The sequence below is a fragment of the uncultured Bacteroides sp. genome, from assembly GCF_910586915.1.
Lineage (GTDB): Bacteria > Bacteroidota > Bacteroidia > Bacteroidales > Bacteroidaceae > Bacteroides.
Genome location: NZ_CAJULN010000008.1, coordinates 1 through 57,671, shown reverse-complemented (window position 1 = coordinate 57,671; position 57,671 = coordinate 1). Strand labels below are relative to the sequence as shown.

The window sequence follows — 57,671 nt, the reverse complement described above, 5'->3', positions numbered from 1 at the left end:
CTTTTGTTTCATCGCCTCCACCTTTCTGCAACCAATATTCACGTCTGTCTTCCACTCCCTCAGGCGTAATACCCACACCCAAATTATCTATAATCCAGCACAATAAGGCCTTTCCGCCCTTCACTTCCTGGAAGAACTTCAAATCGGCTTTCTGTTCGTCCGACAAGTTTCCACGGGTACCCCATAAAGAAACAAAATCGACACTGTCGGGCAACATTTTCAAATAATTCTGCGCGTTGGTTCCCTTTCCGGTCCAGTTACCGAACCATCCGAACCCTTTCACATGAGGAGTCTTGCGGTATTCGCGCAGTTTTGCATAATATTCGCGCTGGGTCGGAGTCAAGTCTTCTTCTCCTTGCGCTTCAATCAGAGGAATCAGACGTTCCAACCCCTCCTGATTCTCATAAGTTACTCTTTCTTCTTCTGTCCAGTCCGAGCAGGCTACCAATGAAAGCGATGCGGCAAGACATATGTATAAAATGTTTTTTAATTTCATATGTATATTTTTTTAATTCAACAATCAATTAGCCGGTTGTTTCGGACGATTGTCCCGTACCCACCACAAGGTAGTCGCTCCCTGATCGGGACCACCCAATAAGGCAGGTATCTCTGCCATATTCGGATTGGTCTGATACTCTGACGGAGCAAACCGGAAACGTTCCGGAACTCTTGCATCCTCCGCAGCACCAATGCGGCTATAAGCTTGAGTGTCGGCAGGTTTTGCTACGTAAGGATAACCTGTTCGGCGATACTCTGTCCAGGCTTCTACCGCATTCGGATAAAGAGCGAGATATTTTTGCGTCATGATTTTCTGCAACTGTTCTTCTTGCCGATTAGATGTCTTGTAATCATCCCATTTAGGAGAGGTATTACCCGGTTGCATTGCACTGGCGTAATCTTCATTAAATAGACAATCTTCCATATTGATATCCAACGGCAATGTTGTCTTTGCCAAATAAGAGTCAACACCTGTAACACCATGCTCCTCAAAAGAAGTCCTTACTCCAGTCTCATATAAACTCTGCACATCTCCCGAAGCCAATCCATAAAGTACAGCTTCCGCACGCAGGAAATAGACTTCTGAAGCACGCATCCAATATAAAGGAGTTGCATCGGTTACAATAGGCTTAGACATATCATCTGCAAAAGAGGCATCTTTAGGCTGGTTGTTTGTAGGCGGTAAGAACCTATATTCCTTCGGGTCATACCAAGTTCCACTTCCTACTTCAGTAAACATTTTGGAAATACGTCCATCGCCATATCCTTTCAGATAAGCCCAGATTGTAGCCCCCATACGAGTTTCTCCATATTCCTCCACAGAGGCCATCATGGAGTTCTTCAACGGCATCAGAGGGCCGTCCGCTATTTTAGCTGCGTCCGATACTGCTTCCATCACACCGCCATTGTCAGGATTGAGCGCTTTCTCGATATATTCTCTCGCCAATGCTTCATTTTTGAAGTGTGTTCGCACAGCCAGACGGAGCATGACGGAATTTGCCAACTTAATCCATTGTGCAGTATTTCCTCCGTATATCAAATCGTATGAAGGAAGAATCTGAGCAGGAGCACGGTTCAACACCTCTACCGCAGCAGCCAAATCAGCCAACATCGCTTTATATACATCTTCCTGAGCATCGAACTTGGGAGAGATTTCACCCTGTCCCGCTCTGGTGTAAGCTATCGGACCGAAAACATCGGTCGCACGGCTCCATGCTATCACTTTCACAATATCAGAAAGAGCACCAATTGCCTGGTCGGAAGGTAGATCCGAATCTTTCACCAGATTATGGATGTCAATCCACGACTGGAAGAAAGTAGAATAGAAATTCTTATAAGCATAGACCATCCTGTTTTCAGTGAAATACCAGGTAGCTTCCAAAGGATTGTTTGCCCAGTTGTTGTTGTTTCCAAAATAGCCGATATAACTTCCTGACGAAATCAAATCCGTATTCTGCAAATCATTACCAGGACCAGTGGTCAAACTGGGCGAACCGATAGGAATCACCCTTTGCTGCATCGCCATAAACGGTGCACCGTATATCAGTCCCTTCTGCTTCAATTCATCGTCAGACACACCGGTAGTAGATGTATTGACATCGTCGTAGTCACAAGCCGACACAGCAAGAAGGGATGCAATTATAAGTATGCAATTTTTTATTTTCATAACATCTAAAATTCTTTTTAATTACTCATTGATTAAAATCCAAACTTCAGGCTAACTCCGAAAGTGCGCTGACTTGGAAGCATAAAATAGTCGTATCCTTGTCCGAATGTACCTGTAGAAGCAGTCAGTTCAGGGTCGAAAGGCGCTTTGTTGTAAATCATCCACAAATTGGTTCCATAGACAGATACATTCAAGCCCTTCAAGACGCTCTTAAACCATTTGTCGGGAAAAGTATATCCCAAACGAGCTTCCTGCAAACGAACGTTTGTGGCGGAATAAACGTAATAAGCATCCAAATTAGAAACAGTTTCATAATATGCTTTCGGATCGATTGTCACATTACCAAGTTTCACCCCACCCGCTTCACGGGCCAAAGCAGACGCCTTTGATACACCCGAACGATCGAGAACCGCCTGAGTCTTGGAAATGACATTACCACCTATACGGGCATTGAACAAGAAATTGAGGTTGAATCCTTTATAAGAGAAACCATTGTTCCAGCCCAAATTCCATTTCGGATTGACCGAACCTAATTTATAAGGAGTAGTCACCTCAGTAAGCAAAGGCTGTCCCGGCGTGTAGTTGATATAACCGTCGGCATCGCGGGCAATCCACTCGTCGGCATAGATATCACCAATCTCACCGCCTTCACGCAAACGGAAGCGTCCAACCTTGATATCGCTCAAATCATGTATGTTGCCCATAGGGTCTTTTACGCTGGAAGGCAGCTCTTTAATCTTGTTTTTGTTAGTAGTAGCCGTGAAAGTAGTGTTGTAGTTGAACTTACCGAAAGTCTGGTCATAGCCCAAAGTGATTTCAACACCTCTGTTCTGTACATTACCTGCCTGCACAAACATATAGTTATAACCGGAACCCTTCGGCATATCAGCCTTCAACAACTGATTGTAAGTATTTGAATGATAGAATGTCACTCCCAACGTGATGGTATTGTTCAACCATCTAGAGTCGATACCCAATTCGTAAGAACGAGTTCTTTCGGCCTTGAAGTCCGGCAACGGATAATATTCATACGGCTTGTAAGTACCACCTGCCATTTCGTGTGTAATAGTACCCGGAGTCAATCCCGTAAATGAAATAGGCGAACCGACTTCCGTAAAAGAGGCACGTACCTTCAAATATCCCAATACAGGCTGTATGCTGTTACGCAGATTTTCGTCCAACATCTCTGTGATAAGAGCAGATACACCCACTGAAGGATAAGCAACCCACTCTCTCTTCGTGTTGACCAACTGCGAAGGCTTGTCCATACGTCCAGTCAAAGTGAGATACAACATTGATTTCCAAGCGAACTCAGCCGATGCAAAGGCTGCAAAGTTTCTTGTACGGCTGTCACCTCCCGTCTGGCTCGGAGAAGCCTTTCCCGGGTCTACATTGGCATACGTAAATTTGTTGGGAACCAGCAGCAAGTCGCCACCATATCCATGCCCTTTCGTATCGTATTCCTCAAACGACACACCGGCATTGACTGTAGCACGATAATGAGTCGCAAACGCTTTATCGAAGTTGACCATAACATCCGCATACTTCTGCTTGTAGCTTTCGTTGAAATAGTTATAGCGTCCGTTCGGGCCTGCAAACGTACTGCTGGTAGAAGCATAACGCTTGTCTTCCTTTTCTGTGTAAGTATTATCAATACGTACACGACCGCTCACATTCAAGAAATCGCAAATATCATATTTCAGACTACCGAACAACATATAACGGTCTTTAGTCTCAGGACGGATATTACGATAAGCTATCCAGTAAGGATTCTGAATATCCATACCCAAGTCACCGCAAGCCCAATGCTGCTTGCTGTAACCATCCGTTTCATCGAAACGTTCAAAATATTTTTCCTGTGCAAAGTTCATTCCACGCGGATAGAGATAAGCACCTACAATCGGATTGAAATAGGTACCATAAGCTACCATATTGTTATAAAATTCGCGGACATAATTGGCCGATACATCCAAAGTCAACTTGTCGTTCAGGAATTTGGATGTATTTCTCAATGTCACATTGTAACGATGGTATTTGTTGTTCACCACCATACCATCCGAATTGACAGCCGAACCGGACAGGTAAGTCTGGGTCTTATCATTTCCCACAGACAGATTGAAAGAGTTGTTGTAAGTAGCACCGGTCTGGAAGAAATCGATCGGATTGTATCCTGAAGGTTGTTCCAGTCTGTCGCCCCAGGAAGTCGATGCTCCATCTACACTTCCGTAAATGTCTTGGAACGCAGGAGTAACAAAAGGATTGGAAAACTCCACAGAGGAAGAAACATTCACTCTTAAAGCACCTGCCGCACCTTTTTTAGTATTAATCAAAATCACACCATTAGCAGCACTCGCACCATACAAAGCAGCAGCCGACGGTCCTGTCAGCACAGACAGGCTCTCAATATCGTCCGGATTGAAATTGGCAATACCTTCGCCCGATGTTTTACCGCCGAAACCGGTTCCGTCGCCGGCACGGTCGGCCTGGTTACCGATAGGCACACCGTCAATCACATACAATACGTTATTATCGCCTGCAATCGATTTGTTACCACGCATAACTACACGTGTTCCTCCACCTACTCCCGAAGAACTGCGTTGTATGTTCACACCTGCCACCTTACCATTCAGACCGTTCATAAAGTTGGCATCTTTCACGGCAGTCAGCGATTCACCACCAACTTTCTGCACATTGTAACTCAACGCCTTTTCCGAACGTTTGATACCCAAAGCAGTTACAACTACTTCTTCCAATACTTCTGTATCTTCACCAAGCACAACGTTCAAGGGAGCAGCATTTGCTACGGTTACTGACTGGTTAGAATAACCGATATAAGAAAACTCAAGAACATCACCGACAGAAACTTTCAATGTAAATTTTCCGTCCAGGTCAGTTACAGTACCATTAGTAGTACCCTTCGCCAAAACACTTACACCAATCAGCGGTTCTCCTTTGGTATCTTTCACTGTACCGGAAACACTGATTACATTGTCTTGCACCTGACTGACGAAATGAGAGTCAGACGCATACAAGCTGCCTCCACCTGCTAATAGCAACAAGCTAAAAAGCAAACAGAAACCTTTGCGATTCAGATTTGTTTTCATTCAATAATAAATTAAATTTAAAATAGTTTTAATAAATAACGGGAGTTATATCTACAGACGTTATTTCAAAAAGATGCAAACAGATTTTTCGAAGGTATTCAACACATTAACAAACGATATACTAAATACTTTTTTTTCATCTGTATTATTTTTTTAGGTTTTACGCTACAAATATAGTTATTATACATTAACAAGCAATAACATAGGGGCTATTTTTTAGATTTTACCGGTTCCACAGATGAAATAGAGTAAAAGCAGAGATATAGCTACGTATACTTTATTAAGTATTTTATAAATACTTAATAAATAACAGTCTTAAATTGAAAAGTTTGTAGCAAGAACATTTAGAAATTCACTCCTCCCGCCCGAACGAACGATATTCTAAAGGAGTAAATCCTGTACGCTTTTTAAAGAAAGAGAAGAAATATTCAGTAGACTGAAAACCAAGAAAGAAATCTCCTTGACCGATTGAGAAGTACCAACCAGCATTTGCTTGGCCTTACGAAGTTTCAATTCCTGGAAATATTTGCCGGGAGCATAACCTGTATACTCTTTAAAGACACGACGAAACCATGAGTAGCTGATATTGAGACGCATTGCCAGTTCTTCCGGGTCTATATTGTCGGAAACATTCTCGTTCATTATAATCTTTGCCTGCTCTATCTTCTGGTCTACATCGCTCATCTCAAAAATCTTGTTTTTAGAGACAGAAAGAATCAGGCCAATCATGTGGAGCACCAGGCCGGAGAGATATTGCTGTGCCGAAATCTTGTCTGCTTCAGCTACAGCAAGAGCACGGGAGAATAATGAAACCAGTTCTTCGTTGATACCGACCTCCAATATCTGTTGCTCAGGAGATAAAAAAGAGTTGTTCACGATTGCGTCTATTGCCGGGCCTTCAAATCCAATATAATATTCCGTCCATCCTGTCTGACGCAACGGATGGTATGTATGCCACTGACCGGGAAACAACACCATGAGCCTGCCTTTACATACTTATTTTTCGGAAGTCGATTCGGATGAGAATAAGCCGCGTCCCTTCGTAATATAAACTAATTGGTATTCGCGAAGTACCCGCCCCTTTTCCGCATTAAAGAAGTAACCGGAAGGATGCTCTTTCAATGGATAAGGAGAATCGGGCAGAATAGACTGATAACCGACTGTATTAACCCACAAACCGAACTTACAGTCCATGTCGTTTACAATCAGATATTTAAATTCAACTTCTAAGCGATTATCCTCAGTCATATCAATGTGTTTTCATGCAATTGGGATGGATAAAAGTAGGAATTATTTATAAAAAACGACACAGATTACACCGATTTTAGATTTAAATATTGAATCTAAAATCGGTGCAATCTGTGGTGAAAATTTATCATGCGATTTACGACGGCGATTATTTAGGAAGATTGAAAGCAACTGTCATTTCTTTCATCTGTTCCCGGCTCATGCCATCGGGTTCAAAGCCCATATTCTTGGCTGCGATATAGATTAAAGCGGATTTGTTCAGCACATCAATCTGGTCGAAGGCCTGCATGGCGTCACAGTCTACTGCGAACACACCGTGCTTCTCCCACATCACCACGTCATAGTCCTGCAATTCTCTGATGGTAGCTTCCGCCAGTTCCACCGAGCTGGGCAACTTATAAGGAATGATGCCCAAGCCACGCGGGCAAAACGCTTTTGTTTCGGGAATCATGCTCCACAGAAGATTGGTAGCTACGTCTTTTTCCAAGAATTTCGGGCAATGCGTCATGGCAACCAACTCTATCGGATGAGTATGTACAGATGCTTTATAGGGAGAGTTCTTACGCAACAAGTCATTGTGTACGCTCAAGTGAGAAGGCAATTCCGATGTCGGCGCCACTGCTTCGTCGGCAATAATGACGTAGCTGGCACAATCGTCCAGAATACGGATTACCGAACCGTTCTCCATCGGCCAACGGGCTAAATCACGCATACGTTTGTTGGTTCCTTTGCAGTAGAAGTAACAACCTTTCAGATAAGGCAATGTGAGGCCGATAGGCTTTACTTCGCTAATCGGCGGCATCCGACGGATTTCATCGTCGACAAATTCCGTGATATTGACGGTGATATTGCCACCGTTACGTTCAGCCCAACCTTTCTGCCACAAATATCCAGCAACTTCCGCTACCTTGTTCACTTCTTTGGCAAGTGCCGGACGGTTTTCTAAAATTGATTTCATTTCGTTATGTCTTTTGGTGGAATATTAAAATAAATTCGGGAATATCAGTGAGAATATCAGTACTACCAATCCGCAAATCAACACGGTGATTGTTTTAGGGGATACTCCTTTCCATTCTTTGAGAAGAATTCCCCAAACGTTGCTGAAGGTTACATTCAGTGCCATCAGTATACACCAGGAGAAGGCCAGCAATACGGGGCTTCCCGTAAGGAAACTCTTGCCCATTTCCAGCCCGAAGAACTGCATATACCAAAGCACGCCGGCCAAAGCGCAGAACAGCAGGTTGTTGCCCCATACTTTTCCTTTGGCATAGTCGCCCATCGACTTATTCACTACATTCTGTTGCAGACAATACACTGCATTCGTGAAAAATCCGCCAAGCGTAACCAAAAAGATGACAGGAAGGCCTGCGTAAAGCCCTTCAACGTCACCTGCCAAAGCAGCTTCTTTGATGGGTGTCCCTGCATCCAGCCCCAAAGCGAAGCAAGCGCTCATCACACCTGCCAACAATGCTACCAACAGTCCTTTTGTCAGAGCAAAATCTTTCACAGCAGCACATTTCTCCTCTTCGCTCATATTTTGTGCACGCAAGCTACCGGCGTAGCCGATGATGGCAATACCCGCCAAAGTGATACAAACGCCGAGCAGAAGAACCAGTCCGTTACCTTCAAACAGGTTTGTTCCGGCAAAAAGAGCCGGAAGCAGTGTTCCGAAACCGGCACAAGTACCCAATGAGATACTCTGCCCCAACGCTACACCCAAATAACGCATGGAAAGCCCGAACGTCAGTCCGCCCACTCCCCACAATATACCATAAAAGATACTCATTGCGGCACCTCCCGCTCCCCACAAGCCGAGCAAACTGCCTCCTTGAGGAACACCCAGCAATGCACCCAATAGCGGGAATACCAACCAGGCGAACACACCTTGCACCAACCAGAAGCTTTCCCAGCTCCATTCCTTTACCTTATTAATAGGTACATAGGAACTGGACTGGCAAAAGCTACCGATGGCTATAATCAACAAGCCGATTAAAATATCCATAAACACTTATCGTTTAGAAGTTACTTCGGCTTCGTACTTTTCGATTTCCGCAATGAAATCTTCGCCTACCGGAACATTGTTCCGCAAACAGAACATATCCCACACAGCATTCCACGGAAGTGCTTTTTCTTCTTCGAGCAGAGCCAGGCGTTGGAATCCCTGTCCGTTGGCTTCGTACTCACGCAGTCTGGCAATCGGTTCGAGGAGGGCACGGGTCATGCACTTCTGTGCGGCACGGCTACCGATTACATACGCACCGATACGGTTGATAGAAGCATCGAAATAGTCAAGACCGTAATGCACGCGGTCTAATGCGCCGCAACGTACAATTTCGCTGAACAGTTCCATCGTCGGGTCGTCCATGATGGTAACGTGGTCGGAGTCCCAACGAACCGGACGGCTTACGTGCAACATCAGTTCGGGAACATAAAGTAACAAGGAGGATACTTTGTCGGCCACGCTTTCCGTCGGGTGGAAGTGACCGGTGTCCAACGTAATCATCTTGTTGTGCGAAGCGCCATAACCGATGTAGAAGTCATTGGAACCTACCGTATAACTTTCGAGACCGATACCGAATACTTTGGATTCGATGCAGTCTTTCATATTCTTATATTCGGTGGCGAAGATCTGGTCCAGAGAATCTTTCAGCAATGCACGATATTTCATGCGGTTTACCGTAATATCCTTGCTTCCGTCATGTACCCAAAGATTCATGATACACGGGTCTCCCTGTGCCTCGCCCATCGCTTCTGCAACGGCACGGCAACGTTTGGTATGTTCAATCCAGAATTGGCGGATGCCCTCGTCCGGATTGGAAAGTGACAAGTCGCCCGATTTCGGATGTGAGAAAGAGGTGGAATTGAAGTCAAGTTTCATGTTATGCTCCTTACCCCATTCCATCCAGCTTTTGAAATGTCCGGGCTCTACCTGGTCGCGGTCTACCACCTTGCCCTGGAAATCTCCGTAAATCTCATGCAGATTCAGGCGGTGAGTACCGGGGATATAAGAAGCGGCTTTCAAGATGTCGGCGCGCAGTTCGTCAATGTTTCGGGCTTTGCCGGGATAGTTGCCGGTAGCCTGGATACCACCTGTGAGCGAGCCTGCCTGCACTTCGAATCCTGCCACGTCGTCAGCCTGCCAGCAGTGGAGCGACAGGTGAAAATCCTGCATGGTTTTCAATACTTGCTCGGTGTCTACACCTACTGCTGCATAACGTTCCACAGCAATCTCATACGCTTTCTGAATCAGTTCTTCTTTCTTCATGATATTCTATTGTTTAAAAATGATTATTTTGCCGATGATGTACCGGTCGGCTACCGGATACAGTTTTTAAAATGGATATACGCCGCCTCCCACGCTTCCGCATCCTGGGGATGATAGGTTTTCAACGGGATGGAACGGTTTATCAACCGACGCATACCTGCCACGTCGGTCGCCTCTCCCGCCGCCATTGCCTGAATCATCACATTGCCGATAGCCGTAGCTTCGGACGGCCCCGCAACTACCGGAATACCAATGGCATTGGCGGTAAACTGGTTCAGCAGGTCGTTGCGGCTGCCGCCGCCAATCACGTGCAATGTCTCGACCGGGCGGGGAGAAAGCGAACGCAAGTTCTCCAATACCTGACGATAACGCAAAGCCAAGCTCTCAAAGATGCAACGTACCACTTGTCCACGCTGTTCGGGCACAGGCTGCTCGGTAGCATGGCAATATGCTGCGATGGCTTTTTCCATATCCGCAGGATTCGCAAAACAGTCGTCATCGGGATTAATCAGGCTGCGGAACGGTTCGCACGCCTCCGCTTCGCTGATAAGTTCGGGATAACTTGTATCTCCCCAGTTCAAACGACAGCGTTCCAGCAGCCACATTCCGCAGATGTTCTTCAGCAGGCGGATGGTTCCTTCCACACCGCCTTCGTTGGTAAAGTTCAGCGCTTCCGTCTCCGCATTGATTACCGGAGCATCCGCCTCAACACCCATCAGCGACCATGTTCCGCTACTCAGATAAGCAAAGTTGCGGTCCAGCGCCGGAACGGCAGCTACGGCAGAGCCCGTATCGTGTCCGGCTATGGCAATCACGGGGATGGCTCCCAGTCCGGTTATCTTCTGCACCTCTTCGGTCAATACCCCCACCTTTTCGCCGGGAAAGACAAAACGGCCGAAGTTCTTCTCGCTCAAGCCGACTGCCTGCAACAGCTCCGGTTCGAGACGGCGGGTTTGGGCGTTCACTAACTGGGCCGTCGAAGCAATCGTATATTCCGTCACCATTTCGCCGGTGAGCATATAGCTCAATGTATCCGGCATAAACAGAATCTTGTCTGCCGCAGCCAGCGCACTGTCATGATTGCGGCGTAAGGTGTCCAACTGGAAAAGTGAATTGAAATTCATGACCTGAATACCCGTCTTACCATAGACTTCGCTACGCGAGATGCGGGAGAAAAAGGCTTCCGGCGCTCCCGCCGTATGCGGGTCGCGGTACGCATAAGGCTGACGAAGCAGGTTGCCGTCTTTTCCGATACAAACAAAATCCACTCCCCATGTGTCGATACCGATAGAGGTGATGGATTCGCCGCGCCGGGCCACCAGTTTCAGCCCGTCAATGATATGACGATACAAAGCATAAATATCCCAATAGAAATGTCCACCGACTTCAATCAGGTGGTTAGGAAAACGGTTGATTTCTTCCAGCTTCAATCCGCCTTCAATGAACGTTCCCAAGATTGTACGGCCGCTCGTTGCGCCCAGGTCGACTGCAAAAAAGTTCTGTTTCATGGCATTCTGTCTATATGTATTCATTTTGATTGAAAGCCTATACATTTTGACCTAAAATTCGACCAAGATACGGAATACTTTTCCCGGATTGGCCGCCCATTCCTGCATGGCTTCCAAAGCACCTTCCGGTTTGACAACCTTTGAAATCAGCTCTTCCACCGGGCAGTTTCCTTCCTTCATATAATTGATGACGGCACGGAAGTCGGCAGGCAATGCATTTCTCGAGCCACGGATATCCAACTCTTTCTGAACGAAAAGTTTTGTTTGGAAAGCCACTTCGCTCTTGGCATAGCCGATGCAAACCACACGGCCTGTAAATCCCACTTCGTCTACAGCCATTACATAAGTAACCGGGCTGCCGACAGCTTCAATCACCACATCCGCGCCCAGTCCTTCCGTTATTTCCTGTATCCGCTCGTGCACATTCTCCGTTTTAGAGTTAACCGCATAAGAAGCACCGACCTTTTTCGCCAATTCCAGTTTCTCGTCGTCCAAGTCGACCGCAATCACCGTCGCCCCTCTCAAGGCAGCACGTACGATGGCGCCTATCCCAATCATACCGCAGCCAATGACCATCACGCACTCGTTATCCGTCACTTGCGCACGCGATACGGCATGAAAGCCGACACTCATCGGTTCAATCAGCGCACAGTCGCGCGACGAGATATTGCCTGCCGGAATAATTTTCGTCCAGGGCAATGCGGCATATTCACACATCACTCCGTTGCGTTGCACGCCCAACGTTTCGTTATGCTCGCAGGCGTTGACCCGCCCATTCCGGCAGGAAGCACATTTGCCGCAATTGGTGTAGGGATTCAATGTCACACTCATCCCCTTTACGAAACCTGCCGGAACCTCCGGACCGACCTCTTCAATGACCGCTCCCACTTCGTGTCCCGGCACTACCGGCAGCTTCACCATCGGGTTCTTGCCCAAAAACGTGTTTAAGTCCGAACCGCAAAAACCTACATAGCTGATTCTTACCAATACTTCACCGACGCCGACAGCCGGTTTTTCCACTTCAACCACCTTCATTTCAAAGGGATTGACTATTTGAACTGCTTTCATTCTGATATGTTTTGATTCTAATTTTAAATTCTTATTCTGACATATTCCGTATGTAGGGAAGCACGGGAAGGTCGGCAAATCCGTAGAAATTGCGGGCATTCTCTCCCAAAAAGAGTGCTTTTTCCCGCTCCGAAAGTTCCGGTGATTTCACCACAAAGTCATACGACATTTTATAGGTAATGGCGGTAATGGTACGCGGATAATCCGAGCCCCACATCAGTTTCTCTATCCCCACCAATTCCGCCGCTTCACGAATGGCTCTGACTGCTCCCTTGAACGGATAGAATTCGTCATTGAAAAGCCATGTGATTCCTCCGGATTCAATCATGACATTGGGGTGGCGTGCCAGCTTTATCTGTTCAAGCCACCCGGGCAAGCTAACCATCCCGAAATGTCCGACAGCTATCTTCAGGCGGGGACACTCCCGAATGATTTCTTCCATTTCAGCAACCTGTGTCTCCCCTTCCGCCAAATCGACGGAGAGCATCACCTCCCGCTCTTCCATATAGTGAAACATCCGCATCATCTCCTCACTGTTCAGCATCACTCTGCCTTCTTTCAGCAGCAGCCGGTGTGCGGGAATCTTGATTGCCTTAAAACCTTTGGCTATAAGTTCCTTTGCCTGTCCGGCGAATCCCGGCTGGCGGAATTCACACATTCCGCATACAAAGAAACGGTTGGGATAACGTGCCGCGACCTCGGCCAGATAGTCGTTCTGCAAGCCATCAATGAATTCCTGCGTAATGACGGCGGCCGACACTTGCGCATAGTCCATATTCGAAAGGAAGACTTCCGCGCTATTCACCCCGTCTATCATAAAAGGCGGAACCATCTGCCGAACTTCCCCCATGAACAGCGAACGTCCGTTTTCGAGCGTCCGTATCGGGAATCCGTCTACGACCGTATCCTGCCGCAGCCACAAATGGGCGTGTGCATCAATAATTGTATAATCCATACGAGCGGTTCCGTTTTTTATGAGTTTGCCCAACTTACGCATTTCTGTTCGCCGATGATATCCTGCACTTCACGGACAAGTTCCCAGTCAATCGGTTCTTCGATGAAAGCGATGTTCTTTTTCACATTCTCCGGATGGGTCGTACTGAACAGCGTAGTCGCAATGCGGGGGTTGCTGACAGCGAACTGCATGGCAAGTTTCTCAATCGGATAATTCTTCGCCTTGCAATGCAGCATTGCTTTGCGGCACGCTTCCACCAATGTGTCGGGCGCCGGATGCCAGGCGGGAACACCCCGTTCGCTCAGCAATCCCATTGAGAGCGGAGAGGCGTTGATGACACCGATTTCTTTCGACTCAAAATAATCCAGGAAGTCGGTCAGTTTATCGTCGCACAGACAATGGTGGCAAAAGTTAAGCACCGATTCCACCGTACCGTTTGGAGAGTGGTTGATGACCCATTTCAAGTTCTCCAACTGCAAATCAGTGATTCCGACATGGCCTACCACTCCTTTCTCACGCAATTCCACCAAAGCAGGAAGTGTCTCATTTACTACTTGGTTTAAATCGGCAAACTCAACATCGTGCACGTTTATCAGGTCGATGAAGTCTATGTTCAGGCGCTCCATACTCTCGTACACGCTTTCGACGGCACGCCGGGCAGAATAATCCCACAAGTTCACACCGTCTTTGCCGTAACGTCCTACTTTCGTAGACAGATAATAGCAATCGCGGGGAAGTTCTTTCAATGCTTTCCCCAACACGGTTTCTGCCTTATAGTGTCCGTAATAAGGGGAGACGTCAATGAAGTTCATACCCGATTCAATAGCGGCAAACACTGCCTGTACACCCTCTTTTTCTTTCAAATCATGGAAAACCCCTCCTAAAGAAGATGCCCCGAAACTAAGCGAGGAGACTTTCATTCCCGTCTTTCCGATTTCATGGTATTGCATATACATAGGTTTTAAATAGTTTTGTATGCGGCAAAAGTAGAGCAGGAATGAGTGCGGCCGGTCGGCGGCAGGCAGAAAAAGCGACGTAACGGTTTACGTAAAAAATATTGCCTGGTATGTTTTTTATTTATTCGGGAATGTGCTTTCTTTGTGGAAAGATTCAAAGTTGGAGGCCTTTATTAATGGAATACCGAAAACATACTTCGCTCAAAGATATTGCCCAGGCCTTAGGGGTGTCGGTTCCTACCGTGTCCAGGGCGCTGAAAGACAGTCCCGAAATCAGTCGCGAGCTTTGTGCCAAAGCCAAGGCGCTTGCCGAAGAGATGAATTATCGTCCCAACCCTTTCGCCATGAGCTTACGGAAAAATGCGCCGCGCATTATCGGCGTGGTGGTTCCGGATATCGTCACTCATTTCTTTGCTTCCATCCTCAACGGAATCGAGCATATGGCGGTCGACAACGGATATTTTGTGATTATCACCACATCGCACGAATCGTACGAACACGAGAAACGGAACATCGAGCATTTAGTCAATATGCGCGTGGAAGGTATCATCGCCTGCCTGTCGCAAGAGACTACGGATTACGCTCATCTCGCTGCCTTGAAAGAGATTAATATGCCGCTTATCTTGTTCGACCGTGTTTGCCTGACCGACCGGTTCTCTTCGGTCGTTGCAGACGGGGCGCAATCTGCACAAATAGCAACCCAGCATTTGTTGGACAACGGAAGCAAACGGGTGGCCTTTATCGGCGGAGCCAATCACCTTGATATTGTGAAAAGCAGGAAGCACGGTTATCTGGAAGCCTTGCGCGACAACCGGATTCCTATCGAAAAGGAGTTGGTGGTTTGTCGGAAGATTGACTACGAGGAGGGAAAGATTGCAACGGAAACGTTGTTAGCTCTCCCCCAGCCCCCCGACGCCATTCTTGCCATGAACGATACGCTGGCCTTTGCCGCGATGGAAGTCGTCAAAAGCCGGGGGCTCCGCATTCCGGACGATGTAGCAATCATCGGCTATACCGACGAGCAACACGCCAATTATGTAGAACCTAAGCTATCTGCCGTGTCTCATCAGACCTACCGGATGGGGGAAACTGCCTGCCGGTTGCTGATTGAACAGATTAAGGGAGACAGGAGCGTGAGGCAGGTGGTGATTCCGACGCATTTGCAGATTAGGGAGAGCAGTGTAAAGCCACTGCCTTAATGAATGACTTCTGAAAGGAGTATTTTTGCGATGGCACTTGTTGAAAACGATTCGCTAATTTTGCGAATTATATAATTTATAACTATCTTTGTACTATCAAAGAACAGGCAATATGAATGTAGAATTTGAGAAAAAGTATTTGGCGGAACTTTATGAAAAAGGAAAGACCGATGATAAGAAGCATCGGTTCCAGCCTCAAATAGTCAATGGTTATTTAAAGTGCGTCAAAGCCCTGTTGAATGCTTCTCGAATGGAAGAATTATATCAGTACAGGTCTTTAAATTATGAGAAGCTGAAAGGTGATAAGAAAGGAATTTCCTCTTTGCGTATCAATGATCAATACAGATTGGAATTTAGGGAAATTACCAATGCGGGCAATCAAACTATCGTAGAAATATGTTCTTTGACAGATATTACAAATCATTATAAATAGGAGGTACTATGGGTATATCAGCAAATAATTTACAGTCATTCCGCCCCTATCATCCAGGTGAATTAGTAAAGGAAGAACTGGAATATAGAGGGATAAAACAAAAGGACTTTGCAAAAAAATTCGGCTTGTCGTATTCTGCCCTGAATGAAACGTTAAATACAAAACGTCCGATAACTACCGAGTTTGCCTTATTCTTAGAAGCAGCTTTAGGTATCAATGCCGATTTGCTTGTAAGAATGCAAACAGATTATAACATACAGATGGCACGGAAGAATAACTCTCTACGTGAAAAGCTAAACAATATAAAGAAAATAGCTGCTGTATTTTAAAAACAGGCGGTTACGCTCTTCCGTCGATTTTATTAACAAATTGCCGAATTAAAGTAGCACTTTTCACTAAAAACGCTACTTTAATTCGGCAATTTCTATAAGATTACTGTTTTACAATCTTCTCCAACTTTACATTGTACACCAGTGCAGAATAAGCCTGTAAAGATCCATCGCTACCCGTACCGGAGCCATAGCCGCTTTGATAAGGAATATACAACGTCCAGTAATCGCCTTCTTTCATATGAGTCAATGCATAAGACCAGCCGGAAATCACTCCATCCAAAGAGAACTCCGCAGGAGCGTCAAACTCCGTCGGCTCTGCCTCGGTGAAAGTCTGCTGAACTACATCTCCATTCAAATAAGACATCCGATAATGCGCACTGATAGTAGAAGTATATACGGGAGTCACTGTTCCATCTCCCGCTTTTATCTTCTTGACGTATATCCACTGCCCCGTCACTTCATCTTCGTAAGCATGAAGTTTCTTCGGGTCGTTATCCGGTAAGTTCCTGTTCTCGGCACTGTTACATACATTTGCAATAGAATCGATAAAAGCCTCGTTACGCGCGCGCCAATTATCATAACGGTCTACCTCTTCCGTCTCACTACAGGCAGTGAACGCAAGTGCCAACCATACTAAGGAGAGAAAATAGATCTTTTTGCTCATTCGTCAAAGGTTTATTGTAAAGTTTTCAACAGAGAAGTGATACTCACTCTGTCGGCAATGATATTGTTCAGTTCGGAGATAGCCACACGCTCCTGCTGCATCGTATCGCGGTTGCGCAAGGTCACACAGTTGTCTTCCAACGTCTGGTGGTCGACCGTCACGCAATACGGAGTACCGATGGCATCCTGGCGGCGGTAACGCTTGCCGATGCTGTCTTTTTCGTCGTATTGGCAATGGAAGTGGAACTTGAGGCTGTCGATGATTTCGCGTGCCTTTTCGGGCAGGCCGTCTTTCTTCACCAACGGCATTACCGCCAGCTTCACCGGAGCCAGGGCAGCAGGCAATTTCAGCACGACGCGGCTCTCGCCACTCTCCAACTGCTCTTCGCAGTAAGCGGCGCTCATGATGCTGAGGAACATACGGTCTACACCGATGGAAGTCTCGATGACATACGGCGTGTAGGACTCATTCAGTTCGGGGTCGAAATACTTAATGCTCTTTCCGCAGTACTTCTCGTGTTGCGAGAGGTCGAAGTTGGTACGCGAGTGGATACCTTCGACTTCCTTGAATCCGAACGGCATCAAGAATTCGATGTCGGTAGCGGCATTGGCGTAATGCGCCAGCTTGTCGTGGTCGTGATAGCGGTAGCTTGCATCGCCAAAGCCCAGTGCCTTGTGCCATTTCAGGCGGATTTCCTTCCATTTCTTGAACCAGTCGAGTTCGGTGCCCGGTTTTACGAAGAACTGCATCTCCATCTGCTCAAACTCACGCATACGGAAGATGAACTGACGGGCAACAATCTCGTTGCGGAACGCCTTACCAATCTGCGCAATACCGAAAGGAACCTTCATGCGGCCCGTTTTCTGCACGTTGAGGTAGTTGACGAAAATACCCTGCGCGGTTTCGGGGCGGAGGTAGACTTTCATCGCACCGTCGGCAGTAGAACCCATTTCGGTGGAGAACATGAGATTGAACTGGCGTACTTCCGTCCAGTTCTTGGTTCCGGAGATGGGGCATACGATTTCTTCATCGATGATAATCTGACGCAATTCCTCCAGGTTGCCGTCGTTCAAGGCTTGTGCAAAACGGGTGTGAAGCGCGTCGCGCTTGGCCTGCTGTTCCAACACGCGTGCGTTGGTGGAGCGGAACTGTGCCTCGTCGAAACTTTCGCCGAATCTCTTGGCGGCTTTCGCCACTTCCTTGTTGATTTTATCGTCGTACTTTGCCAACTGGTCTTCGATGAGCACGTCGGCACGGTAACGCTTTTTAGAATCTTTATTGTCAATCAAAGGGTCGTTGAATGCGTCAACGTGTCCGGAAGCCTTCCAGATGGTGGGATGCATAAAGATGGCAGAGTCGATTCCGACAATATTTTCGTGCAACAGCACCATGCTGTCCCACCAGTATTTCTTAATGTTGTTTTTCAGTTCAACGCCCATCTGACCGTAGTCATACACAGCGCCCAGTCCGTCGTAGATATCGCTCGAGGGGAATACGAAACCATACTCCTTACAGTGCGATACAAGTTTCTTAAAAACGTCTTCTTGTGCCATTTTCTTTTTTATATCTATTAATTTGTTTTTCTTTTTTCCGTAAAAAGTGCCACAAAGATAGAGATTTATCTCGTAAGTGGGGACAGGTAGGGTATTAATTTATCTTATTCTCCGTCTTCTTCGTCGGTTTGGGGCGCCATCATGCGGGCATACTCCTGCTGCTCCTGTTTCCGGTCGGCCTCTTTCATTTCCTTCGTCAGTTGACTTTCGGGCATATAGAGGTTGAAGGGGATGCGCGAGCATTTTATCTTCTTCACCCGCCGGCTGAATTCGGGGCAAGCCACAAAATAAACGCGTGATACTGAGACTTTTCCCGGAGTCACCTGCTCGGGGCGTTCGAATCCTTGGCTGGTAAGCGAGGTATGAAATGTGCCCAACCCCTCGATGGTGACCGACTGCCCGATGGAGAGCAGACTGTAAATGGCATCGACCATTTCGGTCAGTATCCCATCTATCTGCCCACGGTGGAAACCGCTCCGTTTTTCGAGATATTCGGCAAACTCTTTATTCTGGATGGTGTCTATCAAACTCTTTGGCACACCATACCACAACTCTCTTCGTTCTCCGGACGTTAAATCCGCTTTTTTCCGCACTACATAGGGGACTGTCATTGTCTGTACTCCTTTCTTTTTTGGTTCGTATTCGCGCTTTGACTGACACCCGGGTGTCAGCGATACCAGGACCCGGGTCTCAGACATACCGACACCCGGATGTCAGCATCACTGAGACCCGGGTGTCAGCAAAGTCTTATTCGCAGCAAAAGTAACTCTTTCCTGCATATAAACAAAAAAATGAATGCATTTAAGAATTCCGGTTCATCCGGCAGGCTTTATCGCCCTATGAAAATCGTCCGGCCTTTTCCTCCCTTCCACCGGCAGGCGGGCGGCACAAGGTTCAGGCCTGTCAACTGCCGTGTGGAAATTATTTTGAATAGAATTTATAAATAATTTGTTCATATTAAGTATTTAGACTGTATATTTTCAAAAACAACAACCGCAATCAAATTATATTAGAGCTATGAGACATAAATTCTTATCGGTATTATTTTTTCTGCTGATAATATCAAGCAAGCTCCTATATAGAAACTATTTCAAACATATCGGATTGTCGGAAGGCCTGACACAACCTTCCGTCTTATCCATTTATCAGGATGAATTGGGAAGAATGTGGTTTGGCACGCGCGAAGGAATCAACCGCTACGAATAACAGACTTTCAGAAACAGAAGTCTCATTCTGGACGGGAATTCACCATAAGAATCCGGTACATTATCCCTCTCAATGAAAACACTACTTGTACACTGATTTAGAATATTCACTTAGCTAAAAAACGTGTTTGCTTTTCGTTCTCATATGAATTTATTTCGTATTTTTGCGTGTATTAAAGCGAAGATTGATTTATGAGTGACGAAATTAACGAGATACCAGAAGAACATTCAGACTACAAACCGGCGGACGCACGGGACGAAAACGTGAAACATCAACTGACAGGTATGTACCAGAACTGGTTTCTGGACTACGCCTCGTATGTGATTCTCGAACGTGCCGTGCCCCACATCAACGATGGTTTAAAGCCCGTTCAGCGACGCATCCTGCATTCGATGAAGCGTCTCGACGACGGACGTTACAACAAAGTTGCCAACATTGTGGGACACACCATGCAGTTTCATCCGCACGGCGACGCTTCCATCGGCGATGCCTTGGTGCAACTCGGACAGAAAGATTTGCTGGTCGACTGCCAGGGAAACTGGGGTAATATTCTCACCGGAGACGGTGCTGCCGCGCCGCGTTACATCGAAGCGCGTCTGTCCAAATTTGCTTTGGATGTCGTGTTCAATCCCAAGACTACCGAGTGGAAACTCTCTTACGACGGACGCAACAAGGAACCGGTCACTCTTCCCGTGAAATTCCCACTATTACTGGCACAGGGAGTAGAAGGTATCGCCGTCGGTCTCTCTTCCAAAATACTGCCGCACAACTTCAACGAGCTTTGCGACGCCGCCATCAGCTATCTCCACGGCGAGGAGTTCCAACTATATCCCGACTTCCAGACGGGTGGTTCCATCGACGTGGCCAAATACAACGACGGCGAACGCGGCGGAGCGGTGAAGGTACGCGCCAAAATCAACAAGCTCGACAACAAGACGCTCGCCATCACGGAGATTCCTTACGGCAAAACCACATCGTCCGTCATCGACTCCATCCTGAAAGCTGTCGACAAAGGAAAAATCAAGATTCGCAAGGTAGACGACAACACGGCTGCCAACGTCGAAATCTTAGTACACCTGGCACCCGGCACGTCGTCGGACAAAACGATTGACGCCCTCTACGCCTTCACCGACTGCGAGGTGAGCATCTCGCCCAACTGCTGTGTCATCGACGACAGCAAGCCTCACTTCCTCACCGTGAGCAAAGTACTGAAAAAATCGGCAGACAACACGCTGAGCCTGCTGAAACAGGAATTGGAAATCAAAAAAGGCGAAATACTGGAGGCACTGCACTTCTCCTCGCTCGAAAAGATATTCATCGAAGAGCGCATCTACAAGGACAGGGAGTTCGAACAGTCCAAGAATATGGACGCCGCCTGCGAACACATCGACGAACGTCTGACGCCGTTCTATCCGCAATTTATCCGTGAGGTGACCAAAGAGGACATCCTCAAGTTGATGGAAATAAAAATGGGACGCATCCTCAAGTTCAACTCGGACAAAGCGGACGAACTCATCGCACGGATGAAAGAAGAGGTTGCCGAAATAGACAATCACCTGGCACACATCACAGACTACACCGTCAACTGGTATCAGATGTTGAAGAACAAATACGGCAAGAACTTCCCGCGCCGTACGGAACTGCGCAACTTCGACACCATCGAAGCCGCCAAAGTAGTGGAGGCAAACGAAAAGCTCTATATCAACCGCGAGGAAGGATTCATCGGGACAGCCTTGAAGAAAGACGAGTTTGTGGCGTGCTGTTCGGACATCGACGATGTCATCATCTTCTTCCGCGACGGCAAGTACCTCGTGACACCCGTTGCCGACAAGAAGTTTGTCGGCAAGAACGTGCTCTACATCAATGTGTTCAAGAAGAACGACAAGCGGACGATTTACAACGTTGCCTACCGCGACGGGAAAGAGGGAACGACCTACATCAAACGTTTTGCCGTGACTTCTGTTGTCCGCGACCGTGAATACGATGTCACACAGGGCACGCCCGATTCCCGCATCACCTATTTCAGCGCCAATCCGAACGGTGAAGCCGAAATCATCAAAGTCACGCTAAAACCCAACCCGCGCGTGCGGCGCATCATCTTCGAGGAAGATTTCAGCGAAGTAGGCATCAAAGGACGCCAGGCACGGGGTGTCATCCTTACCCGCCTGCCGATACACAAAATCACGCTGAAACAAAAAGGCGGCTCTACCCTCGGCGGACGGAAAGTGTGGTTCGACCGCGACATCCTCCGCCTCAACTACGACGGACGCGGTGAGTATTTGGGCGAATTCCAAAGCGAGGACAGCATCCTGGTGATTCTCAACAACGGCGACTTCTACACCAGCAACTTCGACCTGAGCAACCACTACGAGGATAGCGTAAGCATCGTCGAGAAATACGACCCCAACAAAATATGGACTGCCGCGCTCTACGACGCCGAGCAACAGAATTACCCTTACTTGAAACGTTTCTGTTTTGAAGGTTCAGCCCGCAAACAGAATTACCTGGGCGAGAACAAGAACAACCGTCTCATCTTGCTGACCGACGAGTACTATCCGCGCCTGGAGGTCGTATTCGGTGGAAACGACAGTTTCCGCGAACCGTTGGAAGTGGATGCGGAGGAGTTCATCGCTGTCAAAGGCTTCAAGGCGAAAGGCAAACGCATCACCACTTATACGGTCGAGACCATCAACGAACTCGAACCTACCCGTTTCCCCGAACCCGAACAGCAGCCGCAGCCCGAAGAGGAAGAGGAACCGGAAAACTTAGACCCGGACAACGGCAAGAGCGAAGGAGATATCATTGACGAAATAACCGGGCAGATGAAGTTGTTCTGATGAAGAAAGTACTGATATACTTGGGAGTGGCAGGATATATCCTGTCGGCCCTCTGCACCAAAGCACAAGCGCAGACCGACAGTCTGCAACTCCATCGCTACGTGACACGTGCCACCCTGTATGGCGTCGGGGTTACCAATGTATTCGACACCTATCTTTCGCCGCAGGAGTACAAAGGAATGGAGTTCCGCGTCTCCCGCGAAACAATTCGGATGACCCGGTTGTCCGACGGGAATGTGTCTGTGCAGAATTTCTTCCAGGCAAACATCGGCTATACGCACAACCGCGCCGAGAACAACAACACCTTCTCCGGACTGGTCAACTGGAACTACGGTCTCCACTATCAGTTCCGGCTGACGGACAACTTCAAATTGCTGGCAGGAGGGCTGCTTGACGTCAACGGAGGCTTTGTCTACAATCTTCGGAACACAAACAACCCCGCTTCGGCAAGGGCTTACCTCAACTTAGACGCTTCGGGGATGGCAATCTGGCATCTGAAAATCAGGCGCTATCCGATGGTGTTGCGCTATCAGGTCAATCTGCCCGTGATGGGGGCACTGTTCTCGCCACACTACGGACAGTCTTACTACGAGATATTCTCACTGGGCAATGCAGGCGGCGTGGTGAAATTCACCTCGCTGCACAACCAGCCCTCGCTGCGGCAGATGTTCACCGCCGACCTCCCGATAGGAGATGTCAAGATGCGTTTCAGCTACCTTGCCGACTGGCAGCAATATAAAGCGAACAACATCAGAACGCACGCATACTCCCATGTATTCATGGTGGGAGTGGTGAAAGAGCTATACCGCATCCGAAGCAGAAAGGATGCAACCTCTCTGCTGCCGGCAGCAGGAGCTTACTGAGAGAACAGAAATATTTTATGTCGCAAACTTCAAAGCGTGAGAGATACACAAGAATGAGAAACAGGATTATACAACTGCTTTTGCTGCTCTGTTGCCTGTCGGTTCCGGCCGGTTGCATCAGAGAGGAGGAGTACGCCAATGACCCCGTAGGCAACTTCGAGCAATTATGGAAAATTATCGACGAGCAATATTGTTTTTTAGAAGCCAAAGGGATTGACTGGGACGCCGTTCACGAAGAATACCGCAAACTGATTATCCCGACCCTGTCCAACGACGACTTGTTCGACATTCTGAGCCGGATGCTATACACGCTGAAAGATGGGCACGTCAACCTCTCTTCCGCCAGCCGCGTCTCTTATTACGATGCATGGTACTACGGATTCCCCTGGAACTACCGCGAGGATATTCTCTACAAATTCTATTTGGGAAGCGCCGGTTCGGACTATCGCACCTCCGCCGGTTTGAAGTATAAGATATTCGACAACAACATAGGCTATATACGCTACGAAAGTTTCAGTGCCGGAGTGGGCGACGGCAACTTGGACGAAGTACTCCGTTACCTGCAAATCTGCAACGGACTGATTATCGATGTCCGCGACAACGGGGGCGGCAACCTGACCAACTCTTCACGCATAGCCGCCCGATTTACAGACCACCCGGTTCTGACGAGCTACATCCGGCATAAGACAGGTAAAGGACACAATGACTTTTCGGCAATGGAGCCTATCTACCTGCATCCCTCCAACAGCATCCGTTGGCAAAAGAAAGTCGTCCTGCTGACCAACCGTCGCTGCTACAGCGCTACCAACGATTTTATCAACGCCATGCGAAGCATAAACAACGACGGCGAGGAGCAACGAATTTTCCAGGTAGGTGACCAGACCGGCGGCGGCTCGGGACTGCCCTTCTCTTCCGAATTGCCCAACGGATGGAGTATCCGTTTCTCTGCCAGCCCGCACTTCGACAAATACGGAAACGCTCTCGAAAACGGGATAGAGCCGGATGTATATATAAATATGGATAAGATTCTGGAAGAGGGAATAGCAGCAGGCGACACGGAGTCGCAAAAGAAAGACGCCCTGATTGAAGAGGCGTTCAGGATACTAAATGAGTAACTTTATCTGCGAATAGTTTGCCAAATCGGAAATTCTTCCTATCTTTGCACCGCTAAACAAAAAGCTACACAGGCGGATGTGGCGTAATTGGTAGCCGCGCCAGACTTAGGATCTGGTGCCGTGAGGCGTGTAGGTTCGAGTCCTATCATCCGCACTTTTTCATATCGATAAATTAAGAGGGATGTCCCGTTTTCGGAACATCCCTCTTAATTTATGATTACACCGATTCGCATCGTCTTACTGACCGCCGCCACTATTTCCGTCGCTGCCTTTCACATCGTCGTTAGTGATGCTTCGCGCCGCTTTCTTCACACTGGCTTTCAACTCCCCAATCCGGTAGCTGACACCGAGACTTACATAACGGTCGGGATACCTGCTACTGCTTCGTGAAATAAAGTTGGCATCTTCCGTACGGCTGCTGTATGTTCTGTATTTGGTAAAGATATTGCTACAGTGCAAGTTGACCGACAAGCGTTCTTCCTTTAGGAACGAACGGCTCACACCGATGCTATAATATTGATAGCCGGAACCTTTTCCCTGCAAACTGATGTAGGGTGTGCTTCCACCGCCATTCAGGCTCAAACGGATTTTGAAAGGAAGTGTGTGCTGGATACCGCCATGGAGAGAGCCGCCCCATCCGTAATTGTGCAATTCCTGTGCCTCGCTTTTCAGGTCTCTGTAGTTGCCGCGCCCATTCAGATAAATGCGGGTTTTGGAAGTGGCATTCCAGTTCATGTAAAGCGACAGGCCTGTTTCGCGGTTCTTGCCGATATTACCGTACGTGCTATACAAGGCTCCTTCGGGTGCAATATGTTGCGGATTGTTGTCAAATATTTCACCATCCGCAGCAGTTATCAGCCGGCTCACCCGTTCTATTCCGTTGTTATTGAACGAATGGCGTAGCGAAACATTGATATTGAACTTGGCATTGAAGTTACTATAGGCAATGTCGAAGGCATGGCTTTTCTCACTCTTCAAGTCAGGATTTCCCTGACGGATGAACATCGGATTCTGGTCGTCGAAATAAGGATTCAGGTTCCAGATACTCGGACGCCAGATGCGCATATTGTATCCGGCACGCAGATTTTGAGTGTCGCCTATCTTCATTCCCAACGAAACGGAGGGAATCAAGTCGCTGAAATCCGTGCGGAAGTCCTCCCCCTGCCCGATGATGTACTCCACCCGCTGGATGGTTTGCTCATAACGGACGCCGGGTTTGAAAGAGAAGTTCTTGTACTTCAAGGTATAACCCGCGTAGGCAGACAGGATATGGTTGAGATGGCGGTACTCACTGCTCCGGCTTTCGTTGTAGGCGTAGTTGTCGCTGCCGCCTGCCGCTTCGTAAAACCCGTTATCGCTGCTGTTGCGACGGAAAATATATTTCGCTCCCGCCTCGATGGTATGCAGTTTGCCTATCGGGGTAGTGTAATCTGCCTGCAAGGTCTGTTCCATTGTATTCGTCTTGCCGTCGGAATGGTAGTTTCTCAGGCGCAGGCGCTCCACCAAGTCGTCTTTTTGTTCGTCGGGGAATATATCCTGATACGTACTGTAGGAGTCACTGGTCTGGGGATGTGTGTTGATCTTATAGGATAAAGTAACCATCCGCTCCTTGTTGATGCGGGAGGTGCGCTGATAGTCGATGTTTCCATTGATGGAATACCAGGAAGATTTGCCGTAATTGTCCGTGCGATAGCGATAGGAAACGTCTTCGTGGTTGGACTTATACATGACGGTTTGCCCGCCACTGCTGCTCTTATCGTTGCTGCCATACATTCCGAAAGCGACCGTGAAAAGCCTCAGCGTATCAATCTCATAACTCGCTTCGAGATTGCCGTATTGGAAATTCCCATTGGAAGTGGAGCTACTTTCGGACTCCAGGTATTTTTCATCTCTTGCCCCCGGTTCGTAACTCTCGCGATAGCTGTCCGAGTAGCTGCGCGGAGAGTCGTTGTGGTCGTAATTATAATTGAGGGAAACGGTCAGTTTGCCCTGTTTCACCATCGCATACGTGCCTGCTCCGACGCCGTTGTTGTTCGCATCGGCACGGAAGGTTGCCGTATAGCCATCGAATCCGCTGCCTACCGTCACAATGTTGAGAATACCGCCAACGCCCTCGGCATCGTATTTTGCTCCGGGAGAAGTAATCACTTCGATGTATTTGATGGTATTTGCCGGCATACTTTTCAGCACTTCTTTGGGATTATTGCTCATCATGCTGTTGGGCTTGCCGTTAACGTGTATCTTGAAACTACTGCTGCCGTTCACCTGCACATTATCCTCTCCGTCCACCGTCACCAGCGGGACTTTCCGCAGCATCTCAAGAATATTATTCGATTTGGAGTCGGGGTCGTCCTCAATGTTGTACTCTATCTTATCCACATCCACCTTTACCAAAGGTTTCTGGGCTACAACCTCCACTCCTTTCAATTCGTTGGTGGCTTCGGCGGAATACAGCGTTCCCAAATCGACCGTGCGGACGGAAGGCACCAAAGTCATACTTCGCACTACCGGTGCTTTGCCTATCGAAGAGATGCTGATGACATAATCGCCTGCCGGCACATTGAGTTTCTCCTGAAACTTACCGTTTGCCCCGGTCACCGCCATCTTTACCGCTTCGGCGGGAGTCTCCTTGCGGGTGATGCGGATGGTGGCATACGGTTCTCCCTCCCGTGTCAACGAGTCGAGAAGCACTCCTTTGATAATAAAAGAAGAAGCGGTCGTTTTCTGCGCCCATCCGGCAGCACATTCCACACACGCGAATAGTAATAGCAGCAAAAATCTGTGTTTCATAATCCTACTGATTTAAATTTTTTTATTTATTAGACGCAGCATATCCTAAAATGCTGCAAACCGACCGTCATTCTCCGGCAATTATCCAGTCGACGATGGTCCGTGTCGCACTGTCGAAGGCGACTCCTACTTTTATGACCTTCCGGCAATCCGGCTGATAGGGTATGGCATATCCCTTGCTGTTGATTTGCTCCAACGCTTCTTGCGGCGTGCCGTCTACCTTAAACTCAAAGACGTAGACAGCATCCTGCAATTTCACAACGACATCCGCACGCCCAATTGCGCTCTTCACCTCCACGTCTACATACTGCCCCATGAGCCGGAACAAGAGATAAAAGATAGTCTGATAATGTTTTTCGTGCTTATTCTCCAAATCATTCGGGATGGAGGCAAAGAAAGAGCGTATCCTCTCCAAACACTCGGTCAGCTTGCCGGCACGCAGGTCTTTAATAAAGGAAACGACATAAAACGTATTTTCGCGGGCAGGCAAATGCACATAGGCAGGCATAAGGGATTCGAGAAATCCTTTCCGCACCTCTCTATTGGGATAGGCAAGCGTATAGAGTTGAAACTCGGGGTCGTACTCTTTGATGGTAAGATAACCGCTCTGATAGAGCACGGGAAGCGGGTCTGTAATAACACTTGTAGGAGCATCAAACTGCTCGGCGGTGGCAGTGGCACCGTCCAACTCTCGGATATCGAAGTTGCTCTGCTGCAATATGTTTATCAAGAACGTAGGCGTTCCGGTAGAAAACCAAAAGTTTTCATAACTTTTTTGAGCAAAGGCGTTGAACAGGCTGAAGGGGTTGTAAATATCTTCACAACTTTTACTGAAATGGTATCCGTCATACTGCTGTTTCAGATGAATGCACGCCTCGTCGTAAGTTTCATTGTTGGCCTGCGCCATCATCTCGATATCGGTTTTCAGTTGCGTGCGCAATTCGTGTTCGGTAATTCCGCAGATGGCGCTATAGTCGTCGCGCATACTGATGTTCTGCAAATTGTTCAGTTCGCTGAAAATACTCATCTGGCTGAATTTGCTTATACCGGTGAGGAAAAGAAAGCGGAGATACTCTCCCTGTGCCTTCAGGGGGCTGAACAGTTTCCGCATCTCTTCGCGCAAGGCTTGTTGCAGTTCCGGAAGATGATTACTGTCCAATAGCGGAGCGTCATATTCGTCGATAAGTACCACCACCGGTTTGCCCGTCTGTTCGTAAGCTCTTTTTATGATTCCGGAAAAACGGGCGGCATACCCTTCTTCTGCCGAGTCTTTGCCATACAGCCGTTCCCACTCGCGCAGTTGGATATTGAGCCGCTCTTCCAAATCGCTCATGGCAGTGTATTTCGTCATGCTGAAATCAAGGCGCAGCACCGGATATACATTCCATTCTTTTTCCAGGCGTTCCATCGCCAACCCTGCAAACAGTTCCTTCTTCCCACGGAAGTAAGCATCCAGCGTGGAGATAAGCAGGCTTTTCCCGAAACGGCGCGGACGGCTCAAGAAATAGACTTTGTTGGTATTTGCCAAACGATATATCAACTCTGTCTTGTCCACATACACGTTGTTATTATTACGCAAGTCTTCAAAACTTTGTATTCCGATGGGGTATATTCTGAAAGGATGTTCCATAACGCCTGTTCTTATTTATATGAAATGCAGACAAATATAGGTATTTAAAGATTGACAACCAATTGTATATATGGGAAATTTAGTATCTTTATGTAATTGATTGATATTGCTCATAGCAACGATACGGCTATCGCACTCCAATCTACCGCTATCCCACCCTCAATCGCCCCCTTATAAAGTCATCCTTTATTATAGATAAACTTGCCGGAGGGTAACAACAAACTTTGTTTTTACCAATTGCAAACTATAAATGCAACCTTTGTTTTTATAAATGAAGCCTTCGTTTATAAAAACAAAGGTTGCAATTATATAAACGAAGGTTGCAATTATAGTTTATAACCAATCGGTCGGAACTTTATATATGGCAAATCGAAAGTTTGCCGTGAGGAGACAACAACTTTATTATTAGTCGTTTGCATGAAAAGAAGCCCGTCATTGACGTGGATTTTGTCAATGACGGGCAACGTACTATCGCTTGATTTAATAACAATCCCGCGTTATGTGTCCGTAATAACGGATAATCTTTTAAGTTCCGGTTTAGTTCAGCCCCGGCCAAGACTTGATTGAATAAGTTGCTTCAAGTGCATTTTCGAGATTATCATTCAGGCTTGGGAAAAAGTCGATTCCTGTTTTTTCTTCCAGTTCGTCTATCGTAAGGGCGTAGTCGGCGAGTCTGATTGGTGACGGTTTGCTGTCTTGGTGTTCCATCCAAAAGGCTATCGCTTTGAACGATTCGCCTTTCTTAAACAATAAGGCCATGTAGTAATATTTGGGAACGGGCTTGCTGCGGTCGCCGCCGATATATTCCTTAATATGTTCTTCCTTATCAATCGTTCCGCCTTTCACTACGTACAAGGTGTCGGAAGCGGTACAGCTACGTCCCCACGACTGCACTTGTCCTTCCAATGCCAGCCAAACGCCTGTATTGAAATTGTTTCGTTGCGGGCTCATGTTGGTATAATAGAAAGTCTGGTCGTTGGCTTCTTGATTGTAGAGCCGGTCGGCAGAAGCGCAGAGATGGCCTCTGTCATAACCTCTTCTCCCGAAATCTGCTTGTACGCGCTGGTATTCTGTGCCAAGCGAAGGGTCTGGGATAAATTCATTGCCACGGGTTGCTGTCTGTAGCCGGGTCTGATTGTCGAACCGGAAGGCAATCCAACGGGAGTGCTTCTTACTCTTATCGTACTCTGTACTAAAGGTGGTCACTTTTTGTCCGTTGACTATCGTAGAGTGGGTTAAGAATACATCGTTTGCACCATTACGAAGGGCGGGGAGTTCTACGATGCCGGTGGCGAAGTTTTTGGAATCGTAATTGTCGTCGTTATCACAAGCAAACAATAGTAAGCATAAACAAGCTAACCACACACCAATCATTTTATTCCTCATATTCTTCCTATTATATATTACTATTAAAAGAAAAAAAGACCATCCAAAAAGCCAAAATCAAATCTTGTTACTTACAAATAGCAATCATAGATTTAAACTTTCAGACTTTTTGGATAGCCTCATCTATTGTCTCACAAACAATTTATTTTACCACTTCTACAATACTTGTCGGAGATTTAAGCCCAGGAACACTGAAATAGTTTTCCAAATTTGCTTTAATAAGAACTTGTTTGCCAAGTTTACCCGGATTAGATTTTAATCCCCATTCAGTACGTATAGTACCAGAAGGCAATTGTACAGGAATCAACTTGCTTTTATCAGTTTCATTTTGTTGATCAGCAATTACAATATTAGTATCTCCCGCAAAGTCCGAAGTCTGAATAGCATCCATCTTACCATTTGCAAAACCTACAATATAAGCTTTCACATAATATGGACCTTTTTTTGTACTATTGAATGCTATTACATCTGCTACTGAATAAGGATGTTCTTCTGTGCCGTCAGCTTCACCAAGTCCCGGTTCCTCACTGTCTCCTGTAACACCAATTAACCTAACATTATAAAGAAGCAATCCCATCGTATTATCCGCTCCAGTCGCAGAGAATTTCAATGTAGAGTTAGCTGTTCCCTGTACATCAATTTCCACCTGCATATCAAAAAAGACATTTGCATCCTTATTGTCATTACTAACAACTTTACTTGCAGCAGTCACTTCCACGTCATTCAATGAAACTTTCAATACATTCAAATCAATAGAAGTGCCTTGATTGAACACATTTGCACCCAATTCATATTTAACTATAAATTTACTGTATTTTGAAGCATCTATACCTGAGATTGTAAAAGAATGGTCATTGTTAGCAGGGAACCATATACTATTGACTTTCGTCTGTTCAGTACGATTGGCATCTGTCATGTGTGCTTTTGCACGAATATTACATTTAGAATTAGCAACTTCAAATTTTAAGTTTTTATTATCCCATCCTGTAAAATCAGCTACATTCGTATTAGTTTTAACCGTTTCTCCAAAGGTTTCTACGAAAACAGAATTTTCTTCAGGTTCGGGACCAGGACTCGGCTCCGGATTTTCAGTAGCCTCTACACCCACATACAAATTATCAATCTGATAAGTTCCACTTGCAGCTTCACTACCAATATATTTAAATCCGATAAATCCTACTTTATCTCCAATTGCAGTCAAGTCGCCAGTTAAAGTTACAGGTTCGGAATATCCATCTGCATCTTGCGGCAGAGTACCTACATTCAACAATGTCTGATTCAATTCATTTCCATTCTTTTCAAGGAAGTAAACTTCCAGTTTTGTTCCTTCTTTGTAATAAGCAGAGATACAATCAAAAGTAACCTTCTTCACTTCCATCTGTGCAACATTCACAGCCGGAGTAACAAACCATGAAATAACAGAAGGTTGTTTACTACCATAAGCAGTTGCCTGAATCAGTCCATTGCCTTCATGCGGTTTTCCTCTCCAAGTTCTTCCACCAACTTCCGCAAAGTTCACATAACCTTCTTTTAAATAATCTTTATCTTTTTCTGCTTCATCAAAAGTATTCACTACTTGATTCACGGGGTTAGTAGCATCAAGCAACTCTATCAAACTGCCACTCGGTTGTTCAGACCCTCCTTCACCGATTTCAACACCGTCCAACACAGCCGCAGTTGGCGATTTCAATCCGGCTACACCGAAATATTTCTCCAAAGAGCCGTAAATCATTACCACTTTGCCTAAATTTCCGGCATTATCTACCAAGTTCAATGCTATACGAACATCCGAACCACCTACCAACTGCACAGGAATACAGTTCTTATGATTGGTTTCACCCGGATTATCTGCAATCAGTAAATTAGAAGGCACTGTAAAAGGAGCTTCAAACTTGCTTTCCGTAGCAATCGCTTTTCCTTCTCCGTCTACACAACCTACAATATATCCTTGTACCCAAGCAATAGAACCGTCTTGTTTCTTCTGTGCGGTTTCAATATTATATGGATCTTCCTTAGTGCCACCACCTGTAAGCCCCGGAACATCACCTTCTCCCAATATATCATAAGGAGCAGGAACATCACTACATGAACTAAATGTAAACACCGCAAGCAGCGTTAAGAATAAAGCATTTAGAATCTTTTTCATAATTATATGTGTTAATTGAATTAATTATTTCGTTTGATATCATTTAAAGTGCGGACAATAACCTCCCATTGGTTATTGTAACGTAACAAAATACCTGTAATATTCACACTACCTTGCGGCATTACCTCCTTTGAGAAGTTTGCGTAAGCACTAGTATAAAGGAACAAGTTACTTCCACTCTCTGTACCATCAGCATAAGTGAAATAACGCTTTACGGAACCTTCATCGCCAGGAGCGTAGGTTGCCGTTCCGTCTGCTTCGGAAAGTTTTACGTTTTTAAAAGTAACCAATACCGGCGCTTCGTTCAGATTAATAGCAGCAAGCTCGGCAGGCGTGTTCACCTCAATCGGTTTCAACTCTTCGTAATACAACTTCGGTTCGTTAATCAAACGCACGTGCTGTTTCCATACATATTCGGGCATACGTCCTACCGAGTTGTTATAAACAGTACCAATCTGCGCCTGCTTGCGATAGCTGCCTATCTGCAAACCTTTGCAATCAATGACTACTTTCTGACCTACAGGGCAAAAAGCATACAAACCTGTTGCATTCACACCAATGACAATAGCACCGGTTTCGTCGGCAACCACCAGTTTTTTATACAAATTGCCGCTCTCATCATCGCAAGTAATCACACCTTCGATGCGGGTTTCTCCCTCGATGGTCGTATAAGTATCTTTGCTTGTATCGATAAACTCGTTGTATTTCTCCTTCAACGCAGCAATCGAAATCGTACGTCCCTCCGGAATCGAATTATTGCCGTAAGCATTTCCGGTCACCGGCTCATCATAGTTCTCACACGAAGTAAGTCCCACGCCACACATCAGCAGTCCGGCACACAATATAGATAGTAATTTCTTCATAATCGTTTTTCCTTTCTTTTTCTTTTGGATGGATAAACACATACTCGCTTAAAATCTGTAACCGATATTCAAGAAAGCATTGAACGGGAATGCATAGAAGTACTTGGAGTTCTTGGAGAACTTGTAGATGCGGGCATCGCCGTCTTTGTAGTTATCATCGCGGTTTTGTTCGAAACCACCCGTACGGAGGTCGGTATTATTCAGTATGTTGGTCAGGCTCAGGTTAAGGCTGATGCTCTTGCCGTTGCGCAGACGGATGAACTTTCCGACTGAAGCGTCAAGCATAAAGCCACCGTCGAGTTTCTCCTGTCCCGGCACGTTAAGAACCGGATTACCATTGGCATCTACCCCGCCTCCGTTTTTATCTACCACACTTGCCAGACGACGATAGCTTGAGAAATCAATATATACGCGGTCATAATAATTGCCGGTCAGATTGAAGAACCAGCCTTTCACGTTGTAGTCCAGCGCAAGGCTATAGGCAGACAACGGAGTGCCGTTGGCACGCATTCCTTTGGTATATACGCGGTCGAGAGTAGATTCGTTTTCACTTTCGTATGTCATCACCGCATTGGGGTTGTTGATGTATTGGGCATCGCTCCAGGTTCCGATAGCTGTCAACGACAGTTCGCTTGTCAGTTTGAAAGTGGCTGCCGCTTCCACTCCCCAATGTTCTTTTTCAATTCCGTTCATGGAGAGGTAAGTGAAGCGTGCTTCGTTGTCGTTATAGAAAGCATCCATCTCTACTTGGTTCTGGAAACGAGTGTAATAACCGGTCAAGCGTCCCATCACCCACGGAGTATTGAAGTTGTAAGTCAGGTCGCCGCTGAAGATGCGTTCGGTCTTGAGGTCTCTTACAAAATCGTTTTTAATACGCGGAGCTATGAAAGAGTTGTAAGCCAACGGTGCACGGTCTTCATAACCGGCATTCAGCGTAAATGAATGATTGCCATTGATAGCCCAATTCAGTCCGGCTTTGACGCCACCTTCCAGGAACTTCGCCGTACCACTGCTGCCGATTGATTTCAACGGAGCACGTCCGTTTCTCATCAATCCGTCGCGGAACATCTGCGTAGACCCGATTTTACCTGAAACGAAATAGTTCAAAGCCTTTCCGTTATTTCCCTGATAACGCATCCAGGCGCTTTGCTTGTTTACATAAATGTTGTAATGATAGCCGAACTTATCGCCCTCGCCGATACGGCGGTTCGGATTGTCCAAGTCGTTCTGCGCCATGCTGGAGTTCATACCGTGGTCGCGTATGGCAAACTTGTCAACGTCGGTATAAAGATTGGCGCCCAACAGGTCTTTCATCTTCTTATAGTGCATACCCTTTGTTGTATTCACAGCAATACCGGCAATATAGTTGTTGCGCTCGTTCCACTGATGGCTGAATATAGAGCTGAGATTGAAAGCCAACTGATCGTCGTGGCGTTCTTCCACATAATACAATGCTTCTTTGCCTAAAGCATTTGCCTGCTTGTTTGCCAGATAAAGAGCGTCCCAGTCCAACTGACGATAAGCCTTGTTGTTCTTCCAGTTATCGGTTACTTCGTTGAACTGCTGCAATTCATCTGCCGTAGGAACAGACTCCCATACATCAAAGATGGAGCTGGGCAATTTCTTGTAATAGTCCGGACGCGGGTCTGCCGCGTTACCGTTCCATCCTAAGGCACTCTTACCATAATTGGAATACTTGAATCCGGCACTTGTCACCAACTTCTTGTTGTCGTCGATAGTGAAATTCCAGGAAGCGATGGCCGACGGTTCGAATTGACGTACAATGCGTGCATTGCGTTTCTCACCGTTCTGATATCCCCAGTTCGGATTGTAGTAATGGCTATTTGCCAAATAATAGGCCTCTTCGGTTGCCGCCATTTGCTGTCCTCTTTCGGTAGGTGTTCCCCAAGTAGCCAAAGAAAGGCTGTGCTGCTCGTTAAACACTTTCTCCGCACCGAGGAAATAAGAGAAAGAATTATACTTGATACCTTCGATATTGCCTTCATTTCCCCAACGATATCCCAACGAACCGGTGAAAGCCCATCCATTGTTCATCAAACCGGTAGAATAAGTGTACATTCCGCGCAGAATGTAGTTACGGTTACTACCCGACACCGTAAGTTTGGAACCGGCGGCGTATTGGCTGGCACGCAAATTGATATTAGTCGCCCCGCCTATCGCACCAAAAGTAAAATTATTAATTTCAAAAGGTCCGATGCCTTCCTTGTTACGGGTAGCGTCGTTCAATCCTCCAATCAAACCATAGCTAAAACGTCCCGTTTCCGCATCATTAAACAGAACGCCGTTGATGTACATATCGCTATATTGGGAGTCATATCCCCGCACACGAAATCTCATCGGGCTGAACAAATAACCCACATTTGACAGATAAACATCATTGTTGGAAGTCACCAATGCGGATGTACTTTGAGCCGAATCATCATCTTCACTCAACTGTGATTCCGTAAACATGAAAGAAGCATTGTCTTCACGGGCATTCTGCTTTGTCTTCTGCTGAGCAAAAAGAGCTGGTCCTAAGCAAAATAGCACAATAACGAACCCTAATCGTTGTCTCATAATTTAATTTATATTAATGTTAATTGGTCTTTCACCTACAATGCACATAAAATAAGAAGAAAGGCAAAATAACAAAGAATTTTATGAATAACAATGTTTTTTCGTAAAAAAGTCATCTGATAAGGGCATTTTTTCATTTTCTTTTTAGATATTTGTCAACAAAATAAGCGTTTATCCACTTTTAAAAACAATTTCAAAGATGAAAAGAAACTTAACAACTTTAAGTATGTTCATTCTCTTCGTCCTGACAGTTTACGGACAAGAAAAGAAATTCGCCCTTTACAGCGTAGCTTTCTATAATATGGAAAACCTATTCGATACAATTCACGACGAGGGCAAAAACGACTACGAATACCTTCCCAACGGTACCAACCAATGGAACACAAGGAAGTATAAAGCCAAACTCAAAAATATGTCGGAAGTATTAAGCCTGCTCAGTACCGACAAACTCCCGATGGGGCCTGCCATTATCGGCGTTTCCGAAATAGAAAATCACCGGGTGCTGGAAGATATCCTGAAACAACCCGCCCTTGCCGATAGGGGCTACCGGTATATCCACTACGAAGGAGAAGACCAGCGTGGTGTGGATTGCGCGTTTTTCTATAACCCCAACCTGTTTGAACTGATAAACAGCAAACTCGTACCTTATGTATATATAAACGATACCGTGCATAAAACACGCGGCTTTTTGGTTGCCAGTGGCAAGATAGCAGGCGAGAAAATGCATTTTATCGTCAACCATTGGCCCTCAAGAGCGGCCGCATCTCCGGCACGCGAACGCGCCGGTGAACAAGTGAGAGCCATCAAAGATTCGCTGTTGAGAGAAGATGCGGCAGCCAAAATCGTCATTATGGGAGACATGAACGACGACCCGATGAATAAAAGTATGGCAGTTTCTTTAGGAGCCAAACGTAAACCAGCCGATGTAGGCCCAACCGACTTATACAACCCGTGGTGGGACACGCTGAAAAAAGGTTACGGTACTCTGATGTATAGAGGTAAATGGAACTTGTTTGACCAAATCGTATTCACCGGAAACCTGTTGGGCAGCGACCGCAGTACGCTAAAATTCTACAAACATGAAATCTTCCGCCGTGACTTCATGTTCCAAAAGGAAGGGAAATACAAAGGATATCCCAAACGTACACAGGCGGGCGGCGTATGGACCAACGGTTACAGCGACCACCTTCCCACTATCATCTATTTAATTAAAGAAGTGCAATGACAAAGATATACTCCAAACTATTCGTCCTGCTCATCGCGTGCTGCACAGCATTTTCGTGTAGCGAACAAAATATTCCGGAATTGCCCGGTCACGAAGGTGACGACCAACAAGGTATCGCCTCCATCGACCAAACGCAAATCAACGCCAACGGCGGCGGATTTATCATTCGGGTAACAACCAACGGAACATGGCAAGCCGCAAGCAACGAAACATGGTGTACACTAAACAGAACATCCGGTAGCGGCAACGGTTCCATTAGCGGTTACATAAAAGCCAATACCGGTGCTGAGCGCAGCGCTACCATTCAAATCAGTTCAGGAAAAGAAAAGACAACATTCACAGTCAAGCAGTTGGCTGGCAATGGCTCAAATCCGGAAAACCCTGCGGAATATGCAAGAAGAATTGAGATTCCCAAACTGAAAGGCGGAAATATGTATCCTTTCATTACGCATACCACAACTGAAAACGGAAAAGAAGTCATCGCATACAGCTATGAATATGACTGCACAAAATTGCATTCACGCTGGGTAGCTTTCACCTTTAGCACGGCAACCCCCGACAAGAATGTAGGCCGAAATGAAGATTTCCGGGCAGACCCCAAACTTCCGAAAGACTACCAGTTGACAAAAGAATCTTACTCAAACTCCGGCTACAGTCGCGGACATCTGGTAGCATCGAGCGACAGACAGTATTCGACAACTGCCAACAAGATGACATTCTATATGTCGAACATGAGTCCGCAAATCCAAAACGGATTCAACGGTGGTATATGGCAAAAACTGGAAGACAAAGTGCAGAGTTGGGGCAAAATCACCAATTCAAATGACACGTTGTATGTAGTAAAAGGCGGAACCATACGAGATGACCAAATAGAGAAGTATATCGATAGTAATTCGCAACGCATCGCTGTACCTAAACATTACTTCATGGCCTTATTGTGGTTGAAAAACGGAAGTTACAAAGCCATCGGCTTTTGGCTCGACCACAAATCCTATGATAAGAATGCCAGCTATGCCAATCACACAGTCTCCATCGACGAACTGGAAGAGAAAACAGGTATTGATTTCTTCCACAATCTTCCTGATGATATAGAAAACAAAGTAGAAGCAAGCTACAACAAGAACGACTGGGGATTATAACGCACTCCACCATCACGGTTATTTTTGCGATATCAGTTTACGCAAAAAACATAAACATAGAAAAGGCTGTATCCGTCTGATGCGGATACAGCCTTTTCTATGTTTGCACAACAGATAACCCAGCATCAGTCTACTTTACTGCCTGTTCCAATTCCTTTCTCAAAACATTATAATTCGTTCTCCTATTTTTCCTTCTTACAAATAGAAGAACAGCAACAACACCAAATTCACCCCAATCACCGTTCCGAATCCTCCTAAAATCCACGAACGAAGCCTGCTCCCCTTTCCTGCAAAGAACAGGGCGTAACACATATTGACCAGTATATTGCTGATGATTGCCTGCATACTGCAAGCTGTAATAACCAATGCCGCAACGTTGCCCGTGTTCTGCAACAGATTGAGAATAAAAGGCGTTATGTCGCTGAAACCGGAGACGAAGGAGAGTAGGTTCAGACCATCGGTGCCGGCATACAGCAGCGTATAGTGAGTCAGAAACGTAAAGACGACGAAGAGTACGGCAAAAATCAAGGCTATTTTGAATTCCAACGGATTGCTGCTGTCATCCTCTTCCGCCACTGCGGACTGACCTGCCGGACGCTTTTGCCGGGTATGGACAAACCACGCAACACTGGCAGCCACCACCGCCATAATCAGCAAGTAAGGATAGATAGAACGGAAAATCTCCTTGCTGAAAATAAATATCAGCATCATAAACCGCAAAAACATCATACTGACTGCCAGCAACATGGCGGCAACATAATCCGTCGCTTCCTGCTCCGAAGCCGTACGGCTTTTGCGGGCAATCACAGAGATGGTTGCCGTACTGCTGTATAATCCGCCGATAATGCCGGAAACCAACGTTCCCGATTCGTGGAATACATAACGTTTCAACAAGTAAGAGAGGTAAGAGACACCGGAGACAACAACCGTTGCCAGCCAAATGGAATAAGGTGTGAGGTTGATGCCGGGAATCAGGTTTTGGTCGGGAAGCATAGGCAGTATAATACCACTGATTGCCAGGAATTTTGCCAGCGTTATCATCTCGTCGTTCTTCATACGCTGGGCAAACTCGGTAAAAGTATGCTTAAGTTCGGTGAGCAGAAGCACAGTGACAATGACCATCACGTAGAACCACGAAGGCTGGGTGACTACGATGGGAGCCATGCAATAAGTTATCAAGGCTATGATAATGGTAGTGATACCGAACACATGGAACTGGGATTGCTTCACGTAATAGTTCAGCCCCAACAGCAAGCCAAGCACTGCGCCGCCGCCCATAAAAAGGCGCATATCGACAGGGTCGAGTATATAGAGCAGGTATCCCAATATACCAATAAAGGTAAAGGTGCGGTCGGTTCCAAAAAGAGTGGTTTCGCCTTCGCGCTTCAGGCTGATACGGCGTTGCGAAAGTCCAATTAGCAAAGAAAACAGGGCGACCAGTACGAAAGTAACCAGTTCGCGCGGCAGATAATTGTACAACTGTTCCATATATTGCTCTTTTTTAGATAAGAACAAATATACGATTTATTTGTTAACACTCACCACGTTTTATACGGTTTTTTCATTAGTTGGGAATTGTAGTAGCGTACGTCTCCCGTCACCTCTTCGCTAATGAAGTCCGGCTTCACAAAGGCTTCATCTTCAGCAGCCAGTTCCACCTCCGCCACGACCAGTCCGTCGTTATCGCCATAAAACTCGTCTATTTCAAACACGTGGTTGCCACTGCGCACCAGGTAGCGGGTTTTATCGATAACGCCCGGCTCGCACAACTGCATCAGTTCCTCCGCTTCGCACAGAGGAAGTTCGCGCTCCCATTCGTAGCGGCTGGTGCCGGAGGCATTGGAAGCTCCTTTGATGGTGAGATACCCTTTCCCGTCGCGGATACGGATACGCACCGTCCTGCCACGGGCACTGCTGATATAGCCTTGTACGATGCGGCTCTGCGCAAATACACGGGACTTGAAATCGCCCGATACCAAAAACTTACGTTCTATTTCTTGTGACATGATACCAAAGTAAACAAATTATTAAAAGGAAACTCCACCACAAATCCATGCAATCTGTGGTGGAGTTTCTCTCTTCGTCAGCCGAGAAAGGAGAATCCGATCAGCATCACCAGTGCCAAAATAATGAGTGATACAAATACTATTTTGACAACTCTCCGGGCTTGTTCCTCTTCTTTCTTGCTTATAGCAGTTTTTTTCTTACCCTTACCCATAATAGTTAGTTTTAAAGTTCAACGCTAACAAAGTAAGGATAAATCTTTTAACTTTCCAAAAATTACTCCGCTATTTTTGCATTTTATGACTCCTGCGAAGAAAACTCCATCAGATAGGCTTTGATGAAGTTATCAATCTTGCCATCCATCACGCCGTTCACGTCCGATGTCTGATAGTTGGTGCGATGGTCTTTCACGCGGCGGTCATCAAACACATAGCTTCGTATCTGCGAGCCCCATTCGATTTTCTTCTTGCCCGCTTCCACTTTCGCCTGTTCGGCCATGCGGTGCTGCAATTCTTTATCGTATAGGATGGAGCGCAACTGACGCATTGCATTCTCGCGGTTCTTGGGCTGGTCGCGGGTTTCGGTGTTTTCAATCAGTATTTCCTCTTCCTCGCCCGTGTAGGGGTCTTTGTACTGATAGCGCAACCGGACACCAGATTCCACTTTATTCACATTCTGTCCGCCGGCACCGCCGCTTCGGAACGTATCCCATGAGATGCGTGCAGGCTCGATATTCACCTCGATGCTGTCGTCTACCAACGGAGTGACAAAGACGGAAGCGAAAGAGGTCATGCGTTTGCCCTGAGCATTGTAGGGCGACACGCGCACCAGTCGGTGCACACCGTTTTCTCCTTTCAGATAGCCGTAGGCAAAGTCGCCTTCGATGTTGATAGTACAGGTCTTTATGCCTGCTTCGTCGCCTTCCTGGAGATTGGCGATGGTGGCTTTGTAGCCGTTCGTTTCGGCGTAGCGCAGATACATACGCATCAGCATCGAAGCCCAGTCCTGGCTCTCTGTACCGCCGGCACCGGAATTGATTTTGAGCACACAGTCCATTTGGTCGGCCTCGTCGCGCAGCATATTCTTGAATTCAAGTGCTTCTATCGCTTCGTGTGCCTTTGCATAGGCTACGTCTACGTCTTCTTCCGTCACCAATTCTTCTTTGTAGAAATCAAACGAAAGTTCCAGTTCGTCTGCCAGTGTTTTGACTTCATTGTATCCGTCAATCCATTTTTGCAGGTCTTTCACCAGTTTCATTTGAGCTTCCGCCCGCTTCTGGTCGTCCCAAAATCCGGGAGCTTGTGTTCTCAATTGTTCTTCCTCGACTTGAATTTTCTTCCCGTCGATGTCAAAGATACCTCCTCAGCGCGTCTGTGCGCTCTTTCACGTCTTTAAGTTGTTCGATAGTAATCATTTGAGTTTACGTTTATGGTTATTTATAAATTTCTGCCCGACAAACGGGGCAGGCACAACCTGCCGATGCTTGTCTTATCGGGTACAAAGATAAAAATTAAAAATGAGAAAGCGAACGGAGGTAACATCGCTTGTTAACAAATCTCCTTACTTTCCAAGCCGAACTGCCGAAAAAGGTTTTCGCTATCAAAAGAAGGTGAATTTAACATATTAAAGATGCGAGCAGATAGCCTTTTCCTTGAATTTCCTTCGTCTTTGATATCTACCGAACTTTCTCATCTATAGGTTTAATCTCTATGATATCGAGGAAAGAAAGCGGATACAAACACCGTTTCTTCCACATCCTTTTATCCATCTAAGCAGTCCGACGTTAAAAAAGTGTTAAACAAACACGAATTTAACGATAAAACATGACTTTTCACATCGAGATAATTATTAATTTTGCGCTGTTTTTAAACGCAGATGTTAAATTATATTATTTTACAAGTATGTTAAAAAGAAGTTTTTTTTATGTGGCAGTAGCTTTAGCATTTGCCGCCTGCACCAACACGGATGTGATTGAAGAAAACGAAGCATCAGGTGCAATAATCGGTTTTAATTCTCATGTCAGCAACAGCACACGTGCTATAACCATGGAGAATTTCAAAAAATTCTTTGTTTATGGTGGATACACTCCCAAAGACCAATCAGACTATCACACCGTATTCAATGGAGTAGCAGTATCCAAAGATGCAGACAAATGGACGTATGAAGGCGCTTCAAAGTATTGGGTAGAAAACGCCACTTACAAATTTTATGCTTACAGTTGCGAAAATATAGCGTTAAGTAAAGGTACTCCTTCATTCACCACATCAGGCGTAGATGCAGGAACTTTCAAAATCACCGATTTTGAGTGCAATGACGGGCATCAACACGATTTGATTTTTGCAGAATCAGCTTCTATTGTTGCCAAAGAGACAGGAAACTCAGAAGTATCACTTAGTTTCAAACATATCTTATCAAAAGTAAAAGCCGTGTTCAAAAGCGGATTCGACTCTGATTTCACAATAAAAATCTCAGAAGTAGAATTCCGCAACGTGTATGACAAGGCTGACTTCTCATCAAAAACAAACGAATGGGGCAACCAGACACGTTCCATTGCATATAACGAAGCAGCCTCAGAATGGACCAAAGTGACACTTCCCTTAGAAGGCTCAGACAACACTATCCAAGCTGCAAAACCTGCCGGTTCGGAAGGTGGCGACGCGGTAGCTGCCAAAGAATTGACTACAGGAACCGGATATGTTCTTCCTGTAGCATACAGTTCATCCGATGTTACTTTGAGCTTCAAGATTGAAGTAAAACAAGGTGCAGATGTAATAAAGACCGACTATGTTAAAGGTAATATCCAACCTACATGGGCACTCGGCACATCATATACTTATAACGTAACTGTAAACGGTAGTGCTGCCGGAGTAGAAAAAATCGAATTTAGCGTAGATGCTACCAATGGTCTCCAAGACTGGACAGAATCTCCGGTAACAGATTTCAATATTGGTGGCTAATACAACGCAAGTTTGATATAAAAAAGACAACAAGCGGCCCGTCATTGACAAAATACACGTCAATGACGGGTTTCTTTTATAGAACCAACTACAAACAATGGAAAAAACGTATGCAAACGACAGGTTCTTTCCCTGCAAAGCACTAATAATAAAGTCATTATATACTAACGATAAACTTCCAATCTGCTATATATAAAGTTTTGCCCGATTGGTTACAAACTATAATTGCAACCTTTGTTTTTATAAACAAAGCCTTCATTTATAAAAACGAAGGTTGCGTTTATATAAATGAAACTTGCAATTATAGTTTGTAATTGATAAAAAGAAAGATTGCCGTTACTCTCCGGCAAATTTATACCTAATGAAGAATAACTTTACAATTGGTCGATTGAAAGCGGAATAGCGGTAGATTGGAGTACGATTGCCGCACAATTACGAAGAGAAATACCCTGTTTACTTCTGTTGTCCACCCACCGGTAAATCAATCTCCACATCGTTGTCCCAATCATTGATATCTGGGTCGAAGCCTGAATTCGAACCGCTCTCGTTGTCCTCAATACGAAGCTTCGACACCGTGACAGTTCCCCCTTTGGGTTGAGGTATAAGCTGGTCGGTAACATCAAAATTGAATTCCTTTGTCTTGCCGTTGGTCAGTTCCACTTCGAGGTTTAGCGTATGACGACGGGAAGCCCTGCCGTGCCCGCTCGGTTCGGGTGTGCGTCCGGGTGTGCCAAACGACAATACGGTAGCGGTAACCCCTCCTTTATCCAATCGGCAATCGTACACAAGCGTCACGGCTTCGGTTGGCGTCGCACCATTGTGCAGATATACCCAACGGGACATTCCACTGATAGCCCCGCGCGCACCTACCACCCGTTGGAAACCGTATTCAAACTCGTAATGCACCTCGTAGGCAAATACCATCGGCTTCATGTCGATGGGCAGACCCGCCATTTCGTGATTGCCGACGTCGGGAATGGAAGTAATATAAGCGGCATAAAGCATATCGGGCGGATTCAAGACAGGCTCGTCGGGATGCAACTCCTTAAATCCGGCAGGCACACCGCGCGAACCGGGCGTCGACGTCGCACAAACCTCCAACGGGCCATACGTTTCGCCAGAGATAAGCACACTCTCCGTATCGTTGTTGTAGAGCAATATGGAATGCACGCCACCTTCGCCGAAATTGACACTGCCGCCCGAAGGGGAAAGGAAAACTTCGGTAGGCCGCCCCGACTCGTCGTACACAAGCACCGTGACCCCTTTGGGAGACGGCTCTCCGGGATGCTCCTCGACCGACCACTCAAAGCTGATATCGGCCGAACCGAAATGATTGTAGCAAAGCTCCTCGCGACATCCCGCCAACGACAAGCACGCCATTGCCATCATTGTATAGAAGAATCTTCTTTTCATTGCGTCAACCTCCTCCGATTTCTATTGCCAAACGATGTTGCCCAAACGCCATACAAGCGCACACTTCAGTTTCAACGGGCCGATATAACTTGTGTTGCGCGAACGCAGGTAGATGTGATGGTCTTCGTAAGGAACATACTCCTTATAACGGGTAGACAGCCATCCGCCTCCTATACCGGCTTCGAACGAAAAGGTCTGCGAGAACGGCCACATATAGCCGAGCGTCACGCCTGCCATGACGCCTTCGCCCCGATAGCCCCGCTTGCCGTTCTCCCAATCGTACAAGCCTGCGCCGCCAAAAGCGCCGACATACAACCCGCGTTGCAGGCTCTTGCCGCGAAACCACAGGCGCACTTCGGGACTGACCACAGCCACCTGATAACATTTATGGCGCAGACGCTTTTTCCACCAGGCCATCTCTCCTTCCAGATTGACCGACCAATAACGCCCCACGCGCCATTCCATTTCGAGCGAAGGCATCAGGATGGCAGCATACAGTATATTGGTTTTCAAGGCAAAACAGCGTGGACGAATTCTTTCGTCGACAATTACCGAGAATGGCTCGGTAGGCGTCTCTCCCCAAGCCGTCAGCGTATCGGCAGGCAGGGGCGGCTGTGACGGAAAGGTGTCGGCCGGCAAGGCGGCAGTGTCCGACGGGATTTCTTTTCCCGCGTGCGGGAGTTCCTCCTCCGGAAATTGCCCGACGCCCACAGTCTTGTCTTTCACATACAGAAGCAATACGGCATTGTGCAGTTGGGGGAAGATGTGCTGCTGCAACCAGCGATAGGTATCGCCGCCCTCAAGATCCATCAGGCTCTTCTTGCGGCTTCCCACAATGTTGTGGTGCGAGTCGAACACCCACACGGGCGTATGGTCGAGTATGCGGAGTGCCTCCTTGCGGTAGGGCACACGGTCGTCGGCAGCAATCGTGCGGCGCAACTCTTCCCACGCTATTCCTCCGGGAACGGTGTCTATCAGCGCATAGCTCACCCCTGTTTCCGCCACAATATGGGAAGCGATAGCCCTGCTACGGCTCGAACTGAGCTGCAGATTGGCAGTACTCACCCCGTCAGGCGAGGTATAAGAACAAATAAGCAGGCGGTCTATATTGCCTAAAGCAACCTGGCGGCGCACTTCTTTCAAGAAACGCTGCATGGTGCGGGCATTATCCGCCGTTTCCGGTTCAAAGCGGCTACGTCCGAACCGGAAGTATATCTTTGCCGAATCGGCAGCATTCTGAGCTACCGCCACCGCTACGGCACACATATGAAACAAGAGATATATAATTACTTTGTTCATCAATACTCACCTAATTTAACACAATTCCGAACCATACGGAGATGCATCACATCGGGTAAACATCTACTTTCCCGCTTATTCAGTTTTCCTGATACATCCGTTCAATGAGTTCGCTGTAATTCTTTGCCACGACCGAACGTTTCAGTTTCAACGTATTGGTCAGCTCGCCCCGTTCCATGCTGAACGGCTCGGGCAGCAAAGTGAAACGTTTTATCTGCTCGTAATGCGCAAACTGCTGCTGCAAGGTATCTATCCGCGCACGGAACAGCCCCACTATTTTGGGATGCTGCAACAGTTCGGCCATGTCTTTATATTCGAGGCCTTTCTCCTTCGCATACTCCTTCACAAATTCGTACACCGGAACAATCAGGGCGGAAACAAACTTACGCTGGTCGGCGATGATGGCTATCTGGTCGATGTAGCGGTCGATGACGAGTTTCGTCTCCAAAGCCTGCGGAGCGATGTACTTGCCGTTGGAGGTCTTGAAGAGGTCTTTGATGCGTTCGGTGAGGAAAAGCTGCCCGTGCTTGAAGTAGCCGGCGTCGCCGGTGTGGAACCATCCGTCGGGGTCGATAGCGGCAGCCGTTGCTTCTGCCTTCTTGTAATATCCCTTCGTAATTGTCTTTCCACGGAGCAGGACTTCATTGTTCTCACCAATCTTCACCTCAATGCCCGGCAGCACGACGCCTACCGAACCGATTTCGTAACCGATGGGCAACGCGCACGACACGGTGGCGGTGGATTCCGTCAGTCCATATCCCACTATCATATTGATGCCTACCGAATGGACAAACTCGGTGATTTCATCGGGCACGGCAGCACCGGCAGTCGGAAAGAAGTTGCCGTTCTCGATACCGATTGTCTTTTTCAGCAGCGCGTAGATGGTCTTTTCGTAGAATTTATATTTGAGCTGGTTCATCACCGGCGGGGTCTTTCCTTTGCGCAGGTAATCGAGGTTATGGATTTTACCCACGCGGATGGCATCCAGCATCAGTGCTTTCTTCAATCCGGTGGTTTCGTTTATCTTCTCCTGCACGCCTGCATACACCTTTTCCCAAAAGCGGGGCACGCTGCACATGATTGTCGGACGAATCTCTTTTATCGTGGTCTGAATATCCGCCGGACGGAGATTGATGCACACCTGCACGCCTTTATGGATGCAGAAATAACACCATGCTTTCTCGAACACGTGCGTCAAGGGCAGGAAGTTCATGGATACGTCTTTGTCGGACATCGTCGTGAGCCGCTCGTCGTGCGTGCGGAACTGCTCAAGGTAGCAGGAATGATGCAACATGACTCCTTTCGGCTCGCCCGTCGTGCCCGAGGTATAGAGGATGTTTGCCAAATCATCATCCGAAGCGCGTGCCGTACGTTCTTCCACCACATCGTTGTGCGGCAGTGCGGCTCCCATCGCCATGAATTCATCAAAATAGACGGACGATACGTCGCGCGGGTCTTTCACCACCGAACGGTCGAAGATAATGAGTTGTTGCAGGGAGGGGCAAAAGCCGAAGATGCTGAAAGCGGCATCATACTGGTATTGCTCGCCCACAAAGAGATAACGTATCTGTGCATCGTTGATGATGTATTGCGCCTGTGCCGGCGAACTGGTGGCATAGAAAGGAATGGTAACCGCCCGGTTGGCAAATGCGCCGAAGTCGACATAGAACCATTCGGGTTTGTTCTGCGAAAAGATTCCCACATTCTCCTGTTCTTCTATTCCCAACGCTACCAATGCATTGGCAGCCTGTCTCACAGTGGCAGAAAAGTGATTCCAGGTGATTGGAATCCACTGTGCTGTCTCGTAATCGCGATATTTCAACGCTACCCTTTCGCCGTACTTTTCGGCCTGACGATGGACCAAGACAGATAAATGATGATAAGTCATATGCACTATATTTGTAAATATGGTGCAAAGGTATTGGTTTTATTTGAAATTGTTGCGCAGAACGAGTATCTTTGTGCAAATAAAGATAAAAATACCGCGTTATGAAATATGACATTCCGTATATGGCCACAGAAGCCATAAGCCTGCTTAAATCATTGATTAGCATCCCCTCCATCAGCCGCGAAGAGACCCAAGCGGCCGATTTCCTGCAAAACTATATTGAAATGGAGGGTATGCAGACCGGGCGCAAAGGAAACAATGTGTGGTGCCTCAGCCCGATGTTCGACCTGAAAAAGCCGACTATCCTGCTCAACTCCCACATCGATACGGTAAAACCCGTCAACGGCTGGCGGAAAGACCCGTTCACTCCACGCGAAGAGAACGGCAAACTGTATGGTCTGGGCAGCAACGATGCCGGAGCGAGTGTCGTCGCTCTGCTGCAGGTGTTCCTGCAACTGTGCCGCACTTCGCAGAAATACAACTTGATTTACCTTGCCTCGTGCGAAGAGGAGGTTTCGGGAAAAGAGGGTATCGAGAGCGTGTTGCCGGGACTGCCACCCGTCTCGTTCGCCATCGTCGGCGAACCCACGGAGATGCAGCCTGCCATTGCCGAAAAAGGGCTGATGGTGCTGGACGTGACCGCAACCGGAAAAGCCGAACACGCCGCACGCAACGAGGGCGACAACGCTATATATAAGGTATTGGACGACATCGCCTGGTTTCGCGACTATCGTTTCGAGAAAGAATCTCCCCTGTTGGGGGCTGTCAAGATGAGTGTCACCGTCATCAATGCAGGCACTCAGCACAATGTGATTCCCGACAAGTGTTCGTTCGTTGTCGACATCCGCAGCAACGAGCTGTATTCCAACGAAGAGCTCTTTGCCGAAATCAAAAAACATATCTCCTGCAATGCCCAGGCGCGTTCGTTCCGCCTCAACTCTTCACGGATTGACGAGAAGCATCCGTTTGTGCAAAGGGCAGTTAAATTGGGCTGTACTCCCTTCGGCTCTCCTACCCTGTCAGACCAAGCCTTGATGGCTTTCCCGTCCGTGAAAATCGGTCCGGGACGTTCGTCGCGCTCGCACACGGCCGAGGAATACATCATGCTGAAAGAGATAGAAGAGGCTATCGGGGTTTACCTGGAGTTGTTGGACGGATTGCAGATTTAGATAATAAAACCTTCAAACGAATGGCGGTGTCATCACTCACCGCCATTTTTTTTGCAGTACAAAACCGCTTTATACCGAACTCCGTCGCACTGCCAAAAGGTTTCGGCCCGCAACCTGACCGGACTGTCTTTTCTTTCCATTATAGTAGAACAAAATAAATCTGCCTGCCGAATCATCTATCCACAGACAACCGACAAAAAATATTGGATAATCCGATACTTTTTCGTTTTATAAAAGCGAAAATTAAAGAAAAATGTCAATATGAATATTCTTTTCGCTATCTTTGTGATTCAAGAACATAAAATAAAATGAGTGATGAAATATCCGACTTATTCTTTTAAACAATTACTGTCAGGTGGTTTACTCTGCTGTTTGATTCTGGTGGCGGCTTATATATTCCAGGCTTTTTTTCCCAGTATATATATTAATGCATTCTCGTCTTCCATGCATTCGTTAATGTGGCTGATTCTTTTTGTGGGAGCATTATTGTGGACATTTCGTGAAAAGAGAGAACGCATTGGAATTTCTGAAGTGATAGACTGGCAGTTCATTGCCGCTTTCATTTTGATTACAGCAGATCAAATTTATATGATTATGCCGAAAGAGATTCATATGGAAATCGACCCTGTATTGTCGGAATATACCATCCCTTTGTTGGCCGTTATTGGTATAATGGTAGCAGCTACAATTAAAATCTCTATTACATTGTATCAGAAATTGACAGACGAACGTCGACAGTCAATTCTTCAAACTCAAAAAATACAGCAATTGCTCGATTCTCCCCCGACAAATCAGAAGGATATTATTCTCCTCCGTAAACTTATTGAAAATCGGTCCATTGCCCAATTCTCTGCCAAAGATTATCTTTTGCTGGTAGAGGAATGCCAGATGATTGATCCCGAATTCTTTGTTTGGCTGAAGAAACAAGGTTGTCAACTTCCACCGAGGGATATTGTACTATGCATACTTATTCGGATGCATAAAACGAAGGAAGAAATATTAACCATCTTTTGTATTACTGACGGAACTTATCGCACAATGAAGTCTCGTGCCCGAAAGCGTTTGGGGATTGGCGATGAAGAACTGGAGTCTTTCCTGCAAACAGCGCTAAAACAATAACTTTTGTAAAGTACCTGCCAATCGTATAAATGCGTCAACAACAGTCAGACTCCCACCCATAATGATATAATAGAACCACACTCTTTTATTAGAGTATGGTTCTTGTGGAAATATACTGATAGCTCCTGCTACAAGTGCCATACGCGCAAGAAGTTCGAAAAAAATAATGAGGAAATCTTGAAATGTGTAATTTAGGTTGTCAATAAAGCAATCTATATAACACATTGCAATGCTGGTAAGCCACATTACATTATTTAGAACTATATATATAATTATCTTTTTATACATTCTTCGTATGCTCTATCAGACGCTCTTTTGCATCTTTCATAGTTAGCTAATGCTTGCGTGTAACAATAATTAGTGGAGGATTCTGTTCTACATTTTATAATGGCATTATCATAATCCGCTTTTGCCTGTGCATACGCAGCTTGTCTTTTTGTTTCACAGTCATTAGTATCTCCGCCTTCAGTACGTGTTTTTATGAGTGTTTTACCTATAGATTCATAGCTCTCAGCATACTGTCTGAATAGAGATATACGTTCATCCTCGCTTAGTCTGAAGAATCCGGTATGCAGAAGCAAATTTTCCTTAGCTTCATTCATCTGTTGAAGTTGTTTTTCTAAATTCGCTTTTTTGATAAACTCTTCCATGTAATCATCGTCGTTTAAATTTTCCATGAGGTTGTTATATTCTTCTTCACTCAGTGTTGAAGTGTAAACTTGAAACTTTTCTGATAAGAGTTTACTACTCCTTTCAAACTCCCAAAATTCATCAGAAATAGTAATAGAGTCAATAAGTAAATTCGTATTATTTACTATGCCTGATGAAAGTGCTGATTTTTGGGGTATTCTGTTTCCTTCCATTTGTAGTTCATCAGAATAGTATTCGTTCGTGTTACAGCTATGAATAATAAGAATAGTCGCTAATCCGTAGACAAGCGTCATTGCATAATACAAAAAATGTTTTTCTTTTCTCATGATTATAAGTGTTTTATTTAATACTAAGAGCAAAGTAACGAAAATATATGTATTCTTAGGGCAATATTTACACAAAAAAAAGGAAAATATTTCTTATCAAGTAATTGTATACATATCTGCTTTGTTACAATATGAATAAAAGAAAATCCTTAAATGCAGTTGGAACGTTTCAGGGTTAATATGATTCCTTTATAAGTGTAACATTAAGTAGTATGGAGATGTTTCTGTCCTACAGAAAACAGTTTTCATTCTGTGAGAGAATCGGAATTTATTTTGCACTGTTACAATACAAGAGAAATACAAAAAAAATATTGCATTAGAACCCTCTATAGCCTTTTGTAAGGTATGAAAGAGTGTAACGCACTATTGTATTCCCTCAAAATAGTTCACATTTTTGCAAAAAGATAATAAGCTATCAATTATTAAAAAGCAAATACTGACAAGCCATATTTGTATTTGAGATAGTTTTAGTATTAACAGTTAAAAAATGAAGAATTATGAATTTTAAGAAAGTAATTTTATGTTTGAGTGTATTTACCTTTATTATTGGTATGAATGTTGTTATTTCCAGTTGTAGCTCTGACGAAGATGGCTCTACTAAAAATACACTTATTGATTCTGTTGCTGAGTCTGATGAGTTTCTTGATTTTGTGGAGATAAGTGAAGCCTTGTCTGACAAGACATTATCTTATACCTCTACTTTATCTCAAGAAGAGTTTGACGAGCTTATGTATAATCTGAATAATGATGATTATATGGAAGAATTTATGGCTAAAGCTAATATTAAGAATGAAATATCAGCAATGACAAAAGCAAAGGAAAAACTTCTATATAATGCGGATTTTTCAAATTTGAATGAAACAGAGCGGGGGAATCTTTTTTTAGAAACTGCGAAGCGAAACTCTTCAATTATGCTGAAAACCCGTTCGGAAATAACCTCTAATGAATGTGAGCAACGAAGAGCTCAAGACTACTCATGGGCCAGAGCTCAAGCAGATATCGCTCTGATAGGTTGTACGTGCTTATTGGAGGTACCAGCTGCAGCCTGCGTATGCTATGCGCTTGCTTTGGCCAATTATGCAAACGATATAAGACTTGCAGATAGAGCTTATGAGGATTGTATGAGAAGTATTCACTAATATCAGATACAGACTAAACATATGAAACGTTATTATATTGCGTTATGTCTTCTATGTTTGTTGGACATAGTAATCATTGGAATAGATATTTTCTATCGAATAGATACTCTGTATTCCTCCTTAGGCAACATATCAGTATGGGCAATATTCCTGGTTATATTGGCAAAAATAAATAGAAATAAAGAAAAGAAAAGTATCTGGATTTATTTGTCGATGGCTTGTATTGCTTTGGTGATATTGATGATTATTTATAGAATGATAAATAATTTAACGTAAGGAAAATCTCCGAAGTCAGATTTGTTTCTCTTCTGTAAGTATTTAACTAATAGATGAATTTGACTTTGGAGTATTGCAAATATCAAAGTTGTACAATTTATTAGAGTGTAGTAAAATGAAAAGAACATCTCATTATCTGTTTGCTGCAATGGCGAGAAGTCGTGCTACGGGAGAGGTTCAGCCAATTGAAATGCCAATGAGTGCTACTGAATGTAATAGAAAATATAATGAATGCAGGAGATGCCATGAATACTGTTTAGCACAAGGGGTATGGGATTGTCCTCGTTCTAACTAAAATATAAGAATATGATAGGATTTGAAGTAATAATTAATAATCGGGAACCTGTGATTATTACATCCAATGATGTAGCATATGTAATAATGAACTGCAATTATTCTTTTGGCGATAATATTCATATAGGCGGAATAGATACATTGAGTAACCTTGTTTGGGTTGATGAGAACTTGAAAATAGGTGATAAGGTTGTAATAAAAGTAGTTGAGACATCAAAAGTATCTCCTGTTATGAAAAAAAATTGTGATAAAGATGAATTGAAAATGAAATATGAACAACTTAAAGTTGAGCTTCAGGAAAATGGGCTCATATAGATTGTATGAAAGGACTTGTTGTAAAATTTAAAAATAAAATATGCAAGGCTGGTATTCCTCAATGTGGGGTAGGTCTTGTTGCTAATGTTACTTGGCATAGTGGTGTATTTTGGAGTCTTAGCGGTTTGAGAATGCCTGAAGAAATACACTTGGTATGGAATGGAGGAATGTTGGAAATTGGGGATGTGATAGAGGTGGAAGTTGCTGAATTTGAAGAAGTATCAATGCCTGTTGCAAAAGAAGAACACACTTGCTTGATTGAAAAGAAATCAGAGGCTGTAGATGAATCGAAGGATTTGGAACATAAATTGAATCTTTATTATCGACTGAAAAAAATATTGGAGGATGAGAATTAGTAAGTGAAGATGAAGATTATCTCTATCGCAAAGATGGTTAGATAAAAAAACGAGAGATATAAAGTCTGTAAATCAACATACTATGCTAACTAAAATAGTATTGGAGAGTGAAATTAAGTTTATATGAAAATATCTTTTTTGATATGATTCTTCAATTGTAATGACAAGAATATTCTACAGTCTATTCATCGTTTTGTGTTTAGGCAGCGTATTTGTTTGCTCGCGACAATTCACAGACTCATATATAATACCCAAATGGTACTTTGTGCTGTTTATGGCATTGATAATATCAGTGTATAAAGCTACTAAAGCATTGTTTAACAATCAGATAAAGACTACCATTCTAACACAAGGTATTATCATTGTTATTTCATGCTTTACGCAGGCAATATTCGGAATAATACAGTTCTCCGGCTTCTTTCAGGTGTCCACAGTTTTTAAGGTTACAGGAAGTTTTGATAATCCAGCAGGTTTTGCCGCCTGTCTCTGTGCAGGCTTTCCCTTTGTGGGCTTCTTATTGTCGGATAAGAATAAATATATCAGGTATGGAGGATGGATGGCAGGATTCGTAATTGCAATAGCTGTGATACTGTCCCAATCAAGAGCGGGTATTATGAGCATTGCCTTTATCTGTTTCATTCTTTTGAACAGGAAGGTATTTCATAAAAGACGGATGAAGTATCTTTCTTTAGTATGTCTCGCTTTGTTGCTATCAGGATGTTACTGGATGAAAAAAGACTCTGCCGATGGCAGGTTACTTATTTGGCGATGCAGCGCAGATATGATAAAAGATGCGCCGTGGTTCGGTCACGGGGTGGGTAGTTTTGAAGCTCATTATATGGACTATCAGGCAAATTATTTCCGACAACACGAGGAGAGCCGTTATTCTATGTTAGCAGATAATGTGAAACATCCTTTTAATGAATATGTGGGAGTTCTCCTGAATTTCGGGTTTACGGGTTTGTTCACGATGCTTGCAATGATAACTTTGATAATGTACTGTTATAAAAAACAGCCCTGCGTGGAGAAACGAACAGCCCTTTATTCGCTTATATCAATAAGCGTATTCTCGTTTTTCTCTTATCCGTTCACTTATCCTTTTACGTGGATTGTTATGCTCTTATGCATTGCCATTCTTACAAGGGAATATGTTGTTATGATTCTTGCTCGTCCAATGATAAAGAATGTCGTATGTGTTTTCGTTCTTCTTTGTTCACTTGGAGGAGTTTACAAATTGGTAGAACGCGTAATGGCGGAAAAGGAATGGGGAAAGATGTCCGGACTTGCGCTTTGCGGAGCATCTGGCAAGACGCTTCAGGACTATAAAGAGTTAGAGAAGAAATTTGAAGATAATCCTTATTTCCTTTATAACTATGCAGCCATACTTTTGGAAAATGAGCAATATGAAGAGAGCTTGAAAGTAGCATTGCAATGCCGTAAGTATTGGGCGGACTATGATTTAGAGCTTATAATCGGTGAAAACTATCAGGAATTGGATGAACATGGGCTGGCGGAAAAGTATTATGATAATGCATCTATGATGTGCCCCTCCCGTTTTCTGCCTCTTTATAAATTGTTCCATTTATATAAGGAGGAGGATGACCGGAAACGTATGCTTGTTGTCGCCAGGACAATCATAGATAAACCGATGAAAATTAAGACCTCAGCTATCAGGATGATGAAAAGGGAAATGGAAAAAGAGCAAACGAGGTTGTTGGCAGAAGAGAATTTTGAATGACTGAAGAATACTCATATTATAAAATAAAATTGAATATGACAAAGAAGAGCCTTGTTATTACTTTTTTCCTGTTTCTATTGTCAGGTTGTGCAAGCGAAGTTGACAAGCGTGTTGATACCGTCTTATCAATCTCCGGGTCGAACAGGAGTGAGTTGGAAACGGTTTTGAATCATTACAAGCACGAACCTCAGAAATTGAAAGCCGCAAAGTTTTTAATTGCGAATATGCGGCACCACCATTCGTATTATTCCAGAAGAAACTCCCGGCAACATCCTTTGCTGGACTCGCTAACGAGGATGGCGGATTCACTTCTTTTCCGCTCGGTTTCTTTAGCTGCTGATAGTTTATATACCGAGAAAGCGCGGGAAATGATAAATGAGGCACGGAACAAGTTTCGGAAAGAACAAGGTGAAAGAATAAAGGGGCAACCTGTCCGGATTCTCTGGAAAGATGGCTATGACCTTCATTGGGTGAAAGCTGGGCAACTGATAAGCCATATTGACCATGTATTTGAATTGAAAAAACAAACAAATGGTTTGCAACGGCTTTCTACTGAAGATTTCTACGAATATGTGCTCCCTTATCGAAGTGTGCCCGATTTTTCATTGATTGATTTCTCGGATGTCCATGCTGCGTTTATGAATAAATACCTGTCGGCTGTCAATAAAGACTCCCTGCGGGAAGTGGTTCGGAGATATAACTATGTGATAGGGCGAACACGCGAATTCTTTCCACCTTATCCTTATAAAGAAGAAGTCGGTTACCAAGAATTATTCTTTCATGGCTTTCATGATTGCATCCCGGTTGCAAACTATGGCGTGTCTGTATTGAGGGCGTGTGGCATACCCGCCGCCGTAGAATTCAATTCATCTTATAAGAAATTTCAGGGAAGACATTATTACGCTGTGGCATTGGATAAAAACAAGGATTGGCTGATGTTTAATCCGGAGTCTTCGTTGCCCACCACCGATGGCAGTTTTCTGAAACCCGAAGAAATGCTGAATGTGTATCGTTTCATGTTTTCAGAACAAAAAGATACGCCTTTCTTTATGAAGAACAGCGGTGAATATATCCCGGACATTTTTGATTCTCCATTTCTGAAGGATGTAACTTCACATTTGCTGAATACCATTCCTCTAATTCTTCCTTATCAGGAAACCGGCAATAATAATCTGGCTTATCTTGCCGTTTTTAATAGCGGGATGTCCTCAGGTATCATTCCCGTAACTTGGGGGAAAATAAACCGTACGAAACAGAATGTCACTTTCTCGTCCGTCATTCCGGACAGATATTATTTCCCTGTTTACTATTCACCATTCGGCAAGTCATTCTCCTTCGGAGAACCTTTCTATCTGGACAAAGATGGGAAGATAATAAAGTCTCATATAGAAGGTAACGCCGACGAGGTGACATTGCTTCGTAAGTTCCCGATGAAACAAGGGCTGGTGGACAAGGCAGTAAAATTGATCGGAACAGTCATTCAGGCAAGCAACGAACCCGGTTTTCAATCCTGCGATACAGTTGGGATAATCGCAGACACACTGCAACCTTATTTTCAGGATATAAAGCTCAACATGAAAAACGGCCCTTATCAATATTACCAGGTAAAGACAACGAATGAATATCCTCACGCCACTCTGTCGGAACTGGAATTCATTACTGATATCCGACATGGATACAAGAATGTCATTGCGGCCTCTCCTTTACCGATACTGTCATCTGAGGATACTTTATCGGAAGATAAAACCGAAGTCCGACTAATGGATGAACCTTTGGAACGGATTCAATGGAAGGCTGAATACGACGGTAATCCGCAAACATCTCCGGAGCCTTACCCAACTATACGTTTTATGTTGAAGAAACCTCAATTTGTTACAAAGATACGGATGATGCCATTGAATGCCGACAATGGTATTATAGCAGGCAATCAATATGAATTGTTTTGTTGGGATAAGGGCGAATGGAAGAAAATCCTGAGCGAACGGGCTAAATATAATTATATTACGGCCAGTGTTCCGTCCGGTTCACTTTTATGGCTCAGAGATTTGACAAGAGGAAAAGAAGAACTGCCATTTTATGTGGACAGTGACGAGCGGCAGAAGTTTATCTATCCTTAATGAACGTGATATAAAATCGCACATATTCTGATTCCGCCGCACTGCCAAAAGGTTTCGGCCCGCAGCCTGACCGGACTGTCTTTTCTTCCTACTGTTTTTGCGGAACACTATAGTGGTACGAACGGAACACTACAGTTTCCCTTGCGTTCCACTATAGTGGAACGCAAAGACCACCATAGTGGAACGAAATAAATCTGCCTGCCGAATCATCTCCCCACAGGCAACCGGCAGAAAAGAATTACCAATGGAAATTACTCCCGTAAGCCTTTCAGCCTATCACCCACTTGCTGCCGGGGATGTACGAAAGCAGCTTCGCCGTCAGGTAGCAACTGACGAACGTAGCCACCGCAATGCAAGGTATGGCGGCAACGGTGGGCAGCATCC

The 57,671-nt window shown here is 45.5% G+C and carries 45 protein-coding genes, 1 tRNA gene and 1 pseudogene (1 of these 47 running past the window's edge); 18 read left to right on the top strand and 29 right to left on the bottom strand.

All coding sequences use genetic code 11. From position 1 onward, the window contains the following. From QZ331_RS05085 to QZ331_RS05035, 11 genes and pseudogenes are all read right to left on the bottom strand, one after another. Positions 1–496, bottom strand: the start of a protein-coding gene (locus QZ331_RS05085; protein WP_294628616.1) for an endo-beta-N-acetylglucosaminidase family protein. It extends 611 nt beyond the left edge of the window; only the first 496 of its 1,107 coding nucleotides appear in the window; it begins with the start codon at positions 494–496; its stop codon lies off the left edge, out of view. Between the two features lie 24 nt (positions 497–520). After that, positions 521–2,164, bottom strand: a complete 1,644-nt coding sequence (locus QZ331_RS05080) for a SusD/RagB family nutrient-binding outer membrane lipoprotein (protein WP_294628614.1) — start codon at positions 2,162–2,164, stop codon at positions 521–523. 32 nt (positions 2,165–2,196) lie between these two features. Next, positions 2,197–5,268, bottom strand: a complete 3,072-nt coding sequence (locus QZ331_RS05075; RefSeq protein ID WP_294628612.1) for a SusC/RagA family TonB-linked outer membrane protein — start codon at positions 5,266–5,268, stop codon at positions 2,197–2,199. Between the two features lie 352 nt (positions 5,269–5,620). Then, positions 5,621–6,516 (bottom strand): annotated as a pseudogene (locus QZ331_RS05070) (AraC family transcriptional regulator). A gap of 148 nt (positions 6,517–6,664) precedes the next feature. Then, complete coding sequence (gene rhaD / locus QZ331_RS05065) at positions 6,665–7,474, bottom strand: rhamnulose-1-phosphate aldolase (protein WP_294628610.1); 810 nt, start codon at positions 7,472–7,474, stop codon at positions 6,665–6,667. 24 nt (positions 7,475–7,498) lie between these two features. Continuing rightward, a complete protein-coding gene (gene rhaT, locus QZ331_RS05060; RefSeq protein ID WP_294628609.1) occupies positions 7,499–8,518 on the bottom strand; it encodes an L-rhamnose/proton symporter RhaT in 1,020 nt (339 codons plus the stop codon). Positions 8,519–8,524: 6 nt separating this feature from the next. Beyond that, complete coding sequence (locus tag QZ331_RS05055) at positions 8,525–9,781, bottom strand: L-rhamnose isomerase (protein ID WP_294628607.1); 1,257 nt, start codon at positions 9,779–9,781, stop codon at positions 8,525–8,527. A gap of 50 nt (positions 9,782–9,831) precedes the next feature. Then, complete coding sequence (gene rhaB, locus QZ331_RS05050; protein ID WP_294628606.1) at positions 9,832–11,289, bottom strand: rhamnulokinase; 1,458 nt, start codon at positions 11,287–11,289, stop codon at positions 9,832–9,834. Between the two features lie 51 nt (positions 11,290–11,340). Then, positions 11,341–12,357, bottom strand: coding sequence for a zinc-binding alcohol dehydrogenase family protein (locus tag QZ331_RS05045; protein ID WP_294628604.1), 1,017 nt, complete (start codon positions 12,355–12,357; stop codon positions 11,341–11,343). Positions 12,358–12,388: 31 nt separating this feature from the next. After that, a complete protein-coding gene (locus tag QZ331_RS05040) occupies positions 12,389–13,312 on the bottom strand; it encodes an amidohydrolase family protein (protein WP_294628602.1) in 924 nt (307 codons plus the stop codon). 17 nt (positions 13,313–13,329) lie between these two features. Next, entirely contained in the window at positions 13,330–14,262 is a 933-nt protein-coding gene (locus tag QZ331_RS05035; RefSeq protein WP_294628600.1) for an aldo/keto reductase, read from the bottom strand. A 182-nt stretch (positions 14,263–14,444) separates the two neighbouring features. Between QZ331_RS05035 and QZ331_RS05030 the strand changes: the two genes are divergently transcribed. The 3 genes from QZ331_RS05030 to QZ331_RS05020 all read left to right on the top strand — a co-directional run bounded on the left by QZ331_RS05030 (position 14,445) and on the right by QZ331_RS05020 (position 16,229). Next, entirely contained in the window at positions 14,445–15,467 is a 1,023-nt protein-coding gene (locus tag QZ331_RS05030) for a LacI family DNA-binding transcriptional regulator (protein ID WP_294628598.1), read from the top strand. A 112-nt stretch (positions 15,468–15,579) separates the two neighbouring features. Next, positions 15,580–15,900, top strand: a complete 321-nt coding sequence (locus QZ331_RS05025; protein WP_294628595.1) for a type II toxin-antitoxin system RelE/ParE family toxin — start codon at positions 15,580–15,582, stop codon at positions 15,898–15,900. Between the two features lie 8 nt (positions 15,901–15,908). Beyond that, on the top strand, positions 15,909–16,229 hold the full coding sequence (locus tag QZ331_RS05020) for a HigA family addiction module antitoxin (protein ID WP_294628593.1): 321 nt from the start codon (positions 15,909–15,911) through the stop codon (positions 16,227–16,229). A 103-nt stretch (positions 16,230–16,332) separates the two neighbouring features. On the opposite strand, the gene QZ331_RS05015 is transcribed toward QZ331_RS05020, so the two are convergent. The 3 genes from QZ331_RS05015 to QZ331_RS05005 form a co-directional block, all read right to left on the bottom strand. Continuing rightward, entirely contained in the window at positions 16,333–16,896 is a 564-nt protein-coding gene (locus QZ331_RS05015) for an FKBP-type peptidyl-prolyl cis-trans isomerase (protein ID WP_294628591.1), read from the bottom strand. Between the two features lie 11 nt (positions 16,897–16,907). Next, complete coding sequence (locus QZ331_RS05010) at positions 16,908–18,449, bottom strand: glycine--tRNA ligase (protein ID WP_294628589.1); 1,542 nt, start codon at positions 18,447–18,449, stop codon at positions 16,908–16,910. Positions 18,450–18,553: 104 nt separating this feature from the next. Next, positions 18,554–19,060 carry an HU family DNA-binding protein gene (locus QZ331_RS05005; protein ID WP_294628697.1) on the bottom strand — a complete coding sequence of 169 codons (507 nt, stop codon included), beginning with the start codon at positions 19,058–19,060 and terminating at the stop codon, positions 18,554–18,556. 406 nt (positions 19,061–19,466) lie between these two features. Between QZ331_RS05005 and QZ331_RS05000 the strand changes: the two genes are divergently transcribed. The 5 genes from QZ331_RS05000 to QZ331_RS04980 all read left to right on the top strand — a co-directional run bounded on the left by QZ331_RS05000 (position 19,467) and on the right by QZ331_RS04980 (position 24,624). Next, positions 19,467–19,655: a two-component regulator propeller domain-containing protein gene (locus QZ331_RS05000; RefSeq protein ID WP_294628587.1), complete on the top strand. Its 189-nt coding sequence runs from the start codon at positions 19,467–19,469 to the stop codon at positions 19,653–19,655. Between the two features lie 191 nt (positions 19,656–19,846). Then, complete coding sequence (locus QZ331_RS04995; protein ID WP_294628585.1) at positions 19,847–22,492, top strand: DNA gyrase/topoisomerase IV subunit A; 2,646 nt, start codon at positions 19,847–19,849, stop codon at positions 22,490–22,492. Further along, positions 22,492–23,355: a DUF3316 domain-containing protein gene (locus QZ331_RS04990; protein ID WP_294628583.1), complete on the top strand. Its 864-nt coding sequence runs from the start codon at positions 22,492–22,494 to the stop codon at positions 23,353–23,355. Before QZ331_RS04995 ends, QZ331_RS04990 begins: the two co-directional genes overlap by 1 nt. A gap of 53 nt (positions 23,356–23,408) precedes the next feature. After that, entirely contained in the window at positions 23,409–24,470 is a 1,062-nt protein-coding gene (locus QZ331_RS04985; RefSeq protein ID WP_294628581.1) for a S41 family peptidase, read from the top strand. A 72-nt stretch (positions 24,471–24,542) separates the two neighbouring features. Further along, positions 24,543–24,624: transfer RNA gene (locus QZ331_RS04980), tRNA-Leu, on the top strand. An 83-nt stretch (positions 24,625–24,707) separates the two neighbouring features. On the opposite strand, the gene QZ331_RS04975 is transcribed toward QZ331_RS04980, so the two are convergent. The 6 genes from QZ331_RS04975 to QZ331_RS04950 form a co-directional block, all read right to left on the bottom strand. After that, positions 24,708–27,260 (bottom strand): outer membrane beta-barrel family protein, encoded by a 2,553-nt coding sequence (locus tag QZ331_RS04975; RefSeq protein WP_294628579.1) that lies wholly within the window; start codon positions 27,258–27,260, stop codon positions 24,708–24,710. A gap of 67 nt (positions 27,261–27,327) precedes the next feature. After that, positions 27,328–28,890: an ATP-binding protein gene (locus QZ331_RS04970; protein ID WP_294628577.1), complete on the bottom strand. Its 1,563-nt coding sequence runs from the start codon at positions 28,888–28,890 to the stop codon at positions 27,328–27,330. Positions 28,891–29,427: 537 nt separating this feature from the next. Then, positions 29,428–30,276 carry a DNA/RNA non-specific endonuclease gene (locus QZ331_RS04965; protein ID WP_294628575.1) on the bottom strand — a complete coding sequence of 283 codons (849 nt, stop codon included), beginning with the start codon at positions 30,274–30,276 and terminating at the stop codon, positions 29,428–29,430. 142 nt (positions 30,277–30,418) lie between these two features. Further along, a complete protein-coding gene (locus QZ331_RS04960) occupies positions 30,419–32,422 on the bottom strand; it encodes a DUF6359 domain-containing protein (protein ID WP_294628573.1) in 2,004 nt (667 codons plus the stop codon). A 20-nt stretch (positions 32,423–32,442) separates the two neighbouring features. Then, a complete protein-coding gene (locus QZ331_RS04955; RefSeq protein WP_294628571.1) occupies positions 32,443–33,285 on the bottom strand; it encodes a DUF5689 domain-containing protein in 843 nt (280 codons plus the stop codon). Between the two features lie 48 nt (positions 33,286–33,333). Then, a complete protein-coding gene (locus QZ331_RS04950) occupies positions 33,334–35,862 on the bottom strand; it encodes a TonB-dependent receptor (RefSeq protein WP_294628568.1) in 2,529 nt (842 codons plus the stop codon). A 199-nt stretch (positions 35,863–36,061) separates the two neighbouring features. On the opposite strand from QZ331_RS04950, the gene QZ331_RS04945 reads away from it, so the two are divergent. After that, a complete protein-coding gene (locus QZ331_RS04945) occupies positions 36,062–37,087 on the top strand; it encodes an endonuclease/exonuclease/phosphatase family protein (protein ID WP_294628567.1) in 1,026 nt (341 codons plus the stop codon). Further along, positions 37,084–38,226 (top strand): DNA/RNA non-specific endonuclease, encoded by a 1,143-nt coding sequence (locus tag QZ331_RS04940; RefSeq protein WP_294628565.1) that lies wholly within the window; start codon positions 37,084–37,086, stop codon positions 38,224–38,226. The genes QZ331_RS04945 and QZ331_RS04940 overlap by 4 nt, the downstream gene beginning before the upstream one ends. Positions 38,227–38,421: 195 nt before the next feature. Here QZ331_RS04940 and QZ331_RS04935 read toward each other — a convergent pair whose 3' ends face one another. The 4 genes from QZ331_RS04935 to prfB all read right to left on the bottom strand — a co-directional run bounded on the left by QZ331_RS04935 (position 38,422) and on the right by prfB (position 41,644). Beyond that, complete coding sequence (locus tag QZ331_RS04935) at positions 38,422–39,714, bottom strand: DUF4010 domain-containing protein (RefSeq protein WP_294628563.1); 1,293 nt, start codon at positions 39,712–39,714, stop codon at positions 38,422–38,424. Positions 39,715–39,764: 50 nt separating this feature from the next. After that, positions 39,765–40,232, bottom strand: a complete 468-nt coding sequence (locus tag QZ331_RS04930; protein WP_294628561.1) for a CYTH domain-containing protein — start codon at positions 40,230–40,232, stop codon at positions 39,765–39,767. A gap of 77 nt (positions 40,233–40,309) precedes the next feature. Continuing rightward, positions 40,310–40,444 carry a hypothetical protein gene (locus tag QZ331_RS04925; protein WP_294628559.1) on the bottom strand — a complete coding sequence of 45 codons (135 nt, stop codon included), beginning with the start codon at positions 40,442–40,444 and terminating at the stop codon, positions 40,310–40,312. 83 nt (positions 40,445–40,527) lie between these two features. Next, positions 40,528–41,644 (bottom strand): peptide chain release factor 2 gene (gene prfB / locus QZ331_RS04920; protein WP_294628558.1). Its coding sequence is split into 2 segments (ribosomal slippage): positions 40,528–41,580 and positions 41,582–41,644, totalling 1,116 coding nucleotides; the frame shifts between segments, so codons are not numbered across the junction. Between the two features lie 511 nt (positions 41,645–42,155). Between prfB and QZ331_RS04915 the strand changes: the two genes are divergently transcribed. Then, positions 42,156–43,187, top strand: a complete 1,032-nt coding sequence (locus QZ331_RS04915; protein ID WP_294628556.1) for a fimbrillin family protein — start codon at positions 42,156–42,158, stop codon at positions 43,185–43,187. Between the two features lie 453 nt (positions 43,188–43,640). Here QZ331_RS04915 and QZ331_RS04910 read toward each other — a convergent pair whose 3' ends face one another. The 3 genes from QZ331_RS04910 to QZ331_RS04900 form a co-directional block, all read right to left on the bottom strand. Then, positions 43,641–44,600 carry a DUF5119 domain-containing protein gene (locus QZ331_RS04910; protein WP_294628554.1) on the bottom strand — a complete coding sequence of 320 codons (960 nt, stop codon included), beginning with the start codon at positions 44,598–44,600 and terminating at the stop codon, positions 43,641–43,643. A 21-nt stretch (positions 44,601–44,621) separates the two neighbouring features. Continuing rightward, positions 44,622–45,899 carry a DUF3575 domain-containing protein gene (locus tag QZ331_RS04905; protein ID WP_294628552.1) on the bottom strand — a complete coding sequence of 426 codons (1,278 nt, stop codon included), beginning with the start codon at positions 45,897–45,899 and terminating at the stop codon, positions 44,622–44,624. 79 nt (positions 45,900–45,978) lie between these two features. Then, positions 45,979–47,787, bottom strand: coding sequence for an AMP-dependent synthetase/ligase (locus QZ331_RS04900; protein ID WP_294628550.1), 1,809 nt, complete (start codon positions 47,785–47,787; stop codon positions 45,979–45,981). Between the two features lie 101 nt (positions 47,788–47,888). Between QZ331_RS04900 and QZ331_RS04895 the strand changes: the two genes are divergently transcribed. Both QZ331_RS04895 and QZ331_RS04890 read left to right on the top strand, forming a co-directional pair. Beyond that, positions 47,889–48,956: a M20 family metallo-hydrolase gene (locus QZ331_RS04895; protein WP_294628548.1), complete on the top strand. Its 1,068-nt coding sequence runs from the start codon at positions 47,889–47,891 to the stop codon at positions 48,954–48,956. 315 nt (positions 48,957–49,271) lie between these two features. Next, the gene (locus QZ331_RS04890) at positions 49,272–50,075 is read left to right on the top strand and encodes a hypothetical protein (RefSeq protein ID WP_294628546.1); all 804 of its coding nucleotides are present in this window, start codon (positions 49,272–49,274) and stop codon (positions 50,073–50,075) included. Positions 50,076–50,347: 272 nt separating this feature from the next. Here QZ331_RS04890 and QZ331_RS04885 read toward each other — a convergent pair whose 3' ends face one another. Beyond that, complete coding sequence (locus QZ331_RS04885; RefSeq protein ID WP_294628544.1) at positions 50,348–51,052, bottom strand: hypothetical protein; 705 nt, start codon at positions 51,050–51,052, stop codon at positions 50,348–50,350. 497 nt (positions 51,053–51,549) lie between these two features. Here QZ331_RS04885 and QZ331_RS04880 point away from each other — a divergent pair, with 497 nt between their 5' ends. From QZ331_RS04880 to QZ331_RS04870, 3 genes are all read left to right on the top strand, one after another. Continuing rightward, positions 51,550–52,191, top strand: coding sequence for a hypothetical protein (locus QZ331_RS04880; RefSeq protein WP_294628542.1), 642 nt, complete (start codon positions 51,550–51,552; stop codon positions 52,189–52,191). Between the two features lie 582 nt (positions 52,192–52,773). After that, positions 52,774–53,076, top strand: coding sequence for a hypothetical protein (locus tag QZ331_RS04875; RefSeq protein WP_294628541.1), 303 nt, complete (start codon positions 52,774–52,776; stop codon positions 53,074–53,076). Between the two features lie 5 nt (positions 53,077–53,081). Then, complete coding sequence (locus QZ331_RS04870; protein WP_294628539.1) at positions 53,082–53,432, top strand: hypothetical protein; 351 nt, start codon at positions 53,082–53,084, stop codon at positions 53,430–53,432. A gap of 420 nt (positions 53,433–53,852) precedes the next feature. Here the strand turns inward: QZ331_RS04870 and QZ331_RS04865 are convergent, their stop codons facing one another. Then, positions 53,853–54,071: a hypothetical protein gene (locus QZ331_RS04865; protein ID WP_294628705.1), complete on the bottom strand. Its 219-nt coding sequence runs from the start codon at positions 54,069–54,071 to the stop codon at positions 53,853–53,855. Here QZ331_RS04865 and QZ331_RS04860 point away from each other — a divergent pair. Further along, positions 53,989–55,170, top strand: a complete 1,182-nt coding sequence (locus QZ331_RS04860; protein WP_365975903.1) for an O-antigen ligase family protein — start codon at positions 53,989–53,991, stop codon at positions 55,168–55,170. The two genes, QZ331_RS04865 and QZ331_RS04860, sit on opposite strands and share 83 nt — an antisense overlap. 296 nt (positions 55,171–55,466) lie before the next feature. Then, complete coding sequence (locus QZ331_RS04855) at positions 55,467–57,287, top strand: hypothetical protein (protein WP_294628537.1); 1,821 nt, start codon at positions 55,467–55,469, stop codon at positions 57,285–57,287. The last annotated feature ends 384 nt before the right edge of the window (positions 57,288–57,671 follow it).

What these genes read in the sequence shown, in the direction of transcription:
- QZ331_RS05080 (WP_294628614.1), bottom strand. Translation starts at nt 2,164, where the DNA reads ATGAAAATAAAAAATTGCATACTTATAATTGCATCCCTTCTTGCTGTG.
- QZ331_RS05075 (WP_294628612.1), bottom strand. Translation starts at nt 5,268, where the DNA reads ATGAAAACAAATCTGAATCGCAAAGGTTTCTGTTTGCTTTTTAGCTTG.
- rhaD (WP_294628610.1), bottom strand. Translation starts at nt 7,474, where the DNA reads ATGAAATCAATTTTAGAAAACCGTCCGGCACTTGCCAAAGAAGTGAAC.
- rhaT (WP_294628609.1), bottom strand. Translation starts at nt 8,518, where the DNA reads ATGGATATTTTAATCGGCTTGTTGATTATAGCCATCGGTAGCTTTTGC.
- QZ331_RS05055 (WP_294628607.1), bottom strand. Translation starts at nt 9,781, where the DNA reads ATGAAGAAAGAAGAACTGATTCAGAAAGCGTATGAGATTGCTGTGGAA.
- rhaB (WP_294628606.1), bottom strand. Translation starts at nt 11,289, where the DNA reads ATGAAACAGAACTTTTTTGCAGTCGACCTGGGCGCAACGAGCGGCCGT.
- QZ331_RS05045 (WP_294628604.1), bottom strand. Translation starts at nt 12,357, where the DNA reads ATGAAAGCAGTTCAAATAGTCAATCCCTTTGAAATGAAGGTGGTTGAA.
- QZ331_RS05040 (WP_294628602.1), bottom strand. Translation starts at nt 13,312, where the DNA reads ATGGATTATACAATTATTGATGCACACGCCCATTTGTGGCTGCGGCAG.
- QZ331_RS05035 (WP_294628600.1), bottom strand. Translation starts at nt 14,262, where the DNA reads ATGCAATACCATGAAATCGGAAAGACGGGAATGAAAGTCTCCTCGCTT.
- QZ331_RS05030 (WP_294628598.1), top strand. Translation starts at nt 14,445, where the DNA reads ATGGAATACCGAAAACATACTTCGCTCAAAGATATTGCCCAGGCCTTA.
- QZ331_RS05025 (WP_294628595.1), top strand. Translation starts at nt 15,580, where the DNA reads ATGAATGTAGAATTTGAGAAAAAGTATTTGGCGGAACTTTATGAAAAA.
- QZ331_RS05020 (WP_294628593.1), top strand. Translation starts at nt 15,909, where the DNA reads ATGGGTATATCAGCAAATAATTTACAGTCATTCCGCCCCTATCATCCA.
- QZ331_RS05015 (WP_294628591.1), bottom strand. Translation starts at nt 16,896, where the DNA reads ATGAGCAAAAAGATCTATTTTCTCTCCTTAGTATGGTTGGCACTTGCG.
- QZ331_RS05010 (WP_294628589.1), bottom strand. Translation starts at nt 18,449, where the DNA reads ATGGCACAAGAAGACGTTTTTAAGAAACTTGTATCGCACTGTAAGGAG.
- QZ331_RS05005 (WP_294628697.1), bottom strand. Translation starts at nt 19,060, where the DNA reads ATGACAGTCCCCTATGTAGTGCGGAAAAAAGCGGATTTAACGTCCGGA.
- QZ331_RS05000 (WP_294628587.1), top strand. Translation starts at nt 19,467, where the DNA reads ATGAGACATAAATTCTTATCGGTATTATTTTTTCTGCTGATAATATCA.
- QZ331_RS04995 (WP_294628585.1), top strand. Translation starts at nt 19,847, where the DNA reads ATGAGTGACGAAATTAACGAGATACCAGAAGAACATTCAGACTACAAA.
- QZ331_RS04990 (WP_294628583.1), top strand. Translation starts at nt 22,492, where the DNA reads ATGAAGAAAGTACTGATATACTTGGGAGTGGCAGGATATATCCTGTCG.
- QZ331_RS04985 (WP_294628581.1), top strand. Translation starts at nt 23,409, where the DNA reads ATGAGAAACAGGATTATACAACTGCTTTTGCTGCTCTGTTGCCTGTCG.
- QZ331_RS04975 (WP_294628579.1), bottom strand. Translation starts at nt 27,260, where the DNA reads ATGAAACACAGATTTTTGCTGCTATTACTATTCGCGTGTGTGGAATGT.
- QZ331_RS04970 (WP_294628577.1), bottom strand. Translation starts at nt 28,890, where the DNA reads ATGGAACATCCTTTCAGAATATACCCCATCGGAATACAAAGTTTTGAA.
- QZ331_RS04965 (WP_294628575.1), bottom strand. Translation starts at nt 30,276, where the DNA reads ATGAGGAATAAAATGATTGGTGTGTGGTTAGCTTGTTTATGCTTACTA.
- QZ331_RS04960 (WP_294628573.1), bottom strand. Translation starts at nt 32,422, where the DNA reads ATGAAAAAGATTCTAAATGCTTTATTCTTAACGCTGCTTGCGGTGTTT.
- QZ331_RS04955 (WP_294628571.1), bottom strand. Translation starts at nt 33,285, where the DNA reads ATGAAGAAATTACTATCTATATTGTGTGCCGGACTGCTGATGTGTGGC.
- QZ331_RS04950 (WP_294628568.1), bottom strand. Translation starts at nt 35,862, where the DNA reads ATGAGACAACGATTAGGGTTCGTTATTGTGCTATTTTGCTTAGGACCA.
- QZ331_RS04945 (WP_294628567.1), top strand. Translation starts at nt 36,062, where the DNA reads ATGAAAAGAAACTTAACAACTTTAAGTATGTTCATTCTCTTCGTCCTG.
- QZ331_RS04940 (WP_294628565.1), top strand. Translation starts at nt 37,084, where the DNA reads ATGACAAAGATATACTCCAAACTATTCGTCCTGCTCATCGCGTGCTGC.
- QZ331_RS04935 (WP_294628563.1), bottom strand. Translation starts at nt 39,714, where the DNA reads ATGGAACAGTTGTACAATTATCTGCCGCGCGAACTGGTTACTTTCGTA.
- QZ331_RS04930 (WP_294628561.1), bottom strand. Translation starts at nt 40,232, where the DNA reads ATGTCACAAGAAATAGAACGTAAGTTTTTGGTATCGGGCGATTTCAAG.
- QZ331_RS04925 (WP_294628559.1), bottom strand. Translation starts at nt 40,444, where the DNA reads ATGGGTAAGGGTAAGAAAAAAACTGCTATAAGCAAGAAAGAAGAGGAA.
- QZ331_RS04910 (WP_294628554.1), bottom strand. Translation starts at nt 44,600, where the DNA reads ATGAAAAGAAGATTCTTCTATACAATGATGGCAATGGCGTGCTTGTCG.
- QZ331_RS04905 (WP_294628552.1), bottom strand. Translation starts at nt 45,899, where the DNA reads ATGAACAAAGTAATTATATATCTCTTGTTTCATATGTGTGCCGTAGCG.
- QZ331_RS04900 (WP_294628550.1), bottom strand. Translation starts at nt 47,787, where the DNA reads ATGACTTATCATCATTTATCTGTCTTGGTCCATCGTCAGGCCGAAAAG.
- QZ331_RS04895 (WP_294628548.1), top strand. Translation starts at nt 47,889, where the DNA reads ATGAAATATGACATTCCGTATATGGCCACAGAAGCCATAAGCCTGCTT.
- QZ331_RS04890 (WP_294628546.1), top strand. Translation starts at nt 49,272, where the DNA reads ATGAAATATCCGACTTATTCTTTTAAACAATTACTGTCAGGTGGTTTA.
- QZ331_RS04885 (WP_294628544.1), bottom strand. Translation starts at nt 51,052, where the DNA reads ATGAGAAAAGAAAAACATTTTTTGTATTATGCAATGACGCTTGTCTAC.
- QZ331_RS04880 (WP_294628542.1), top strand. Translation starts at nt 51,550, where the DNA reads ATGAATTTTAAGAAAGTAATTTTATGTTTGAGTGTATTTACCTTTATT.
- QZ331_RS04875 (WP_294628541.1), top strand. Translation starts at nt 52,774, where the DNA reads ATGATAGGATTTGAAGTAATAATTAATAATCGGGAACCTGTGATTATT.
- QZ331_RS04870 (WP_294628539.1), top strand. Translation starts at nt 53,082, where the DNA reads ATGAAAGGACTTGTTGTAAAATTTAAAAATAAAATATGCAAGGCTGGT.
- QZ331_RS04860 (WP_365975903.1), top strand. Translation starts at nt 53,989, where the DNA reads ATGGCAGGATTCGTAATTGCAATAGCTGTGATACTGTCCCAATCAAGA.
- QZ331_RS04865 (WP_294628705.1), bottom strand. Translation starts at nt 54,071, where the DNA reads ATGAAACAGATAAAGGCAATGCTCATAATACCCGCTCTTGATTGGGAC.
- QZ331_RS04855 (WP_294628537.1), top strand. Translation starts at nt 55,467, where the DNA reads ATGGCGGATTCACTTCTTTTCCGCTCGGTTTCTTTAGCTGCTGATAGT.